The organism is Methanofollis liminatans DSM 4140 (assembly GCF_000275865.1).
In the GTDB taxonomy this organism is placed as follows: Archaea; Halobacteriota; Methanomicrobia; order Methanomicrobiales; family Methanofollaceae; genus Methanofollis; species Methanofollis liminatans.
Genome location: NZ_CM001555.1, coordinates 394,530 through 451,924 on the forward strand (window position 1 = coordinate 394,530; position 57,395 = coordinate 451,924).

General features: G+C 63.7%; 50 protein-coding genes and 2 tRNA genes. 32 read left to right on the forward strand and 20 right to left on the reverse strand.

Going from position 1 to position 57,395, the window contains the following annotated elements:
- Positions 1-341: 341 nt before the first annotated feature.
- On the reverse strand, positions 342-1,163 hold the full coding sequence (gene dapF, locus METLI_RS01865; RefSeq protein ID WP_004037554.1) for a diaminopimelate epimerase: 822 nt from the start codon (positions 1,161-1,163) through the stop codon (positions 342-344).
- Between the two features lie 141 nt (positions 1,164-1,304).
- On the opposite strand from dapF, the gene METLI_RS01870 reads away from it, so the two are divergent.
- Positions 1,305-2,132 carry a hypothetical protein gene (locus tag METLI_RS01870; RefSeq protein ID WP_004037556.1) on the forward strand — a complete coding sequence of 276 codons (828 nt, stop codon included), beginning with the start codon at positions 1,305-1,307 and terminating at the stop codon, positions 2,130-2,132.
- A 51-nt stretch (positions 2,133-2,183) separates the two neighbouring features.
- Here the strand turns inward: METLI_RS01870 and METLI_RS01875 are convergent, their stop codons facing one another.
- Positions 2,184-3,437 carry a hypothetical protein gene (locus METLI_RS01875; protein ID WP_004037558.1) on the reverse strand — a complete coding sequence of 418 codons (1,254 nt, stop codon included), beginning with the start codon at positions 3,435-3,437 and terminating at the stop codon, positions 2,184-2,186.
- Between the two features lie 142 nt (positions 3,438-3,579).
- Between METLI_RS01875 and METLI_RS01880 the strand changes: the two genes are divergently transcribed.
- Entirely contained in the window at positions 3,580-4,128 is a 549-nt protein-coding gene (locus METLI_RS01880) for a class I SAM-dependent methyltransferase (protein ID WP_004037560.1), read from the forward strand.
- 49 nt (positions 4,129-4,177) lie between these two features.
- Here METLI_RS01880 and METLI_RS01885 read toward each other — a convergent pair whose 3' ends face one another.
- Both METLI_RS01885 and METLI_RS01890 read right to left on the reverse strand, forming a co-directional pair.
- Positions 4,178-5,380 (reverse strand): RuBisCO large subunit C-terminal-like domain-containing protein, encoded by a 1,203-nt coding sequence (locus METLI_RS01885; RefSeq protein ID WP_004037562.1) that lies wholly within the window; start codon positions 5,378-5,380, stop codon positions 4,178-4,180.
- 2 nt (positions 5,381-5,382) lie between these two features.
- Positions 5,383-6,345: a ribose 1,5-bisphosphate isomerase gene (locus METLI_RS01890; protein WP_004037564.1), complete on the reverse strand. Its 963-nt coding sequence runs from the start codon at positions 6,343-6,345 to the stop codon at positions 5,383-5,385.
- A gap of 54 nt (positions 6,346-6,399) precedes the next feature.
- Here METLI_RS01890 and METLI_RS01895 point away from each other — a divergent pair, with 54 nt between their 5' ends.
- From METLI_RS01895 to METLI_RS12335, 16 genes are all read left to right on the forward strand, one after another.
- Positions 6,400-7,227 carry an HAD family hydrolase gene (locus tag METLI_RS01895; protein ID WP_004037566.1) on the forward strand — a complete coding sequence of 276 codons (828 nt, stop codon included), beginning with the start codon at positions 6,400-6,402 and terminating at the stop codon, positions 7,225-7,227.
- A 54-nt stretch (positions 7,228-7,281) separates the two neighbouring features.
- Complete coding sequence (atwA, locus tag METLI_RS01900) at positions 7,282-8,892, forward strand: methyl coenzyme M reductase system, component A2 (RefSeq protein ID WP_004037568.1); 1,611 nt, start codon at positions 7,282-7,284, stop codon at positions 8,890-8,892.
- Between the two features lie 14 nt (positions 8,893-8,906).
- Positions 8,907-10,442, forward strand: a complete 1,536-nt coding sequence (gene mmp3 / locus METLI_RS01905; protein ID WP_004037570.1) for a methyl-coenzyme M reductase-associated protein Mmp3 — start codon at positions 8,907-8,909, stop codon at positions 10,440-10,442.
- Complete coding sequence (locus tag METLI_RS01910) at positions 10,435-10,875, forward strand: methanogenesis marker 6 protein (protein ID WP_004037571.1); 441 nt, start codon at positions 10,435-10,437, stop codon at positions 10,873-10,875. Before mmp3 ends, METLI_RS01910 begins: the two co-directional genes overlap by 8 nt.
- Before the next feature lie 3 nt (positions 10,876-10,878).
- Positions 10,879-11,331, forward strand: coding sequence for a methanogenesis marker 5 protein (locus METLI_RS01915; RefSeq protein ID WP_004037573.1), 453 nt, complete (start codon positions 10,879-10,881; stop codon positions 11,329-11,331).
- On the forward strand, positions 11,328-12,566 hold the full coding sequence (locus METLI_RS01920; protein WP_004037575.1) for a methanogenesis marker 15 protein: 1,239 nt from the start codon (positions 11,328-11,330) through the stop codon (positions 12,564-12,566). Before METLI_RS01915 ends, METLI_RS01920 begins: the two co-directional genes overlap by 4 nt.
- A gap of 3 nt (positions 12,567-12,569) precedes the next feature.
- Entirely contained in the window at positions 12,570-13,157 is a 588-nt protein-coding gene (locus tag METLI_RS01925; RefSeq protein WP_004037577.1) for a methanogenesis marker 17 protein, read from the forward strand.
- Positions 13,154-14,092: a methanogenesis marker 7 protein gene (locus METLI_RS01930; protein ID WP_004037579.1), complete on the forward strand. Its 939-nt coding sequence runs from the start codon at positions 13,154-13,156 to the stop codon at positions 14,090-14,092. The genes METLI_RS01925 and METLI_RS01930 overlap by 4 nt, the downstream gene beginning before the upstream one ends.
- 3 nt (positions 14,093-14,095) lie before the next feature.
- Positions 14,096-14,554: a carboxymuconolactone decarboxylase family protein gene (locus METLI_RS01935; RefSeq protein WP_004037581.1), complete on the forward strand. Its 459-nt coding sequence runs from the start codon at positions 14,096-14,098 to the stop codon at positions 14,552-14,554.
- 87 nt (positions 14,555-14,641) lie between these two features.
- Positions 14,642-15,304, forward strand: coding sequence for an HAD family hydrolase (locus METLI_RS01940; protein WP_004037583.1), 663 nt, complete (start codon positions 14,642-14,644; stop codon positions 15,302-15,304).
- Between the two features lie 123 nt (positions 15,305-15,427).
- Positions 15,428-16,861, forward strand: a complete 1,434-nt coding sequence (locus METLI_RS01945; RefSeq protein ID WP_004037585.1) for a glycoside hydrolase family 57 protein — start codon at positions 15,428-15,430, stop codon at positions 16,859-16,861.
- Positions 16,849-17,982, forward strand: a complete 1,134-nt coding sequence (locus METLI_RS01950) for a glycosyltransferase family 4 protein (RefSeq protein ID WP_004037587.1) — start codon at positions 16,849-16,851, stop codon at positions 17,980-17,982. The genes METLI_RS01945 and METLI_RS01950 overlap by 13 nt, the downstream gene beginning before the upstream one ends.
- The gene (locus METLI_RS01955) at positions 17,982-19,217 is read left to right on the forward strand and encodes a glycosyltransferase family 4 protein (RefSeq protein ID WP_004037589.1); all 1,236 of its coding nucleotides are present in this window, start codon (positions 17,982-17,984) and stop codon (positions 19,215-19,217) included. Before METLI_RS01950 ends, METLI_RS01955 begins: the two co-directional genes overlap by 1 nt.
- Entirely contained in the window at positions 19,214-20,911 is a 1,698-nt protein-coding gene (locus METLI_RS01960; RefSeq protein WP_004037591.1) for an amylo-alpha-1,6-glucosidase, read from the forward strand. The genes METLI_RS01955 and METLI_RS01960 overlap by 4 nt, the downstream gene beginning before the upstream one ends.
- Positions 20,901-21,842, forward strand: a complete 942-nt coding sequence (locus tag METLI_RS01965; RefSeq protein ID WP_004037593.1) for a phosphotransferase — start codon at positions 20,901-20,903, stop codon at positions 21,840-21,842. The genes METLI_RS01960 and METLI_RS01965 overlap by 11 nt, the downstream gene beginning before the upstream one ends.
- Before the next feature lie 11 nt (positions 21,843-21,853).
- On the forward strand, positions 21,854-22,495 hold the full coding sequence (locus METLI_RS12335) for an HAD family hydrolase (protein ID WP_004037595.1): 642 nt from the start codon (positions 21,854-21,856) through the stop codon (positions 22,493-22,495).
- 12 nt (positions 22,496-22,507) lie between these two features.
- Here METLI_RS12335 and METLI_RS01980 read toward each other — a convergent pair whose 3' ends face one another.
- Positions 22,508-23,074 (reverse strand): HdeD family acid-resistance protein, encoded by a 567-nt coding sequence (locus METLI_RS01980; protein ID WP_004037597.1) that lies wholly within the window; start codon positions 23,072-23,074, stop codon positions 22,508-22,510.
- A 22-nt stretch (positions 23,075-23,096) separates the two neighbouring features.
- A complete protein-coding gene (locus METLI_RS01985; protein WP_004037600.1) occupies positions 23,097-23,813 on the reverse strand; it encodes a DUF1614 domain-containing protein in 717 nt (238 codons plus the stop codon).
- 83 nt (positions 23,814-23,896) lie between these two features.
- Here METLI_RS01985 and METLI_RS01990 point away from each other — a divergent pair, with 83 nt between their 5' ends.
- A complete protein-coding gene (locus tag METLI_RS01990; RefSeq protein ID WP_004037602.1) occupies positions 23,897-24,310 on the forward strand; it encodes a rhodanese-like domain-containing protein in 414 nt (137 codons plus the stop codon).
- A gap of 10 nt (positions 24,311-24,320) precedes the next feature.
- Here METLI_RS01990 and METLI_RS01995 read toward each other — a convergent pair whose 3' ends face one another.
- Together METLI_RS01995 and METLI_RS02000 are read right to left on the reverse strand one after the other, a co-directional pair.
- Positions 24,321-24,725, reverse strand: a complete 405-nt coding sequence (locus tag METLI_RS01995; protein WP_004037604.1) for a hypothetical protein — start codon at positions 24,723-24,725, stop codon at positions 24,321-24,323.
- Between the two features lie 46 nt (positions 24,726-24,771).
- Positions 24,772-25,791, reverse strand: coding sequence for a YbgA family protein (locus METLI_RS02000; protein WP_217178700.1), 1,020 nt, complete (start codon positions 25,789-25,791; stop codon positions 24,772-24,774).
- A gap of 61 nt (positions 25,792-25,852) precedes the next feature.
- Here METLI_RS02000 and METLI_RS02005 point away from each other — a divergent pair, with 61 nt between their 5' ends.
- On the forward strand, positions 25,853-26,764 hold the full coding sequence (locus METLI_RS02005; protein WP_004037608.1) for a prenyltransferase: 912 nt from the start codon (positions 25,853-25,855) through the stop codon (positions 26,762-26,764).
- Positions 26,765-26,768: 4 nt separating this feature from the next.
- Here the strand turns inward: METLI_RS02005 and METLI_RS02010 are convergent, their stop codons facing one another.
- Positions 26,769-27,347 (reverse strand): DUF2179 domain-containing protein, encoded by a 579-nt coding sequence (locus tag METLI_RS02010; protein ID WP_004037609.1) that lies wholly within the window; start codon positions 27,345-27,347, stop codon positions 26,769-26,771.
- Between the two features lie 10 nt (positions 27,348-27,357).
- Positions 27,358-28,560, reverse strand: coding sequence for a M20 metallopeptidase family protein (locus tag METLI_RS02015; RefSeq protein ID WP_004037611.1), 1,203 nt, complete (start codon positions 28,558-28,560; stop codon positions 27,358-27,360).
- 27 nt (positions 28,561-28,587) lie between these two features.
- Between METLI_RS02015 and METLI_RS02020 the strand changes: the two genes are divergently transcribed.
- Complete coding sequence (locus METLI_RS02020; protein ID WP_004037613.1) at positions 28,588-29,508, forward strand: mechanosensitive ion channel family protein; 921 nt, start codon at positions 28,588-28,590, stop codon at positions 29,506-29,508.
- Positions 29,509-29,535: 27 nt separating this feature from the next.
- On the opposite strand, the gene METLI_RS02025 is transcribed toward METLI_RS02020, so the two are convergent.
- From METLI_RS02025 to METLI_RS02035, 3 genes are all read right to left on the reverse strand, one after another.
- Positions 29,536-30,006: a hypothetical protein gene (locus METLI_RS02025; protein WP_004037615.1), complete on the reverse strand. Its 471-nt coding sequence runs from the start codon at positions 30,004-30,006 to the stop codon at positions 29,536-29,538.
- 89 nt (positions 30,007-30,095) lie between these two features.
- Entirely contained in the window at positions 30,096-31,016 is a 921-nt protein-coding gene (locus tag METLI_RS02030; RefSeq protein WP_245529389.1) for a class I SAM-dependent methyltransferase, read from the reverse strand.
- The gene (locus METLI_RS02035; RefSeq protein ID WP_245529390.1) at positions 30,982-31,848 is read right to left on the reverse strand and encodes a methyltransferase; all 867 of its coding nucleotides are present in this window, start codon (positions 31,846-31,848) and stop codon (positions 30,982-30,984) included. The genes METLI_RS02030 and METLI_RS02035 overlap by 35 nt, the downstream gene beginning before the upstream one ends.
- Before the next feature lie 255 nt (positions 31,849-32,103).
- Here METLI_RS02035 and METLI_RS02040 point away from each other — a divergent pair, with 255 nt between their 5' ends.
- Complete coding sequence (locus METLI_RS02040; protein WP_004037621.1) at positions 32,104-33,828, forward strand: PAS domain S-box protein; 1,725 nt, start codon at positions 32,104-32,106, stop codon at positions 33,826-33,828.
- A 60-nt stretch (positions 33,829-33,888) separates the two neighbouring features.
- On the opposite strand, the gene METLI_RS02045 is transcribed toward METLI_RS02040, so the two are convergent.
- The 3 genes from METLI_RS02045 to METLI_RS13595 all read right to left on the reverse strand — a co-directional run bounded on the left by METLI_RS02045 (position 33,889) and on the right by METLI_RS13595 (position 37,117).
- The gene (locus METLI_RS02045; RefSeq protein ID WP_004037623.1) at positions 33,889-34,722 is read right to left on the reverse strand and encodes an META domain-containing protein; all 834 of its coding nucleotides are present in this window, start codon (positions 34,720-34,722) and stop codon (positions 33,889-33,891) included.
- Between the two features lie 610 nt (positions 34,723-35,332).
- A tRNA-Ser gene (locus tag METLI_RS02050) sits at positions 35,333-35,417 on the reverse strand.
- A 98-nt stretch (positions 35,418-35,515) separates the two neighbouring features.
- The gene (locus METLI_RS13595; protein WP_004037625.1) at positions 35,516-37,117 is read right to left on the reverse strand and encodes an RNA-guided pseudouridylation complex pseudouridine synthase subunit Cbf5; all 1,602 of its coding nucleotides are present in this window, start codon (positions 37,115-37,117) and stop codon (positions 35,516-35,518) included.
- Between the two features lie 88 nt (positions 37,118-37,205).
- On the opposite strand from METLI_RS13595, the gene METLI_RS02060 reads away from it, so the two are divergent.
- Positions 37,206-38,414 carry a tripartite tricarboxylate transporter permease gene (locus METLI_RS02060; RefSeq protein WP_004037627.1) on the forward strand — a complete coding sequence of 403 codons (1,209 nt, stop codon included), beginning with the start codon at positions 37,206-37,208 and terminating at the stop codon, positions 38,412-38,414.
- Here the strand turns inward: METLI_RS02060 and METLI_RS02065 are convergent.
- A complete protein-coding gene (locus tag METLI_RS02065) occupies positions 38,411-39,325 on the reverse strand; it encodes a calcium/sodium antiporter (RefSeq protein WP_004037629.1) in 915 nt (304 codons plus the stop codon). The two genes, METLI_RS02060 and METLI_RS02065, sit on opposite strands and share 4 nt — an antisense overlap.
- Positions 39,326-39,397: 72 nt before the next feature.
- Here METLI_RS02065 and METLI_RS02070 point away from each other — a divergent pair, with 72 nt between their 5' ends.
- The 3 genes from METLI_RS02070 to METLI_RS02080 are packed head-to-tail and all read left to right on the forward strand — an operon-like array spanning position 39,398 to position 41,588.
- Complete coding sequence (locus METLI_RS02070; RefSeq protein WP_004037631.1) at positions 39,398-40,243, forward strand: NOP5/NOP56 family protein; 846 nt, start codon at positions 39,398-39,400, stop codon at positions 40,241-40,243.
- Entirely contained in the window at positions 40,240-40,845 is a 606-nt protein-coding gene (locus METLI_RS02075) for a fibrillarin-like rRNA/tRNA 2'-O-methyltransferase (protein ID WP_004037633.1), read from the forward strand. Before METLI_RS02070 ends, METLI_RS02075 begins: the two co-directional genes overlap by 4 nt.
- 20 nt (positions 40,846-40,865) lie before the next feature.
- Positions 40,866-41,588 carry a DUF1614 domain-containing protein gene (locus METLI_RS02080; protein WP_004037648.1) on the forward strand — a complete coding sequence of 241 codons (723 nt, stop codon included), beginning with the start codon at positions 40,866-40,868 and terminating at the stop codon, positions 41,586-41,588.
- Positions 41,589-41,638: 50 nt separating this feature from the next.
- On the opposite strand, the gene METLI_RS02085 is transcribed toward METLI_RS02080, so the two are convergent.
- The 3 genes from METLI_RS02085 to METLI_RS02095 all read right to left on the reverse strand — a co-directional run bounded on the left by METLI_RS02085 (position 41,639) and on the right by METLI_RS02095 (position 43,386).
- Positions 41,639-42,487, reverse strand: a complete 849-nt coding sequence (locus METLI_RS02085; RefSeq protein ID WP_004037650.1) for a TIM barrel protein — start codon at positions 42,485-42,487, stop codon at positions 41,639-41,641.
- 50 nt (positions 42,488-42,537) lie between these two features.
- Positions 42,538-42,610 (reverse strand) — tRNA-Gln (locus METLI_RS02090).
- 50 nt (positions 42,611-42,660) lie between these two features.
- Positions 42,661-43,386 carry a thymidylate synthase gene (locus METLI_RS02095; RefSeq protein ID WP_004037652.1) on the reverse strand — a complete coding sequence of 242 codons (726 nt, stop codon included), beginning with the start codon at positions 43,384-43,386 and terminating at the stop codon, positions 42,661-42,663.
- Between the two features lie 318 nt (positions 43,387-43,704).
- Between METLI_RS02095 and METLI_RS02100 the strand changes: the two genes are divergently transcribed.
- The 6 genes from METLI_RS02100 (at position 43,705) to METLI_RS02125 (ending at position 57,368) form a co-directional block, all read left to right on the forward strand.
- Positions 43,705-46,137 (forward strand): MEMAR_RS02690 family S-layer glycoprotein, encoded by a 2,433-nt coding sequence (locus METLI_RS02100; protein WP_004037654.1) that lies wholly within the window; start codon positions 43,705-43,707, stop codon positions 46,135-46,137.
- A gap of 1,198 nt (positions 46,138-47,335) precedes the next feature.
- The gene (locus METLI_RS02105; protein ID WP_004037656.1) at positions 47,336-47,647 is read left to right on the forward strand and encodes a nucleotidyltransferase family protein; all 312 of its coding nucleotides are present in this window, start codon (positions 47,336-47,338) and stop codon (positions 47,645-47,647) included.
- Between the two features lie 203 nt (positions 47,648-47,850).
- Positions 47,851-49,398, forward strand: coding sequence for an AMP phosphorylase (locus METLI_RS02110; RefSeq protein WP_004037657.1), 1,548 nt, complete (start codon positions 47,851-47,853; stop codon positions 49,396-49,398).
- Positions 49,388-50,791 (forward strand): carboxypeptidase regulatory-like domain-containing protein, encoded by a 1,404-nt coding sequence (locus tag METLI_RS02115; protein WP_004037659.1) that lies wholly within the window; start codon positions 49,388-49,390, stop codon positions 50,789-50,791. Before METLI_RS02110 ends, METLI_RS02115 begins: the two co-directional genes overlap by 11 nt.
- Before the next feature lie 189 nt (positions 50,792-50,980).
- Positions 50,981-54,010, forward strand: coding sequence for a vWA domain-containing protein (locus tag METLI_RS02120; protein ID WP_004037661.1), 3,030 nt, complete (start codon positions 50,981-50,983; stop codon positions 54,008-54,010).
- A gap of 226 nt (positions 54,011-54,236) precedes the next feature.
- On the forward strand, positions 54,237-57,368 hold the full coding sequence (locus METLI_RS02125; RefSeq protein ID WP_004037663.1) for a hypothetical protein: 3,132 nt from the start codon (positions 54,237-54,239) through the stop codon (positions 57,366-57,368).
- The last annotated feature ends 27 nt before the right edge of the window (positions 57,369-57,395 follow it).

A 57,395-nucleotide genomic window follows, 5' to 3' on the forward strand; every position in this document is an offset into this window, starting at 1 on the left:
GGTTATAACCACGCGAAGATGCCGGATCTCGACCGCGTATACCCGGCCCGTTCCCCACAAAATCAAGAATGCCGGCCAAAAACGCCCCTCTCCACCTTTAAATTCGCGCCTCTCTCCGCCCGTTCTCCTGCCCCATCCATCCCCTCCCCGTCGCACCCCTGACAAAAATCCCGCCGCCCTCCCGCGGGGCCCCTGAGTTCCACGTGAAACGGTGCGCCTTCGCCTCCGTTCCGCCCGAAACCCCACCGATATCCAGATCTGAATCAAAGCCCGTTCTTCCCTTATTAGGGCGCTTAAAATAGAAAATTGGGCCTAAATTGGCCTTTTTCCCCCGGGGGGGTTCACCCCTCGATGACGCCCGAGAAGACCGTCTCGGCCGGCCCCCGCATCAGGGTCCGCTCGCCGCAGACGATCACCAGGGGGCCGCCGTTCGTCTCGATCGCCACCTCGGCCTCGACCAGGCCCAGGCGGTGGGCGATCGCCGCCGACGCCGTCGCCCCGGTGCCGCAGGACTCGGTCTCGCCCTCGACGCCCCGCTCGAAGGTGCGGATCCGGATCGAGGCCTGGCCGGTGACCTCGACAAAGTTCACGTTCGCTCCCCGCGGGAAGGAGGGGTGGCGGCGGACCTGCGGTGCGGCGGCAACCACGTCGATCGCCTCCACGTCCTCGACGAAGATCACCGCGTGGGGGACGCCGGTGTTCGCGGCATAGACCGTGAAGGGCCCGATCTGCTCTTTGTATTCGCCCTCTCCGATTGCCGGGATCGCCGATCTCTCATAGGCCGGGTCCACCATCTCGATCTCGGCCCAGAACTCGCCCTCCTCGTCGTATCCCATCGAGACCGGCATCGTCCCGGCCATCGTCTCGACGGTGCAGGTCTCCTGAACATACCCGGTGTCATGGGCGTACTTCGCCAGGCACCGGATCCCGTTCCCGCACATCTCGGCCTCGCTCTCGTCCTGCTGGAAGAGGCGCATCCGCACGTCGGCGGTCTCCGAAGGGAGGAGGAAGAGGACGCCGTCGCCGCCGATGCCGAACCGGCGGTCGCAGTACAGGGCGGCGAAACCGGGTTTCATCTCTTCGGGGATGACCGTTCCCGCCGTCTCGTCGATCAGGATGAAGTCGTTGCCGTTGCCGTGCAGTTTGGTGAACGGGATGTGCATACCGTATCGTATGGTAGTCGGATCATTTCTCTCTAACTGTCGGCGGTGGGGAGCGACTGTGGTTGATGAGATGCACGATGCCGGTTGTGTGTCTTCCGGGTCGCCGAAAAGAATACGTGACAGAAAAATTATTTCCTGTATGTGTCTGCAACGGTCCGGCCCGTCATCTGGCTCCTCCTCTTCCTCTCCCTGGTTGTCATCGGGACAGTGCTGCTTTCGATTTCCGGCCTGATCCCGGTGAGGGAGAACATCTATCCCGGGATCGTCCCCGGCGACGAGAGCGGTGTCCGGGATGTCACCCATCGGTTTTCTTACTGCTCACAGGACCACGCCGTCACGGTGCCCGTGGAGACGGCGGTGTACCTGGGGGCGAAGCGTTCCCCGAAAGAGGCACGGATGTATTCAAAAATGTCGCCTGAAGAGATGATGCAGGAATATTATTCTGCATTCATCTTTGACGGCTGCCAGGAGGGCCTGTATGGAGAGATCCTTGCCGATCTGAGGTCTATCCGCGATGAATCCGGGCTGGACGACGACGAATACCTCGAACTCCTTGCCGTATTCGTCCAGTCTCTCCCCTTTGAAGGGGAATTCAATGAGACGGGCGTAAAATTCCCCGTGGAGACCATCGTAGAAGGGGGTGACTGCGACGACAGGTCTGCCCTGCTCATCGGCCTCATGACCCGGGAGGGCTATGACGCCGCTCTTCTGGTCTTCGACGGTAAATTCCATACTGCCGTCGGTGTCAGGGACGGGTCCGGCGCCGGAGAGTATGGGGGATATGCCTATATCGAGACCACCGTCGTCATGCCGGTCGGCGTGAAGGCGGTGGCGCTTGCAAACGGCGACGTCCTCGACATCGAACCCCTTGTCATCCGGTTCGGCGACGGCACGAGATGTTATCATGGCAGGGGTGAAGACCCCGGTCAACGGCGAGCAGGAGAGGGACCGCAGGGTATCGTCCCGTAGGCGTATTCTCCAGACCCCTGGTCGATTCAACAGGGCCTCTTCCCCGCCGGCTCAGGGGAGATAATCGTCGACATACTCTAAGAACCGCTCCACGGTCTCCGGTGCATACGGTCCTTCCTCATAGGCCGAGGCGATCGTCATCGCATCCCTGAAGGTGGAGAGGGACATGAGAAACCCGTACGGCCAGCAGACGCAGGGGAGGAGAACAACCTCCCGGAGGTCGAGGGGCCGCCCCTCCTTTCCCGCGAGCGGGAGGGCGATCCCGGCGTCGATCACCCCGATGTTGGAGAAGACCGGGTTTTTCATGCCGCTCTCCTGGTAGCGCCCCATCATCCCGTCGAAGAACGCCTTCACCGCAGGCACGCCGCCCGCATAGATCTCCTCGTAGAACCCGATGCACCCGAGCCCAAGGCCGTTTGCCTTGCGCCGTTTCGTCGCCGCCGCCACCTGGCCGACGACATCCTCCAGCCGCCTTCCCTCACCGGCAGAGACCGCCACCTCGTAGGCGATGGAGAGGTTTGCCGGCGGCACCGGGCGGTCGAGGTAGCGGCGGAGATCGGCCGAGGTGAGCACGGACCTGGGGGCCTCCAGATCGGCGGGGTCGTCCCTGATCTCGAGCATCGCCAGGAAGAAGGCGGCAAGCACGACGTCGTTCACCGTGGCGCCGTGCATTTTGCCAAACGCCCTTGCCCGCGCCAGCCGTTCTGGTGCGAGCGTCCTGAGAGCGACCCGCGGCGCCCCCCGCCCGGTCCGCTCCACCGGGAAACGCCATCTATCGACGAAGGGCTCTTCGGCCTCGCAGGCCCCTTCGATCTCCGCCGCGGAGAAACGTGCGAGGACCTGGCCTGTGCTCCGGTCGTATAGCCCGGTGGGGGCCGGAGGAACCCCCCGGCAGGCGGCGAAGAGATCCCGCGCCAGGTCGAGGAGGCCGCGGGCGTCGCAAAAACCGTGGTGGCAGGTGACGACCACCCGGTCGCCTCCCTCCTCCCGGCAGAGGCCCACCCGCACCTGCGGCCCCCTGCGGACGTCCAGGGGGGCCGGCGGCATCGTCGCTCCGGGGGGGAGCACCTCGAAGCCCCGCTCCCGCTCCTCCTCCGGGATCTCCTTCCAGACCGGTGCGCCGCCCTCTAACGCGAACCGGCAGCCGAGATAGGGGTTTGCGGCGATCAGGCGAAGCGTCGCCGCCCGCAGGACGTCCTCATCGAGCGCCCCGTCGAAGGTGAAGACGAGGTGCATCGTCGGGTCGTAGATCTGCTCGAAATAGACGTTGAAGAGGTCGAAGGGTGGGGCCGGGTGGAGGGTCATGTCACTGATACTCTTGATCCGCCCGGATTATGGTTTTTTGCTATCTGGCGGTCGATCTGGATGCCGCCTTATCCCGGCCGTTTCAGCAGCATTGTGTGCACCGGAGAAATATTGAAATGGACATATCCCGGGAGGGTCTGATATGGGGGAAAAAGACGCGGGTTTGATCTCCGACCTTGGCTTTCGGGCCATGGCCTTCTTGATCACGCAGATCCGGGACCGTATCCACCATCCCGGTCGGTTTCTTGAGAGGATCGGGATCGAACCCGGCATGACGGTCGTCGATTACGGGTGCGGACCGGGCAGTTACGTCAGGGCGGCCTCCCGTCTTGTGGGAGAGAGGGGGCATCTCTATGCGGTGGACATCCATCCGCTCGCAATCGAATCGGTTTCCAGGATCATCGAGGCGGATGGGCTCGCAAACGTGACGCCTGTGCTTGCACAGGGCTATGACTCCGGCCTTGGCGATGGGGTCGCCGACCTCGTCTATGCCCTTGACATGTTTCATATGGTCGGGGACGCCGATGCGTTCCTGAAAGAACTCGGCCGGATCGTGAGGCCAGGCGGGATCCTTGTCATCGACGACGGCCACCAGCCGAGGAAGGCGACGAAGGAGAAGATCCTGCGGTCCGAGATCTGGACGATCGAGAAGGAGACCGACGCCTACCTGCGGTGCCGGCGACGGAGATGAATATTCAACCGGTCCGGGAAAAAGAGAAAAAAATAATCTGATATGGCCTTCAGCGATTCCCCCACCGCTCCAGGGCCCGCGCCAGTTCGCGGTGGTCCTTTGCGTACTCCTCCGCGGAGACCCCGGCCATGAAGGCGTCGGCCGCCTGCCGCATCGCCCGCGCCCCGGCCTCGGTGCCGTCAGGGTGGCCGTGGATCCCGCCGCCGGCCTGCAGCACGATGTTCGTGCCCAGGTTTTTGAGTTCGGCCGCCACCTTGCCCGGGTGCAGCCCGCCGCTCGCCACCGGGAAGGTCGGTTTGAGCCCGTAGTACGGGTCGGTGAGGGCGGCGTTGTCCCCGCGGAGTTCGGAGACGTCGTGGCTCATCTTCCCGGAGACCGTCCCGGTGTGGAGCTGGTCGCCGCCGAGCATCCGGACGATCCGGGCGAGCGGGCGCATCGCGATCCCGTGCTCCGGGTTCCTGGTGATCGCCCCGTGCATCGTCCGGTGGACGTGGACCGGGACGCTCACCGACGGCGCCTCGGCCAGGGCCTGGAGGGCGGTGAACCCGCAGGTGATCACGTCGATCATCACCATGTTCGCTCCGAGATCGATGGCGTGCTCGGCCCGCTCCACGATATCGTCGGCACGCGCCGAGATGTTCACCGCGTACAGCACTTCCTGCCCGGTCTCGCTCTTCGCCTCGTCGAGTTTCGCCATCACCGCCTGGAGGCGCTCGTCCATCGGGCAGAAGGTCTGGTCGGTCAGGGTCTCGTCGTCCTTGATCAGGTCCACCCCGCCGATCGCCGCTTTATAGGCGACCTCTGCCGTGTCTTTCGGGTTCAAGCCCACCTTCGGCTTGATGATCGTCCCGACGTGCGGCCGGTCGGTCGTCCCGATCAGTTTCCTGACGCCCTCCATCCCGAACTTCGGCCCGGTAAAGGGGACGAGTTCTTCGGGGAAGTCTACGTCGAGGAGGCGGACCGCTTCCAGGCGCCCGAGCCCGAAGAGGTTGCCCGCCACCACCGAGAGGTACTGCGGGATGTTTCCGGCCTCGAAGATCTCGGCCGGGTAGCGGAGCCGCGTGACATACCCGTTCCCCGAGGGCTCGAGAGAGAGCACCTCGCCGTCGAGGCGGCGGACATAATCGGTCGTGGTGGTGATATCGGTCCACGTCCCGGTCGTCTCCTCCTCGACGATCGCCTGCGCCGCCGCCTCCGGGGTCGTGTCGGACCGCGGGCGGAAATAATAGGTTGCAACAACGTCTTTCGTCATGATCACTCCTGTATTCTCTCGTCTATCTCAAATGCCTTGTGAAACTCCCCAATTCCCCAGCCGAGATGGTCCCTGATGATCATATAGGCCATCGCCGGCGGAATCGCCCCGATCTCGGTCACGATCAGGTCGACGTAGCGCCCCGGCGTGACGTCGAAGGCCGGGTTCCTGACCCGCACATGCGGCAGGCCCGCGGCGATCGCCGGATCGAGCACCTCGGCGGTTTCCCGCTCCTCGATCGCGATCCGCTCCCCGAGAATCGTCCTGGGGGCGAACTTGTAGGTCTCGGCGGCGACCAGCATCGGCGTCCTCGCCTCGTGGGCGGTGAGGGCGATCTGGGCGGTGCCGATCTTGTTCACCACCGCCCCGTTCACCGTGATCGCGTCCGCCCCGGTGATCACCAGGTCCACATCGTTGATATAACTCCTCACCGCCGAGTCCACGATGAAGTTCGTCGGGATCCCGGCGTCGTTTAGGGCCTGGATCGTCAGGAGCCCCTGGTTTCTCGGCCGAACTTCAGTGGCGAAGACCTCGATCGCCTTTCCCTCCCGGTGGGCGGTGAGGATGCAGGAGAGCGCCGCCTCTGAGTTGCAGTGGGTGAGGATCACGTCGCCGTCAGAGATATGGCGGGCGCCGATCTCGCCGATCCATTCAACTGCATGCCTGGACGAGAGGATGAACGAGTCCGAAGCCGCTTTTATCGCCGCCCTCCCCTCTTCGACGCCTTTCACGCCTTCGAGCGAACGCATCACCGCCTGCACGGCGTTCGGGAGAGAAACCGCCGTCGGGCGGGTGGCGACGAGGAGGTCGGCCGCCTCCTTCATGGAGCGGAGAAAGGAGGCGGTATCGGAAGTGTCCAGCCCGGCCGCATGGTCCCTGAGGGCGGCGACCGCCGACCGGGCGATCCGGCCCGCCCCCCTGATCTCCATGCTCCTGATCTGTTCTGCGGTTTCATTCAGCAACATACTTTAATGGAGTAGATGAATACCCGATCACATAAGCGTTACCTGTGTGCATCCATGACCGTCGCAGTGGTATTTGACAGTGCCGGCACGCTCCTGCGGAGCTACCGGACAGCACGGGACGTCCGCACTGGTGAGATTCTCTCAGACGTCGAGACGACCCTCCTCACCTGCCTGGACCGGGCGCGGGTGCTCATCGCCCTCAACGCCCATTCCAGGGACGTGATCGGAGCGCCGCCCGACCAGCTCCTCTCCTCGTACCTCTGTGCGCAGAATATCGGTTTCGGCGTCTCATGTCTCCGCCAGATCACGCCCCACGAAGACCTCGCACGGATCCTCTACTCCGACACAAACGCCATGGTCGGCGATCTCCAGGCCTGCATCAGGGACGTTTGGGGGACCCTGAAGGAAGAATCGCTGGTGGTGATGGACTCCGGGGCGATCCTCAACCTCACCATGCCGGGGATCGAGTTCACCGTCACCGCGGGTGGTCGCCCCTTCGAGGGGGCGAAGGAGGCGATCGCCGATCTCCACGCGATGGGGGTCGCCACCTTCATCGCCTCGGGCGACCGGGCGGCAAAACTCGAACGGATCGCCGACCACCTGGGCATCCCGCGTGACCAGGTGCACGGCATCGCCACGCCCTCGATCAAGGCGCAGATCGTCGACGACCTCAAAAAATGCTATGACGCCGTGGTGATGGTCGGGGACGGCATCAACGACCTCCAGGCCTTCAGGAAGGCGGATGTCGCCATCCTCTCAGAACAGCAGTCGAAGGAAAAGCCTCTTGAACTCTGCAAAGCGGCGGATTATATTGTCGGGAGTGTCAGGGAAGTTGTCCCCATCATCAGGGACCTCTCGGGAGACGCAATTGTCCCGATATAAAGGATAATATGATCTGACCTCTACACTACCCTTTAGGTATTAACGGAGTATATTATGACCGCGCTTATCACAGTCGAGAACCTCTGCATGGATTTTGGCGGGAAACGGGCTCTCAACAATATAAATTTTGAAGTCGCAGAAGGGGAGATCGTCGGTATCATCGGGCGGAGCGGCTCTGGAAAGACCGTTCTCCTTCACCTGATCAGAGGTGTCGACCAGCCGCCGACGAGCGGACGGGTGATCTACCACGTTGCGGCGTGCGAGGGGTGCGGCTGGGTGGACGTGCCGAGCGCAGCCGGAAAAACGTGCCCGAAGTGCGGCCAGACCCTGCAGCCGACCGACTTCGATCTCTGGGACCCCTCGAACGAGACGATGAAGCGGCGGATCATGGCGCGGACGGCGATCATGTTCCAGCGGACCTTCGCCCTCTACGGAAACGACCGGGTGATCGAGAATGTGCTGCACGCCCTCGAGGACATCAACTATCCCTCGAGCAAAGCGGTGAACCGGGCCGCCGATCTCCTCGACGAGGTCCGTCTCTCCCACCGCATGATGCATATCGCCCGCGACCTCTCGGGCGGCGAGAAACAGCGGGTGGTGCTCGCCCGCCAGCTCGCAAAGGAACCGTTCGTTCTCTTTGCCGACGAACCCACCGGCACCCTCGACCCGGGCACCGCCAACCTCGTCCACTCCATGCTCAACGAGGCCGCCAGGAATAACGATATGGGCATGATGGTCACCTCGCACTTCTCGCAGGTGATCGAGGACGTCGCCGACCGGGCGATCATGCTGAAAGACGGCGAGATCGAAGCGATAGGGTCGCCCCAGGAGGTCATCGCCCACTTTATGGAGGGGATCTCAGACGCAGAGACCTACACCAGGACCGACCTCGGGGCGAACGTCCTGATCGCCCGCGACGTGATCAAGCGCTACCTCTCGGTGGACCGCGGTATGGTGAAAGCGGTCAACGGCGTCTCCTTCGAGGTTGCGGAGAAGGAGATCTTCGGGATCATCGGGAAGAGCGGTGCGGGCAAGACCACGCTCTCGCGGATGATCTCCGGGATCATCGAACCGACGAGCGGCGAGATGAACGTCCGGATCGGCGAGGAATGGGTGGACATGACCAAGCCCGGCATCGAGTTCCGCGGCCGGGCGAAGGGATATATCGGGCTTCTGCACCAGGAATACGACCTCTTCCCCCACCGGACGGTCCTGGACAACCTCACCGATGCGATCGGGCTCGAGTTCCCGAAGGAGCTCGCGATCAGGAAGGCGGTCATCACCCTCCGCATGGCCGGTTTCACCGAGGAGAAGAGCCGGGAGATCCTGGACCGAAAACCGGGCGAACTCTCCGAGGGCGAGCGCCACCGCGTCGCCCTTGCCCAGGTGCTCATCAGGGAGCCCAGGATCGTCATCCTGGACGAGCCCACCGGCACCATGGACCCGATCACGAAGATCGACGTGAAGCACTCGATCATGCACGCCCGCGAGCAGATGGACGAGACCTTTATTGTGGTATCGCACGATATGGAGTTTGTGCGAGATATCTGCGACCGGGTCGCCCTGATGCGGGGCGGAAAGATCATCGCCCTCGGCACGTCTGCCGAGGTGCTGGCGCGTCTGACCGACGAGGAACGCGAGATCATGGGGAAACCCGGCGCGTGAAGGGGTGAAAGACGATGCACGTCCTCCTTGACGGCAGACGGGTGGAGGTTGCCGCGGGAGCGACGATCGGCGATCTCCTCCCCGGATGGGACACCACGACCGTGGTGGCGGTGATCCGCCCCGCGGCGAAACAGGCGGCGCAGACCGGGCATATCAGGCTCTCGACCACCGCGGGCGAGGTGGTGATCGAGACCACCCCCCTTTTTGCAGCCGTTTTCGGCGACGATATCGATATTTTTAATGGGGAACTCTCTCTGCGGTGGAACGACCGCTATGCCGCGGCGTTCGGGCCGTTTCCATCGGCGATCCTCCCGGACCGGACACCGCACCGCTACGGGCGCGGCGACGTGGTCCTGGGCTGCGCCGGCTACGACCCCTCGCGTTCGGTGCTGATCTTCTCCCGCTCTGATCACCGGGCCGATTTCGGGGCCGCAAAGGACGGCGGCGTCGTTGCGCGGGTCGTCTCAGGGCGCGGGGTCCTCGACCGCTGGGCCACCGGCGACGCGATCACCGGGGCCGAGCGGGTGCTCTCCTGGGCCGACCGCTCCACCTCGTTCACGACCGCCGACCCGGCGACGCCCCTTGAGGAGGGGGCCGAGATCGTCACCAGGGTCGAGATCGCCGCCGAGGGCTATGGCGAGGGGGCGGTGGACACCACGACCGCCCGGTCGGTCGAGCACCTCCTCCTCTCGATGGAGAAAGGGACGTTCGTCATCGGGCGGGCGGCCTCCACCTTCATCAGGGACGAATCGATGATCCCGATGGAAGTGCCGGCAGAACTGAAACGGCCGCGGCGGGAGGGTGCGGTCACCGTCAGGGCGACCGGCGGGTCGGTCGGCGGGATCTATATCTACCGCGAGGAGATCCCGGCCCACCCGGCCCACACCCTCGCCGGGCAGGTGGTCCACGGGTTTGAGATCGTCAAACTCGCCGACTCCGGCCAGCGCTTCTCGGTCTCGGTCGCCCCGCCGCGCTTCGACCTGGTGGGAATGCCGCTTGCAGCGGCAGAGGCCGTTGCCAGGGAGCGCGGCGTTTCCCTGGTGCTGGAAGGCGACGGGGAGGACCTGATCGTCGTCGGCCAGAAACCGGCCACGACGCTCGAGGCCCTTGCCGCGGGTGCGGTCACCCTTGCCGTTCTTCCGGCGGCGCAGGTGATCTCCATCACCCTCGACGACGAGAACGCCCCCAATACCTGCGACATCTTCAGGCGGGCGACCGGTCTGCGGACCCATATGGTCGGCTCGATGCCGGTGCTCTTCAAGTTCGAGGACGTCAGCCTCTTCCAGCCCTCGATCAAGAAGAAGATCAATATCCTGCCCGAGAACACCCCGAAGGACGTCGTCCCTGCGGGCTCGCTTGCGATGACGAACGAGTCCAGAAAGGGCGTCGGCATGGTCGGTGTTCGGGTGACCGACAACTCGGAGTTCGGGCCCACCTCCGAGCCGTTCGAGGGGACGAACCTCATCGGCCGGGTGCTCGACCTGGACAAACTGGCGGGCCTGAAAGAAGGCGGGACCGTCTATGTGCGGGAGGTGCGAAAGAATGGCTGAATATACTCCTGCCTACGTCGGCACGGTCACAAAATATGTTTTTATCGAGTCTCCTCACCTGACCCCGAAGGACCTCGCCCTCAGGGCCTACGAGATCTCGGGCGGCGTCATGATCAAGGAGACCTGTTTCGGGATGCAGGTGACCGGGAAACCCGACGAGGTCGAGACCTTGATCGCCCGGATCCGCGAGTTCGACCCGTCCCATATCTATGTGAAGGACCGGGGCTTTCCGCCCGGCGACGAGCGCCGGTGCCGGGCGAATCTCGGCGGGGCGCGGCCCGGATACCTGGGCCACGAGTTCGAGATGGGCCGGATCCGCTATATCGCGCGGGGGCTCGAAGCGGCGGCGACGGCGGTGCCGGCCGTTCCGGAGCGGGGCAGGCCTCTCGACGCCCGAAAACTAAAAGAACTGATGGAAGCAGAGGAGCCGTAAATCATGGTGAAAGTCTTTATCTATCCGGCAACGAGCCTCATCCTCTCCGATATGGTCGCCCGGTTCGGGCACGAGCCGATCGGGTCGGCCCTGGGGATCCGCGAACGTATCCAGACCCCTGGTTTTGAGAGCCCGCCCCTCCAGATCACCCCCGAAGAACCGAAGAAGGGGCTGAAATGGGCGGCGGTCGAGGTGCCCTCGGGCGTTCGCGGCCGCATGGCGATCTACGGCCCCCTCATCGAGCAGTCCGAGGCGGCGATCATCATCCGCGAGGCGGACTTCGCCTTCGGGTGCATGGGGTGCGCCCGGACCAACGAACTGATCCAGTTCAGTCTCCGCCATAGGGGCATCCCGGTCCTCGACCTTGAATATCCGTCGTCAGACGAGGAAGGCGTCGCTTTCGTCGCCGCCATCAGGGCGTTTCTCGCCGGTCTCACGAAGGAGGAGGCCGCATGACCGAAAAAGTGCGGATCGCCCAGCTCTCCTGCGGGCCCGAATACTCCGGCGTCCAGAAGGAGATCGACGAAGCCGCCGCCATGGTCGACGCCGAGATCTTCTTCCCTGACATCATGCTCGCCGACGTCCGGAAGGGCTTCGAAGAATTCGGGCTCGACGTGCGGAGCCCTGACTTAAAACTCGCCATCGCCCGGGCGAGGGCGCTCGTCGACGGGCGGATCGACGCCGACGCCGTCTTCATCGCCACCTGCTTCAGGTGCGCCGAGGCGGCGATCGTCAGGAACGAACTGCGCCGCTACATCCACGAGAACTCCGACCTTCCGGTCGTCTCCTACTCCTTCACCGAACGCACGACGGCCGGGACGCTGCTCACCAGGATGGAGGCTCTGACCACGATCGCCCGCCGCCGCGCTCTTCTCGCCCGCGAGACGCAGGAGGGGATCACGATGGGGATCGACTCGGGGTCATCGACGACGAAGGCGGTCGTGATGAAGGACAACGAGATCGTCGGCACCGGCTGGCTCCCGACGACCGAGGTGGTCAGGAGTGCGGAGGGCGTCGTCGAACTCGCCCTGCAGGAGGCCGGCCTCTCGATCGGGGATATCGAGGCGATCGGGACGACCGGATACGGCCGGTACCTGATCGGCAAACATTTCAACGCCCAGCTCGTGCAGGAAGAGTTGACCGTCAACTCGAAGGGCGCCGTCTATCTTGCCGGCGCTCAGCACGGCCCGGCGACGGTGATCGACATCGGCGGCATGGACAACAAGGCGATCTCGGTCCAGGACGGCATCCCGGGCACCTTCACGATGGGCGGGATCTGCGCCGGCGCCTCAGGGCGGTTCCTCGAGATGACTGCAAAGCGCCTGGGCATCGACATCACCGAGCTCGGCCCCATTGCGATGAAAGGGATGGGCGACCGGGTGCCGATGAACTCGTACTGCATCGTTTTCGGGACGCAGAGCCTGGTCAACGCCCTGGCCGCCGGGAGCACCCGCGAGGACGTCGCCGCCGCCGCCTGCCACTCGGTCGCCGAACAGGTCTTCGAGCAGCAGCTCCAGGAAGTGGACATCAAGGAGCCGGTGATCATGGTCGGCGGCACCTCGCTGATCCAGGGGCTGGTGTACGCCATGGGGCAACTCCTCCAGACCGAGATCGTGGTCCCGCACCACTCGCAGTACATCGGTGCGGTCGGGAGCGCCCTTCTTGCATCGGGTTTTGTCAGGGGAGAGTAGGAGATGGCTGCGCTTGAGTACTTCACGGTCGAGTGTGTCGAGGAGAAGGGCCGGGAGGTCTACGAGCAGATCGCCTCGGACGTCCTCCTTGACCTCGACCTCCTCAGGGTGGTCGAGAAACTCCATATCTTCATCGACCCCCGTGTGCCGGTCTTCGTGGCCGTCGGGACGACCCGGCGGAGCGGCGGGCTCGTGCGGATCAGGGACTTCGCCGATGTGATCGTCGAAGAGGGGCGGGCCACCCTCTCGATCGGGGACGAAACCTACCTCGCCCCGATGCTCAGCATTCTCTGGGGGCGCTACGGCAAGGATTCTATCGACCAGCCGGACCGCTTCTCGGTCGTCGTCCACCTTCCCGAAGGGGAGGACCCGCGGGAGATCGAGGAGATCGTCGTCGCCGATCCCGAAGAGGGGCTGTACCGCGACCTGATCTACGCCCTCCAGATCGTCGCCCCCGAGGGCTTCAAAGTGCGGCGGCAGTACCATGCCGGCGGGGTGTTTTACTATGTCGCAAGCGAGAACACCCTGCCCCAGGAGATCGTCGATACGCTGGTCGCCGAAAAACTCAACCTGATCGGGGTGACGCTATGATCTTTGTCCCCATCACCTACAAGGGCGGGGTCTACCGCCATGACGAGATCGTCGACCTCATCGAGGATCTCGGGGGCTATATCGTCCAGAAACACATGATCGCCCAGGATGTCGTTCTCCAGTGCCTGGTGCCGAAGGACGACGTCGAGTTGATCCGCACGATCGGTCGCCCCCTGGGCGGCGAGGTGATCGTCGCCCCGCTCGTCGGCACCGAGATCGCCGTCGTCTCGCCCTCCCTGGAGATCCATCATCTCCCGCACTCCTCCTGCGACGTGGCCGAGTACCTCAGGAGGGCCGGGGCGAAGACGAACATGGTCGGGCTGGCGCGGGGGTTCGGCAAACGCATTGCAAACCTCAATGTCGAAGAGCGGGACACGATCAACGAGCACGACCTCGTCGTCTATGTGCTCGGCAATTTTGAGGTCTGCATCGAGGAGAAGTTTCCGGCGCTCCGCCGGGGCGTCCACATCCCGATCGTGGTCACCGGCGCCCCGTCGACCGAAGCCCTCAGGCGGGTCATCGATCCCCCGGTGGAGGGGTATGTCGGGAATATGGGGCGGTGCATGCACCGGACGAAAAAGCCCGAGGAACTCGCCACCCTGGACGCGATGGTCGATGAAGTCTCCCGGGTGCTCGACGAGAAACGAGTGGAAATCGCCAAAGATCCCCTTTCGGTCTCGCCGGCGCGGTTGATGAAGGTGATCGAGGAGAAGGTGGAGGCGGTCCACATGGTCAACCACCCGACGCCGGTGACGGTCCAGATCGCCGGCCTGCGGGTGAAGATCCCGTACGAGATCTATGCCCCCGAGATCCGCGCCCTCGAGATCGAAAACGGCGTTACGGTGGGCGACGTCGCCGAAGTGCTCCCTTCAAAGATGCGCAACTACATATGGCTCAGGATAAAACCCTTCTCTGAAACCAATATCATGGTGTAATCGATGAACTTTGAAGAGAAACTCGCCACCATTCTGAAGGAGGGCACCGGCACGGTCTCGGCCCGCTGGCTCAGGGAGATCGAGGAGGAGTTCGGCCGCGCACCCCTGATCCAGACACGGATGGGGGAGCGGCCCGAGGTGCTCGTCTCCCATCTCCTCTACCGGGATGCGATTTTTGAGACGAGCCACCTCGACCCGAAATATATCGAGCTGATCAGCCTCGCGGTGGGCGCCGCCCTGAAGTGCCGCCACTGCGTGGACTACCATATGCAGGCGGCGATGGCGAAAGGGGCGACCAGGGACGAGGTCCTCGAGGTGATCCTGATCGCGGGCCTCGCCTCCAACGCCTCGGTGCTCGCCGACGCCTACCGGGTGATGGACGAGACGAAAACGGACGAGCCCTGCATCTCCTGCGATATCCAGGGGACGAACGGCGTTTCAAAGGACGATAGCGGCGCCTGATCGTCAGTATATATTTTCAATGCAATCTATATATTATTTCGAAAACCTCTATTGCCTCCCCGGCCGACCCTTCCGGGAGGGTGGCCCATGGGTATTCCTGACAACGTCCAGGCCGTATTCTTTGACTGCTACAACACCCTGATCGAGATTGGCACCGACGAGGACGACCCGCTGACCTGGCAGATGCTGAGTTCGTGGCTGTCCTATCAGGGCGTCGCGATCGGAGCGCGGGACCTGATGCACGAGTACAGGCGGACCTGCCGCGAGCAGGCCGTGAGACGGGGAGAATCATACCCCGAGATCGATGTGGAGGCGGTCTTTGTCCAGATCTGCCGGGACCATCGCCTCTGGGATCTCGATGCGCGCCGGGTCGGCCGCCGGGCTGCACGGACCTTCCGGGCGGCGTCGGTACGGAGAAAAAGGGTTTTTCCCGAGAGCCTGCGTCTGCTCGAGCACCTCAGGGGCCTGCCGCTGGGCATCGTCTCCAACGGCCAGCGGGTCTTCTCCGAGCACGAACTCCGCCACCTCGGTCTCAGGGGGTATTTCGACGTGCTCGTCTTCTCCTCAGACCTCGGGTTCAAGAAGCCCGACCCCAGGATTTTTGTGTATGCCCTGGAGAAACTCGGGGTCGATCCGGAAAACGCCCTGTTCATCGGGGACTCGTACCGAAACGACATCCTGGCCCCGCGGGCAATCGGGATGCACTCGATGTTTATCAGGGATGCCTGGGGCCTGCCTGATCGTTCGTGAGCCGGCATCATATATGCCGGCTTTTTTCTGAGAAAATTATTTATTCCGCGTCCCGAAAGAGGGTGGTGCTACGGTGCGGTCTTTCCGGAACGGTAAGACGGCACCGTTGCGAGGGGGGGTATCATGGCAGGTATCTGTCTGGGATTCGAGGTGCATCAACCGTTCCGCCTGAACCCTTCGTTCAGGCCTGAGGCGGCGAAAGGGCGGCGGGACCTGAAGAACCACTACTTCGACCCGGGGAACCGGGCGATCCTGAGAAGGGTGGCCGAACGCTGCTACGTCCCGGCCACAGGGCTGCTCATCGACGCCCTCGACGAGGGGCTGCGGTGTTCGTTCTCGCTTTCGGGCGTGCTCGTCGAGCAGCTCGAAGCGTGGTGCCCCGAGGCCCTCTCCCTCTTTGTCGAGGCGGGCTCCCACCGGAATGCCGAGGTGCTCGCCCAGACCTATTACCACAGCCTTGCCGGCTTTTTTGCCGACCGGGACGAACTCGCCGCTCAGATCGGGATGCACGCCGATCTGATGGCCGAGCTCTTCGGCCGGCGGCCCCGCGTGGCCGAGAACACCGAGTTCTCTCTCGACCCGGGCATCGCCGCCGCCATCAGGGACCTCGGCTTCTCGGCCGTCTACACCGAGGGGGCCGACCGCATCCTCCTGGGAAGGACGCCGAACGAGACCTACACCTGCGAGGGCATGCCGGTGCTCCTCCGCAACTGCCCGCTCTCAGACGACATCGCCTTCAGGTTTTCATGGAAGGGGTGGGACAAACAGCCCCTGACCGCCGGGAAGTACGCCGCCTGGATCGCCGGATCGCCTGGCCGGTGCGCCCACGTCTTCGTGGACTTCGAGACCTTCGGCGAGCACCAGCCCGCGGGGAGCGGGATCTTCGGCTTTCTCTCAGCCCTGCCCGCCGCTCTCGACAGGGCCGGGGTTGCGTGTGTTCTTCCCTCGGAAGCGGCGGCGCACCCGCCGGCAGGAAGGATCGAGATCCCTGATCCGGTCTCATGGGCCGACCTGGAAAAGGACACCTCGGCATGGCTCGGCAACCACCTCCAGAGGAGCGCCTTTTTCGCCCTCGAGCACTCGCCGGCCCGCACGATGCGCCCGGAACTCTGGCGGTACCTCGGCACGAGCGACCACTTCTATTATCTTGCCTCGAAGGACGGGTCCTGCGGCGAGGTCCACCGGCACTTTTGCCCGAACGGCAGGTTCGAGTCCTACGAGGCCTTCATGCAGGTCCTCTCCCACCTCGAACGGCGCTGCCTCCCGAGAGCGAAACACTCCCTCGTCTCGCTCCCGGCGGACCGGGCCTTCCACTTCTCCTTCCCGGACGGCACCTATGCCGGGTGGTCGGCCCACAGCCTCCGCGAGTTCGAGGAGGCGCTCGATCAGGCGCCTGCGGCCGCGGTGGACCGCCACCTTGCCCGCGGCGACTTCGCACGCTGGATCGAGGGATCGTTTGGCGAACGCCGGCTTGCCCGGGAGGTCGCGGCCTGCGAGACGGTCGATGCGGTGAAGAAGGCGGTGCGGGAACGGAGGTGCAGGCTGTGCGCCCGCTGAAGATCGCCTTCTTCTGCTGGGAGTCGCTCCATGCGGTGCGGGTCGGCGGCCTTGCCCCGGCCGCCACCTGTCTTGCCGAGGCCCTCGCCCGCCGCGGCCACGAGATCCACTTCTTCACCCGCGGCCCGGGCCCTGACGAGAGAAACGGCGTGCGCTATCACTACTGCAGCCCGCAGGGAGGAAACATCGTCGATTACTGCCGTGACCTCTCTCTCCAGGCCGCCGCCCTCTTCAGGGGGGAGGACTCGCCGCCCTTCGATATCCTGCACTTTCACGACTGGCACTTTGTGGAGGCGCTCCACCTCTTCCGGGACCGAAAGACAGTGCTCTCCTTTCACTCGACCGAATACGGCCGGAACGGCAACCAGAGAGGGGGATGGTGGGAGTTCGGCGAGATCTCCGGGAAAGAGTGGTATGGCGCCTATATTGCAAAGCGGGTCGCGGCGGTCTCCCGCACCCTCAGGCAGGAGGTGATGGGTCTCTACAATGTCCCTGACTGGAAGATCGACGCCGTCCCGAACGGTATCGATCCCGACCGCTATTATATGCCGGTCGATGCCGGGGCGGTGAAAGAGGAGTACGGCGTCCACCCGTACGCCCCGCTCGTCTTCTTCGGCGGGCGTCTCGCCTACCAGAAAGGTCCCGACCTCCTCCTCAGGGCGGTGCCCGCCGTCCTGAAAAATCGCTGGGACGCTCACTTTCTCTTTGCCGGGGAGGGGGACATGCACGGCGTGCTCTCCCGCCGCGCCGGGGGGATGCCGGTGCGCCTTCTCGGCTATCTCGACGAGCCCGCCTATATCAGGCTCATGAACGCCGCCGATATCGTCGCCATCCCGAGCAGGAACGAACCTTTCGGGCTGGTCCTCACCGAGGCGTGGAGCGCCGGCCGCTGCGTTGTCGCTTCAGACGTCGGCGGCCTCTCCGAGAACATCGACCAGTTTGTCAACGGCGTGAAGGTGCAGCCGTCCGCGAAAGGGATCGCCGACGGGATCAACGCGGTCATCGGCGATCACGGGCTCTGCTGCGCCCTCGGCAGGCGCGGCCGGGAGAAGGTGGAGCGCGAGTTCCGCTGGGAGGCGGTCGCCGGCGCGATGGAGCGCCTCTATGAACAGGTGCTCTGATGCGGATCGCCTATTTTCTCGATGAGTTCCCGCCGTTTTTCAGGGGGGGGCTCGGCACCTATGCCCTGGAGGTTGCGCCGCGGCTCGCGGCGGCAGGTCACGCCCTGAGCGTCTACGCCTGGTTGAGCGAGGGCACGGCGGCCGAAGAGATCGGGGGGGCGATCACGGTCAGGAGACCGGCGATCCCTGACCCGCGCCCCCTCCTCCCGATCCTCCTCCCGCAGGAGGTGGCGGGCTGGCCGCCTGACTCGCAGCGGTTCTTTGCCGAATACCAGTTCTTCTCGATCCTCTCCGCCGGCGACCTCCTCGAGCGGGGCATGGGTCACGACCTCGCCGTCGCCCACGACTGGCTCGCGGCCCCGGCCGGCATGCTCGCCGCGGCGAGTCTGAATATCCCGTTTGTGCTTCACGTCCACTCCACCGAGGCCGGGCGGTCGGCTGGCGGGGGGTCGCCGACGATCAGGGCGTTAGAGGCGCGGGCTGCGGAGCGTGCGGATGTCGTCGTCACCGTGAGCCGGGCGATGCAGGACGAACTCGTCTCCCTGGGCGTTCCCCGGGAAAAGATCCGGGTGGTCTACAACGGGGTCGACCCGGCGAAGTACGATCCCGGCCGCGTTTTGGAGGCTGACGTCAGGGCGTTCCGGGAGCGCCTGGGCCTGGGCGACGACCCGGTGATCCTTTTTGTCGGGAGGCTGACCAGGGTGAAGGGCGCCGACACCCTGGTCAGGGCCTTCCAGTACGTCCTCCAGGACGTCCCGGAGGCGCGCCTCGTCGTGATCGGGGTCGGCGAGACAGAGGACGAGGTGCGCCACCTCGCGGAGATGAAAGGGGGGGGGAGAGTTCACCTGCTCTTCTCGGTGCTCCCTGAGGAGGAGCGGATAATCGCCTATGCTGCCGCCGACCTCTGCGTCTTTCCCTCGAACTACGAGCCCTTCGGCATCGTCTGCACCGAAGCGATGGCGATGGCGAAACCGGTCGTCGTCGGGGCGCAGGGCACCTCGGGGATGCGCGAGCAGGTCGTCCCCTCGGGGCCGGGGATCTGCGGTTTTCATATCGACCCGTACGATCCCCGGGACATCGCCATCTATATCTCCCTGATCCTGCGGGACGCCGCTCTCAGGGAGACGATGGGCAGGAACGGGAGGGCGCGGGTGCTCGCACTGTTCACCTGGGAAGGCGCCGTCGAGGCGACGCTGGCGGCGTACGAGGAGGCGTGCCAACGGAGGGGCGGATGATCGCTTTCGGGCCCGAAGTGCGGGACCGGAGGTTCGCACGGCGAAAAGAGTTCCTGCTCGTCTGCAACGGGGCGTGGTCCTCCTCCTCCCTTGCCGGGAACACCCGGAAATATCACGGTCTGCTGGTGGCCGGGGGCCGCGTCCTCCTCGCCTCGCTGGACGAGCACCTCAACGGCGAGCCCCTCACCCCGGCGGCCTACGCCGGCGGGACCGACGAGCGCGGTCTCGCCCGCCTGTACGGCGTTTGCCTGGATCCCGATCCCGTGTTTTCCTATGCGGCAGGCGGCGCCTCCCTCAGAAAACGCATCTCGTTCGACGGCGCCCTCACGGTCAGGTACGATCTCGCCGGGCCTGGCGAGGTGCGGGTCGTCCCGCTCGTCGCCGACCGGGGGATCCACGAGACCAGAACGGCGTACGACCTCACGGCGACGCCTATCCCCGGCGGGGTTCGGATCGGGCCGCTCACCCTGCGGTCGGAGGAGATGGCCTTCACCCCGGCGCCCTGCCTCTACCGCGACCTCCTCTACGAGGAGGACAGGGAGCGGGGGTATGCGCACCAGGAACACCTCTACGCGCCGGGCGCGTTCACCGCCGCCGGCGAGGACTGCACCTTCACCCTCACCGCCGAGGCCGCCGGCGTGCCCCGCTCTGCCGCACGGCCCGGTCGGGGAGACTGGCTCGAACAGGCCGCGGATTCGTTTCTCTGCGGCGACGAGATCCTGGCCGGCTATCACTGGTTTGCCGAAGGCTGGGGGCGGGACACCTTCGTATCGCTCCCCGGCCTCCTCCTCTCGCGGGGGAGCTATGCAGAGGCCCGCCGGGTCTTTGCCCGCTATGCCGGAAGGTTGAAGGGCGGCCTCATCCCGAACCGGATGCCCGACGACTACGCCTCAAGCGACGCCCCGCTCTGGTTTCTCCATGCCCTCGAACGCTACCGCGCCTGCTCCCGTGACGACCGGTTTGTGGCGTCCATGAGGCCGCATATCGAGGCGATCCTCCGGGAGTATCCCGAAAGCGCCGTGGCGCATCTCGACGGCGGTCTCATCGCCGTTGCGCCGCGGAGCACCTGGATGGACACGCCCCATACCCCGCGGGCCGGAAAACCGGTGGAGGTGAACGCCCTCTGGATCGCCGCCCTCAAGTTCGCCGAATCCCTCGGGATCGAGGGGCCGGTGCCGGCGTATACGGCAGAGAACGCCTTCGCCCGGTTCTGGAACCAGGATAGGGGTTGTTTCTTCGACCTCCTCGACCCGGCCGATCCTGCAGTCCGCCCGAACCAGGCGATCGCCCTCGCCCTCGGGCTCGCGCCGCCCGAAGAGGGGCGCCGTGCCCTCGGCGTGATCCGGGAGGAACTGCTCACGCCCTTCGGGCTGCGCACCCTCTCGCCGCGCGAGCGCGGCTATGCCGGCCGGTTCGCAGGCGACGCCACCTACCACAACGGCACGGTCTGGCCGTGGCTCCTCCCCTTTTACATCGACGCCCTGCGCATCTACGCACCGGGCGCCGACCCCGCCGTCCTGCTCGCCCCGCTCTTTGCCCACCTTGCCGACGCCGGCCTCGGCACCGTCTCGGAGTGCTTCGACGGCGACCCGCCGCACCGCCCCCGCGGCTGCATCTCCCAGGCCTGGAGCGTCGCCGGGGTGTTGCGGGGATACCGCGGCCCGCCCTCGGGGGGTGACGCCGGTGCGGCATGAACGGCATCTCGCCACCCTGCACCAGGGCGATCCGTTCAGGGACTGGCTCGTCTCGGTGCTCGACGGCCGCCTGCCCGACCCCTCGGCCCCGGCCGAGGTCTCCCTGATCAGGCCGGCCTCGCACACCGTCTGCCGCTACCGCTTTGCCGGCGGACCGGCGGTGGTCGCAAAGTTCTTCGCCGAACCGACCGGAGCGAACCACTGCTACGACCCGGAGAAGGCGATGAAGTCCGAGTTCCGTCTGCTCAGGCGGGCGGGAAAGGTGGTCCGGGTCGCCGAACCCCTTGCGATGAGGCGGGAGTTCAACTGCGTCCTGGTGACCGCCTTCGTGCCGGGCACGCCGCTCTCCGCCTGTCTGGGGGACGATCCTGCCCTCTACGGTCGCCTGACCGGCGTCGCCACCCTGCTCAGGCGGCTCCACGACCTGGAGTCGTCCCGGTACCGCAAGGAGCGGGAGTTCTCGAACGTCCATGACGTCCTCGACCAGAACCGCCTCTCCGGGGAGGAGCGGGAGTACTTCAACCGCCTGCTCGGGGAATGGTGGCATTCGGGCGCCCTTGACCGCGACCGCGGCTGCATGATCCACCGGGACGCCACGCCGGCAAACTATCTCTTCACAAACGACGGCGTCGTGGCGATCGATTTTGAATCCGCATGGACCGATGCCCACCCGGCCCACGACCCCGGGATCTTCTGCGCCGAGATGAAATTCGCCTTTCGTCGTCGCTGCGGCAACCCCGACGCCGCCGAGCCCTATATCGGCCACTTCCTCTGGAACTATGCCCGTTCCCCTGAGGAGTTTGCGTACATCACCGGGTGCGTCCCGTTTTACATGGGGCTCGGCTATCTCAGGATGGCGCGCCTGGCGCCCCCGCGGGAGGAACGAAACTGGCTTTTACAGGAGGCGATGCTCTGTCTGAGGCGCCGGTAGACTTCTCACGGGTGCAGGGGATCTTCTTCGACTGCTACGACACCCTGCTCGATATCAGCATCGACGAGCGGAGTCCCGGGCCGTACCGGACGCTCAGCTCCTGGCTTGCCTATCAGGGGGTCAGTATCACGCCCGAAGACCTGCAGGCGGCATACCGAAAACGGATCAGGGACGAGATGCAGGTGAGGGGCGGAGCGCACCCCGAGGTGCGGGTCGAGGAGGTCTTCGCCGGGATATGCCGGGACCATGCGGTCTGGCCCATTGATTTCACGGCGCTTGGCGTCCTGCTCGCCCGCTCCTTCAGGGCGGCGACCGTCAGGCGTATCTGCGCATTTCCCAGCAGTCGCCGCCTGATCGCCGCCCTCAGCGCATACCCCCTCGGGGTCGTCTCCAACGGCCAGCGGGTCTTCTCAGAGATCGAATTGCGGATGTTCGGCTTCTACCCGTTCTTCCAGACGGTCGTCTTCTCCTCTGACGTGGGGTGCAAAAAACCCGACGAGGCGATCTTTCGTGTGGCGCTCGAACGGATGCATCTCGAGCCCGAGCATGTTCTCTTCATCGGCGACTCGCAGAGCAACGATATCATCCCGTCGCGCCGTCTCGGGATGCAGGCCCTGCACATCAACGAGGCGTGGGCCCTCTTTTCGGTCTGAAAAAAAGTTGTTTCAGGCCCGGGTCTTCTCTCCCCGCAGGGAGATCCCGGTGATGATGGAGATGATCCCGTAGGCGATCGCAAACACGCCGAGGTACAGGGCGACGAACACCAGGCCGCCGAAGATCGGGAATGCCATGAAGATGCCGCCGATGACGACGGAGAGCGCCCCGGAGATCCCGAGGAGCAGGCGGTTCCCGGTTCCCTCCACGGAAAAGATCGCAAGGGCGATGTCAGAGAGGCCGATGACGATCGAGAGGGCCGCAAGGAGGGTGACCAGGGCGGCCGCCATGAGCCAGGGCCAGACGATCGCCGCAATGCCGAGGATGGCCGAGAGGACACCGAGGAGCATGGCGAGGGTCGTGCTCGTCCTGCCGACCGGCTGCGTCGATCCGAAGACGACGAGCATGACGCCGTAGATGAGCGCCATCGCCCCGAAGAGGTACATCAGGATCTCGAGGGTGAGCCCGGTCCAGAGGAGGACGACGATACCGACGAGGAGGGCGGCGATGCCGCGCACGACAAAGGGCCCCCATTCGCGGCTGCTTCTCATCTCAATGATGATTTCTGTCTCTTCCATGCACTCAAAGAACGAAAAGACGTTATTTATCTCTTCCGAAATGCGTGTTATTCACGTCCGCCTCGTTATTCCGGATCCTGTGCGCAACGACCGCCGCTAAAAAGACCGCAAAGATGCCGGTGAGAAAGATGCCGTCGAATACTCCGGCCCCCCCGATGGAGAGGACGGCTGCTTTTCCCCCGGCGATATGGGCGACCGTTCCCGGCGTGAGGAGATGGAAGATGTCCGCGCCGAGCAGGGTGCCCATCGTCCCGCCGATGTATGCGGTGCCCGCGGCGGCGATCCCGGCCCTGGTGAAGAGGATGCCGGCGAACGCCCCTGCGAGCGGGGCGATATAAAAGGGCATCAGGATGCCTGCTCCTGGCGTCGGCACCGAGAAGTAATACGAGATCGCCGCCACCAGCAGGACCGAGAGGAGGGCCGGCCCTTTTTCGACCCGGTCCCTGGCGAGGAGTTCGGCCGAGATCAGGAGTGGGATCAGGCACCCGCCGGCGTTCACGGCGAGGGTGACGCCGTCGATCGTCATGAACGGGATGTCGATCAAACTCCCGGCAAGCGCTCCCAGGGTCATCAGGAGGGCCGCCCACGCCTTCAATCCCGCGAGTTCGAACGCCTCTTCGCTGACGACGATGTAGAGGTAGAGGAGGAGGACCGGGACCATCAGGAGCCCGAGCACCAGGATCATATCAGTTGAGAAGAAGGGTATGAAGGCGATCGCCGGGAACGACGCAGGGGTCATCACGCTATTGTATCGCGGCCACGGGATAAACATACCTCCGGGTGCCGACACCGTTTTCACCTCTCCCTGCCGACCTCCCTCCCATGCGTGGAGCGTGGGCATGTGCCGCCCTCGCCGCTCTCGTCGTTGCGGCGCTGAGCGGTGGGTGCACCGGCGGCGAAGAGCCGACGACAGTACGGGACCTCTCTGTCGAGGAGGCGCACGCCCTGATCGAGGAGCGGGGAGACGACCCTTCGTTTGTGATCCTGGACGTGCGCACGCGTGATGAGTATGTGGCCGGGCATATCGAGGGCGCCATCAATCTCGACTATTATGACCGGTCGTTTGCCGCCGCGGTCGGGGCACTCGACCCCGGCGACACCTATCTGGTTTATTGCCGGAGCGGGGTCAGGAGTGCGGCCGCCATTGACATCATGGTGAAAAAGGGTTTTTCAGATCTCTACAACCTTGAGGGCGGGACCGTTGCATGGACGGCGGCGGGCTACCCCCTGGCCTGATCCCCTTCTCTCAGATTTCCCCCGGGGTGAGGGTGGTCGTCGAGGTGTGCACGGTCCTCCCCCAGCGGTCATAGATGGCGATGCTGACCGTCACCGGGACGCCGGGCTCGGCGGCCGCCGCCGGGAGTTCGATCGGCCGTTCTGCCGAGATGTTCGTGTAGTGCCTGCCGGCGACGGCATCCGCTGTCGTACCGCCCCTTCTCATCTCGAAGGTGACCGTGTAATCAGACGGTTCGGTGCTGTTCGGATAGTACCTGACGAGGAGTTCATCAGGATCGCCGCCGGTGTGGACCACCTCGCCCCTGAAGGTGACTGCAGGCGGGAGATTGCCGTCGGGCGTGGCGGTGCAGCAGGCGGCGATGCCGGCGGCGCCGACGAGAGAGAGGCAGAGGAGTGCCAGGACCTGTGCGTTCATCCTGTTCTGTCAGGGTGCGGAGGTTGCATAAAGGTATCTCCTTTCCTCACTTCTCGGCCCAGTAGTCCCTTTCCTTGTGGGAGATGTCCCGCGCCACCTCCATCAGGTCGGACGGGAACGGGTTGAAGAATGTCTGGTTCGCAAGGTAATCGTTCCCGAACCTGACGATCCACGAGCGGAAGACGGCGAGGTTCGGGCAGACGGTCGAGCGGTCCTCGCGGTAGCGGTGGAGGCTTTCGAGGAAGAACGCCTTTTCTTCGTGCGAGAGGCTGTCCTTGAAATAGCCGAGGGCGTGCATCAGGACGTTGATCGTGGCGGTGTAGGTCGGCGCCCGTGAAAGCGCCCTGGAGAAGTGCGCTCCGTAGGCGTCCGCGACCTCGTTGAAGCCGCGTTTTTCATGGTTTGCAACGATCCTGCTGAGCTCCTGCAGTTCTTTCTGGCTGTAGGCCATCAGGAGAAACTTGTTTCTCTGATGAAACGCTGTGAGTTCGCGCATCTCTCCAGATCCTCTGGCCTTTCGGAACGAGGCACCGGCGAAGATGCGGGTGAGGAAGTGCTCCTTGATCCGCCTGTTCCTCAGGCGCCCCTCGTCCTCGACCGGGAGATAGGGGAAGCGTTCCATCAGCCTGGCCGCAAAGATCCCGGCCTCCTTTCTGGCGGTATCCGGCGACTCCAACCCCCGGTAGACCTTCACGTCTTTTATCCCGCAGGACGGCGAGCGCGATTTTAAGATGAAGCCGTCGAGATCCCCGGCGGCGTCGAGGGTGCTGTCCGCGAAGGCGATCATGCGATCGGTGACGTCGAGGTTGGTCTCGTGCTGGATCAGCCGCGTCGAACCGTTGATGTCCACGAGCCTGACCGGTTCGCGCGGCACGCCCAGGCCGATCTCCATCTCGGCGCAGACCGGGATGAAATCTGCATACTCCTTCAGGGCGTTGACCGTGTTGCTCGTGATCCGGTCACCGTTCCAGCGGCAGTGATCGAATTCGATGCACCTGCTCGAGAGGATCCGCAGCCGTTCAAAGGTGTTCATGGTGCTCAGGAGCAGGGATGTGTTGACCGGCAATAGATGTTTCCCCGCGGGTCTGACCGCCAGATTTATCAGGGCTGCCTCTCTCTTCCTGAGCATGAGGGGGATCGGCCTTTCCCAGCAGACCGGGACACTCTGTGCCCTGCTCAGGCTGTGCCGCCTCCCGTTTATCCTCGGGGGGCTGCTGCTCTTTCTCCTGGGCGCATATACCGCAGGCGATCCCTTCGCAGTGCCGGACCGTCTTCTCCTCTGCTACCTCGTCCTTGCCGCCGGGCAGGTCTCGGTCAGCCTGAGCAACGACTACTTCGACCGGCAGGCCGACCGCCCGGGGATGCGCACGCGCATATCGGGCGGGAGCGGCGTCCTCATCTCGCGGCCCGATCTCGCCGGGGCGGCCCGTTCGCTCGCCCTCGTACTCATCGGGATCTCCCTCGCTCTTGCCCTTCTCTGTGCGATCTTCTACCCGCTGCCCCCCTATTTCCTCCCCTTCGTCCTCGCCGGGAACCTCGTCGGCTGGTACTATACTGCCCCGCCCCTCTCCCTCGCATACCGCGGTCTCGGCGAGGCGGCGACCATGCTCACCTTCGGTTTTTTCATGCCGGGTACCGGTTATCTTGCGGCCGGCGGGCTGTTTGACCTCTCTTTCGCCCTCTTCATCCTCCCGCTTCTCTTCGCCGGGCTTTTTTTCATCCTGAGCGTGGAGATGCCTGACCGCGAGGGCGATCATGCTGCCGGAAAAGAGAATTTTGTCGTGAGATCTGGCAGAAGAAATGCGTTTATAGCGATGTTTCTCGCCGCCGCCGCCATATCCCTTCTCCTCCCGGCGGCCTGGAGCGCTCCCCCGCAGGTGCTGGCGGCCTCGTTACTGCCGGTGTTCGCCGGGGCCATCCCTCTGCTTCACCCCCCCGTCGACCGGCGAGAGATCATCTGTGCCGCAGAACTGAACCTCGCCGCTCTCATCGCCTTTATCCTGGTCGCATGCCTCGCTGCTGCAGGCGTATTTGCCTGAGCACCTATTTCCCTTTGCGGAAGTATTTGAGGAGACGGATATCGCGCCGCTGGTACATCGCCTGCGGGAATGTCCCTTCGGCCGCATGGCGGACGTCTTCCACCGAGTAAAACGCCTTCGGGGAGATCTCGTGCACCTTCCTGACCACGTCAGGGACATTTTTCCGCCGCACGACGGTGAAGATCACCTTGCCGGGGCCGGCCATGCCCTGGGCGTCCATGACGGTCACGCCATAGCCTGAACTCCTGAGCGTCCCTATGAGCGATGTGGCGTCCCGCTGGGTGATGATCCGCACGACGGCCAGGCCCATGGCGATCTTCTCCTCGACCAGGATCCCGATGTAGTTGCCGGCCGCAAAACCGGAGGCGTAGGCGACATAATTGACATAGTTTGTGACGTTCGAGAAGATCTGGCCGATTGCAAGGAGCCAGATCAGGATCTCGAAGAAGCCGAGCGCCGGGGCGGCATATTTCATCCCCCTGTTCACCAGGATGATCCGCATCGTCCCGAGGGTCACATCGGCGATCCTCGCGAAGAAGATGAAGAGGGGGAGGAGCACGCTTGAAAAGACCCAGGCATCCATCGCTCTTTCCTCACTCGGGCGGGGCGCATGCGATGGCGGCGACGGCGAGAACGATCGCCCCGGTCTCGACGGCGGCCTCGGGCCGGGGGGCAAACCGGGAGGAGTGGAGGTATGCCCCGCCGTCGCCCGCCTCTTTAGTTCCGATCCTGAAGTAGGCGAGCGGTATGCCCTCCTCTCCGAAGACCGCAAAGTCCTCGCTCCCTGAGAGGGGCGGGATCTCGACCGTGCTCTCCGCTCCCAGGCATGCCCTGATCGCCGCGGCGCACCCTTCGGTCAGGGCGGTGTCGGTGTAGAGGGGCGGTGCCGATTCGCCGATCACGCTGATCGTGGGCATCAGGGCCGGAGGGATCCCGGCGGCGACGGCGGTCCCCTCGGCGATCCGCCGTATGGCGGCGAGGCCCTGTTCCTGGACGGTCCGGGTGTGGTAGCGCATGCTCATCTTCAGCACGACCTCGTCCGGGATGGCGTTGTGTTTTCTCCCGCCGTGGATCGCCCCGGTCGAGAGGATGAAAAACTCGTTCGGATCGATCTCGCGGCTCCTGATCGCCTGCAGGGCGAGCACGGTCTGGGCGGCCAGGAGGATCGGGTCGCGGGCCCGGTCCGGGTGGGCGGCATGCCCGCCGATACCCCTGACGACGAGGTCGATCGACTCTCCGCCTGCCGAGAGGATGCCGCCCCTGCTCCCGACCGTCCCGACCGGGAGGTCAGGGCCGACGTGGACGGCGACGGCGCAGTCGGGTCGCGGGAACCGGGAGAAGAGGCCGTCGGCGATCATCAGGCGCGCCCCGGCCGCGATCTCCTCTGCCGGCTGGCCGACGAAGAGCACCGTCCCGCGCCAGCGCTCTTTTGTGGCGGCGAGGAGGCGGGCGGCCCCGACGAGGGCGGTCATGTGGACGTCGTGGCCGCAGGCGTGCATGACGCCCGGGCGCTGGCTTGCGTACGGGAGGCCGGTCTCCTCGGCGACCGGGAGGGCGTCCATGTCGGCCCTGAGCATCACCACCGGGCCGGCGCCGTTTTCGAGCACGCCGACGATGCCGTGGCCGCCGATCCCGCCGGTCACCCTGCACCCTGCGGCAGAAAGGGCGGCAGCGAGCCTCCCGGCCGTTTCAGCCTCTTCGCCCGAGATCTCGGGGTGGGCGTGGAGGTCTCTGTACAGGGCGAGCAGCGAGGGGAGGTCTGCCCTGATCAGTTCGCGGATCCTTTCGGGTAGCACAGTACTCCGGTGGACGGGGAATGGTTTATGAGTATCTGTGGCGACACCGATCCGATGGCAGACAACGGCGTGATGATCGGCGGCGTCCCCCTGGAGAACGTTCTCATCTTCATCCTCCTCTTTTTTGTATTCATCTTTGCCGGAAACCTCTGCTATGCCCTGGTCAGGCGAGCCCTGGACCCCGTACTCCCGCGCGGAAGCGCCAGGTTTTCCGCTGCCCTGGTCCAGTATGCCGTCATTTTCGCCGGGATCTATTTCAGCGCCCTCGTCATCCTCGATTTTGATCTGACGGCCTTCTCGGCAAGCCTGGGGATCCTCAGCATCGTCGTCGCCTTTTCCTCGGCCCAGATCATTCAGAACGTCCTGGCCGGGCTGCTCATTGCCGTGAACCGTCCGATCGGGCTCGAAGAGTGGATCGCCGTCGGCGGGGCGCCTGAGACCGGCATCGTCAGGGTCAAGGACATCGCCCTGACAACGACGACCCTGCGCGGCCAGAACGGGAGGCTGGTGACGATGCCGAATTCCGCCCTGCTCAACACGAAGATCGTCAACTACACACGCTCAGGGTTCATCAGGGTGCGCCTTGCCCTCGTTGTGCCGCGCACCATTCCGGTGGAGCGTGCGAGGGGTCTGGTGCTCGCCGCCGCAGACCGCGAGCCCGAGATCCTCCCGAATGTCTGGGGAGAGGAGAAAAGCCTCTTCGATTCCCTGCTCCAGCTCCCCTCGATGCGCCGGCTGTATGCGGAAACGGTCGATCTCTCGCTTCTCAGCCCGAAGGTGCTGGTCTCGGGCGCCGGCCCCGACACCCTGACCCTGAGCATCGGGTTCTGGATCCAGCGGATCGATCACCGGGACGAGATCGTCTCCTCGTTTCTCCTTGCGATCCTCTCCGCCCTCGAGGAGGATGGGATCACCGGGGTGCAGATCCGTGAAGATACATCGGCATAGGTATGCCCGGGATCCCGTTTTCGTCGGTCACTGCCCGGTCACGCACGCCTGTATGCGGCAGAAGGCCTCCTTCACCTGCGCCTCGTCACCGCTCCTGAGGGCGGACCTGAGGTCGGCGACGTCATAACCGCGGTCTTCAAGACCGGCGATCTGCCGCAGGACGCTGGCCGCGTTCCGGCGCATCCCCTCGCCGTGATCGGCCTCCCTGTTCTCCTCCACATACCGGACGATATGCTGCTCTCTGATCTCATCAGGTGCCGGCGTTTCGTCTCCCGGGGTCGTGATGCCGTCCACGACGATATCAGCCGGATGTGGGGTCGTATTCGTTGCTGCGAGACTGTCCTCATACGGCCGTGCGTCGTCGGCGGCGGCCGGGGACACCGTCAGCAGCAGGATACAGAACAGGGCGAGGGCAGCCTGAACGCTCCCCCGAAACCTCGTCCCCCACGCGGGCCGGGATGAGGCGTCTCTCTGTTTTTTTCTCCGCAGTTCTGACATGCTATAGCGTTTTTCCCGGTCATATGAACTTTTATCGAACCGATCGGTTCATTCCGGGAACCGGGCGCGGGGATCGTGCCTCCCCCGCCTCACTTCTTTTGCCAGCGTATCATCGCCTGCCGCCGCCGTTTCCGGTGGAGATACCCCCCGGCGCCGTCGGGCTCGAGCATTGCGGCGAAATGTTCGGCGACCGTCCCGAGGCTCTCTTCGGGGGCCTCGTGGAGCGTCGCCCACTCCTCTGCGGCCTCTTCGGGCGAGGCGTACCGGTTTGTCAGCACGGCCTCGTAGACCGTCACGTCGGCGTAGATCTCCCTGTCGTGGAGGATGTTTATGATGTAGGAGTAGTCCGGGTAGCCCACGTCCTCCCCCTCGCCGCCGAACACCGCCTGCCTGAGGGCGATCTCCGCCGGCGTGCGCCACTCTCCCGCGTGCCAGAAGAGGCAGACAGAGCGGCTGGCGGCGGCGTCGATCTTCTCCAGCGCCGCCCCGAGGTCGTAAAAGCCCAGGGAGTATGCGGCGACCACGACGTCGTGCTCCTCGACGTTCTCTCCGATCGCTGCATCCTCCCACCGCATCCTGATGCACGAGTAGTTCGTGAGCCCTTTTGCCGCCATGCCGGCCGCGAGCTTCTCAAGCATCCGCTCAGACGGGTCGAGGGCGGTCACGTGGGCGGCGACCTGTGCCATCGGGACGGCGAGGCGACCGGTTCCCGCACCCATATCGAGCACCCGGTCGCCCGGGAGGAGGGCCATCATCCCGACCTCCTGCGCCGCGATCGCCGCCTCGTCGTTCACCGCCCGTTCATAGGCGGCCGCTTTTTTGTCCCAGGCGCTGCCGGGGTCCAGATCTTTCTTTTTTCTGAGGGGTGAAGCGGCATAGACTGCCTTCCAGAGTTCGTTCCAGTCGATGATCCGGTGCATAGCGGTGGATGGGCCGCAGGGGTTGATAAGCGATATGGAGGGGCGGCGGTCTTCCTTAACCGGCGGCGATCCCCGGAGGCTCCTCGCCATCCCCTGCGACGGCCCTGAAAAAGGTGTAGGTGAAGGTCCCGTCCTCTTCTTCCGTTCTCCTGAGGGCCGCGATGCCGCGCTCCCACTCGCCGGGCGTCACCATTCCGGCGGCGAGCGCCCGCTCCCTGACCCCTTCGATCATCGCGATGAAGGTCTGTTCGGTGAACCCCTCGATGAGGTGGGGGGTCCCGGCATTGACGCAGACCGGAAGCGCCTCAACGCCGATATCGGCGAACCCCGCCTCCCTGAGGAGCGGGTAGAGGCGGCGCCCGATGCATGCGTCGCCCCCGTCCTCCGCCTGCAACTCGACGAGGCACCTGACGACCCGGTCGGCGTCAGGGCTCTGCGGGTAGGTGAGCGTCGATCCGTGGTCCCCTTCGATGACGGTGATCGTGCCGCCGGGCCGGAGTCTGCCGCGGAGGTGGTTGAGGGCGGCGACCGGGTCGGCCAGGTGTTCGAGGACGAAGCAGACGAAGATGTGGTCGAAGGATTCGGGGGGAAACGGCAGGGCCCCGATCTCGGCCCGGACGAAACAGGCCCTTTCCCGCCCGTCCTCGCCAGCCCGCTCCCGGGCACCCAGGACGGCTTCCGCGGAGATGTCGACCGAGACGAAGCGGGTTTGAGGGTTGTTTTTCAGGAGGATGGCGGTCTGCGCCCCTACCCCGCACCCGGCCTCAAGGACGCAGGAGCCCGGGGGGTACCGGACGGTTTCGTGCAGCAGCGTCTCCAGGGTCGAGGCCTGGTCGCTCAGACGGGTCTGTTCTTCGCGTGAATGTCCGTGCACATAGGCATGGCTGCCCGGTTGCCGCAGGGGTGTCATGGTAGTGTACATACCTGGTTGTTTCTGCACATATTTGTGCTCCTCTATTCGGGCCTCGCTCGCTGCGGCAGGACGGGTGCCGATCGCTCCTGAACGCCCGCCCCTCTCAATTTTCGATGAAAATAAAAAAGCAAAGAGTTTTTCATGGGGGAAAACCGAGCCATTGTACAGAAAATGCGTCGGTTTGCGAGAGTGAAGCGTTGTGGGGGCCAGGGCGGCGGTCTGCCGCAGAAAGAAACGCCTCCCGCCATCGTCGGGTGATCGGCCATGCCTGCGATACCCCCGGATGCACTCGCCGTTCTTGCCGGTTTCTGCCTTCTCTGCGCGCTCATCACCTGCGGGCTTGGCTTCTTCGTCTACGCGCAGAAGCCTGCATCGACGGTCCACCGCCTCTTCCTCGCCCTGATGCTCGCCGCCACCGCCTGGGCCCTCGGGGAGTTTTTCATCTGGCAGGCCGGCACCTATGACGGCGTTCTCTTCTGGTTGAAGGCGAGCTCGTTCTGGACCGTTGTCATCGCACTCACCGTCCATTTCGTCCTCGTTTTCACCGGCACCATGCCGCGGGGAGGCGTGCGCCGCCCTCTCCTCCTCGCAGCCCTCTATCTGCTGGCCGTCGCCTTCGCTCTCGTCGAGATCTTCACCGACTGGATCTATGTCGTCGCCTACGAGCCCGGGGTCGGGTATGTCTACCTCCCGGTGCAGGGGCATCCGGTCTACCTGCTTGAGACGGTCTGTGTCGTCCTCGTGATGCTCCAGGCGTCCTACGCCAGCTTCGCCTCCTGGGAGCGGGCGCCCCGCGAGAGGATCCGGCGCCAGAACCGGCTTGTCTGCGTCGGCCTCGCCACGGTCCTTATATTCGGCGCCCTATCCGGGGCGATCCTTCCGCTCTATGGCATCCATACCCCGAACCTCGTCTTCATCGGGCTTGTCATCTTCTCCCTGCTCATCGCCCATGCGATCCGCCGGTACGGGCTCTTCGCCCTGAGCCCTGAAACGGCGGTCCCGGAGATCCTCAGGACCATGCCCGACGGCGTGGTGCTGGCAGACCCTGACGGGCGGATCGTTGCGGCAAATGCATCTGCTTCAGGGATCTTCGGTGGTGCGGAGGCCGGTCTTCCGGGCCGGTCGGTCGGTTCGCTCATACCTGAGGAGGACTATCGCTCAATCAGGCAGGCCCTTGACGGGCAGGGGAGAGTATCGTATTCCGAGGCGCGGATCGGTCATGAGAACCCTCGCGTGGTCAGTATCGCGGGCTCGACGGTCAGGGACCGGGACGGGGAGCCGGCCGGCTTCGTCCTCATCGTCCGGGATATCACCGGCCGGAAGGCATCGGAGACCGCCCTCAGGATTGCGAACGAGAAGATCTCGATGCTCTCGCAGCTGACCAGGCACGATATCGGCAACCTCGTCACCGCCCTCTCCGGGTATCTCTCCTTCCTCGAAGAGGACCCAAACGGCCCGAACAGCGGGCGATATCTCTCGCTCTCGATCGATATCGTCCAGAAGATCGTGCGCCACCTCCAGTTCTCCCGGGAATACCAGGAGATCGGGTCGAATAAGCCTGTCTGGCAGCCCATCGCGCCGATGATCGAGCGTGCGGCTGAGGGCCTCCACCGGGATGGTGTCGAGATCGAGGTGCGGGTCGCCGGGGCGGAGATCTATGCGGATCCCCTCTCGGTTAAGGCGGTATATAACCTGCTGGAAAATGCGATCCGCCACGGCGAAACGCTCACGCGCCTCGTCGTCTCTACCGGGGAAAGGCCCGACGGCACGCTGGTGCTGGCTTTCGAGGACGACGGCGTGGGCGTCAGGGATGAGGAGAAGGAGCGGATCTTTCGGTACGGCTACGGGAACAACACCGGCTTCGGGCTGGCCTTCTCCCGCGATATACTCTCGGTCACCGGGATCGGGATCGCCGAGACCGGGAGGTTCGGGAAGGGGGCCAGGTTTGAGGTCCTGGTCCCGGGCCAGGCGTGGCGGCGCCTGGAATGAACCCTGTCCCGGTGCGGCGGGGGAATATGCCTCCCCTTAAACCGGATTCCGGCAGACCGCTCAGGGCTTTGCCCTGAAGGTGAGGGCCCGGACGCCGCTCTCGTCGAGGAGGTCGAGCCGGTCGCCTTCGATGGCGTACCTCTTCACGTCCCCGAGGAGGTTGAGGTACGTGGTCTCCTGCTCCATGATCCCGTCCGCGGTGCAATGCATCTTCGTCGACCCGATCTGGCCGATCGAGAGCGAGGCGCCCGAGAGGGTGCAGGTGGCGAAGTAGCGGTTGCACCCGGCCGAACCGGTGAGGTTCCCGTCCTCCCCGAAGACGGCGGTGATCATTGAGCCTGCGACGACCGAACTGACGGTGTCGCCGGCGTGGAGAGATTCAAGAGTCCAGGTTGTCCCGATGAGGGGTGCTGGCTCGGACGGTGTGGCCTTCTCGAATACGAGGGTGACGGTGCGGTTTATGTCCCTGAGGGTCAGGGTATCGCCCTCGATCGCAAAGGACGCCGCTGTGTCGAGGAGCCCGAGGTAGGCGCTCTCCTGCTCCATCACGCCGGGCGTCTCGCAATACATCAGCGTCGAGACGGCCGGGCCGATGGCGATCGCCGTGCCCGTTTCCGTGTACCGGGCAGAGTAGTGGTTGCACCCGGCCGAGCCCGAGAGGGTGGTGTTGTCGGTGAAGATCAGGGTGACCGTCGTTTCCTCGAGGGCATCCTTCATCGAACCGTCCTGTTCGTACGAGAGGAGGTTCCAGGCCGTGCCGTCCAGCACGGCCGTCGGAGCGGTGGCGTTGCCCTCCCCGCCTGGAGCCTGCCCGGTGCATCCGGCGGCAAGGAGGCAGGCGGCGAGGACGACGGCCGTCGCCGCGAGGGTCAGGGTGTATCTTCGTGGTCGCATGCTCAGGGATGGGCGGCGTGCAGAGATATAGGATCCCATGGCTGCGGGAATATTCGCAGTTATACGGGCCCTGAATTGCGATTCGTGGCCGATTTTTATTTTTCATGGGTGTGGGAGGCCGAGCGGGAGGATCAGGGGTTCGCGGGTCCGGGCGGTGGAGAGAGAGACGGTTGCCGGGACAGCAGTCGAAGACAGAGTCGGAAAAGAGCGGCTTTGTAGAAATCATCACTTTTCCGGATGCGAGCGTGATTCATTCGCTTTCCCCCCATCTTCGCGCCGGGGGTTGCACCCCCGGACCCCTGCATACGATTGCCCCGAATATGCGGGGACGGGAGGGGCGGAGCATCTGTCGATGAAAACTGATGGATCGGCGAGTCGGCATATTTTTCCCGTCCCCGCCCCAATCGCAGTTTTGCGGGGCACTGATCCCGCATCTGCTCCCGGAAACTGCCGGGGGAATGGCTTCGTCCAGACCATCCCGTAGCCTGGTTCCACGATAAAGGGAAGATCTATCATACCCTCACCGAAGCACCTTCCGGCGATCTCAATCGCTGTTGGAGGGGAGCTTTTCAACAAAGCCAAAAGAGCATACATTGAACATTTTTTAAAACGCTGAGGGGGAGATTTGAACTCCCGAGGGGCTCAACGCCCCACGGGCTTTCCAGGCCCGCGCCATACCACTAGACTACCTCAGCACTGCGCCTTTAACTATTCGCTTCCCCTTTTTTTAATCCTATCCCCGCGGCCGTGCCGGCAGGCCCCCTGCCGGTGGGAGTGCGGGCGGGCCAGACCCTCACGCTTTCTTCTGGCCGGTCTTCTTCGTCCAGCCACGGGGGTAGGTGCCTGCCGCCATCATCACGGCCTTCGGCGCGAGCACCAGCCCGGTATCGCCGGGTTTGTAGGCCTCTGCATCGACGAGCGCCTCGCCCAGGCAGACCAGTTCGTCTTTCTCTGAGAGCACCGCCACGAGATCCCCTTTACGGTACTTCGTCTTCGAGAGCACGCCGACCCCGGCGAGTTTCGCCCCGTGGCAGATGGCGTCGATCGCCGCGTCGCGCACCACGATCCTGGGCATCTCGCCGACGCCCAGCACCGGCGGGAGGATGATCCCGCTGAGGGCCGCCTCATCGCCCGCCGCCGCGGCGACGCAGGCGTCCCTGATCGCGTGGAGCGTCAGGGCCTTATCCTCGGTGAACAGGCCTGACCTCGTCCGCCTCAGTTCCTGCATATGAGCGCCGGTCCCCAGGGCGAGGCCGAGGTGGTGGCAGAGCGACCTGATATAGGTGCCCGCGTCGCAGACTACCCTGAAGAGCACGACCCGCCCGTCGACGTCGAGCACTTCGAGGTCGTGGATCTTCCTGATCCGCAGCGACCGCTTCACGGCGCTCCGCCGTGGCGGGCGCTGGTAAATCCGGCCGACGAACTCCCGTGCGGTCTCCTCGATCTGCGCACGGTCGGCGTCGCCGTGGATGCGCATGGCGCAGACGTACTCCTTCTGCTCCCGCAGGAGCACCGGGGCGAGGCGCACCGCCGGGCCGAACATCACCACGAGCACCCCTGAGACCTGCGGGTCCAGGGTGCCGGCGTGCCCGACCTGCACCCCGAGCATCTCGCCCACCCATGCGGCGACCTGGTGGCTCGACGGCCCACGCGGTTTGTCCACCACGACAAGCCCGGCCTGCGGCACGCCGGGCAGGTGTTCGGTCGCCGCTCTCTTCCCGCCCCTGAGGTCCAGGGCCGCAAGCGTCCCGGTAAGAGAACCGTCCCCGACGACATCGGGAACAACGCCCGCCGTCTCCATCGCCTGCGCCGTCACCCTCCCGATGGCGATGACGATCTGCCCCTCACGCCGCTCCCACCGCGCCGTGGTAAACGACGAAGCGCTGGTGAAGAGCACAGCGTCGGCGCGGCCGGTGTCGAGGGGTTCGCCCGAGGGCACCAGGTCGTAGACCTGGTACTCGCAGGCCTCTCCTCCGGCGTCCGCGATCGCCTGGAGGAGGGCCGGGTTCGGCACTGCCGCTCTCGGGATTCCGACTCGTTTGCCCTGCAGCCATGCCCCCATGTGCGGGGCGAAATCGGCCGAGTAATAGGTGGGCAGGGTCTCGGGCTCAAGGCCGCTCTCTTCGAGGGTTCTGGCCGTCTGCGGCCCGATGGCGACGATCCGGGCCGGGCGCGGGAGATGAAGGCGCGGGGCGACGACCGCCGCGGGCAGGGCGCTCGTGAAAAAGATGCCGTCGAAGGCCCCGGCGTTTGCGTCCTCTACAAACCGGCCGACGGCCTCTTCTCGGAGGTCGGCCCTGAGGGGCGAGACCGTATAGCAGGTATGGCCGAAGCGGGCGCAGACATCGGCGTCGTTCCCCGCCTTCTCTGCCAGGCGGGTGATCGCAATCAACATTGCTGGAATGTTCGGTGCGGGAGGGATATCACGGTTTCCCCCGGATCGATTGCGCAGCATATATATCGGGCCGGGCCGATCTTCCCGTGTGATCGTCCCCCTCATCGTCGGCACGCTTGCGGGCGTCGCCCTCGGGATCGTCAGCGGGCTCGTGCCCGGCGTGCACGCCAACACGATGGCCGGCCTCCTCCTCTCGGTCGCCCCCCTCCTGGTCGGGACCCTCGGCACCCCGGTGCTCGCCGCGGCGCTGGTGGCGGCCCTGATCACCCACACCTTCCTGGACTGCGTGCCGTCCACCTTTCTCGGGGTGCCCGACGCCGACACGGCAGTGATGGTCCTGCCGGCGCACGCCCTCTGCCTTGAGGGGCGGGGCGCCGAGGCGGTGCGGATCTCGGCCTTCGGCAGCGCCAGCGCCGTCGTATGGGCGCTCCCCTTCTGCCTCCTCTTTCTCGTCGCCCTCCCCGCCCTCCAGCCCGCGATCGACTGGGGGATCGGCCTCCTCCTCCTTGCGGTCGCCTGCTACCTCGTCGTCTTTTCGGAGTCGCCGGAATGGGCCGCCGGGGTCTTTCTCGTCTCCGGACTCCTGGGTCTCTTCACCTTCAGGTACGCTTTTCTCGCCTGGAACGGCGGCGACGCCGTGCTCATGCCCCTCCTCTCCGGGCTCTTCGGCGTCGCCGTCCTCCTCTCGGCCGCGGGCGGTGCGATGCCCCCGCAGAAGCAGGGTGGCGCCGTCCCCCTGACGCGTTCGTTCGTCCGCTGCTCGTGTGCGGGTTCGGTCGCCGGGGCCGTCGTCGGGTGGCTGCCCGGGCTCTCCAGCGCCACCGCAAACGCCGTCCTCGCCTCGGCGATCGACTACGGCGACGACCGCGCCGGGTTCATCCTGGCCACCAGCGCCGCAAACACGGCGAATGCCTTTCTCGGCCTCGCCGCCCTGTACGCCCTGGGGCGGATGCGCAACGGGGTGATGGTCGCCCTCGGCACCCTCGATCTCCCGCCGTTCTCGTTCCTTCTCTTCGCCGCCGTCCTCTCGGCGGCCGTCGCCTTCGGCGTCACCATGCTCTTCTCCGGGACGGCCGGCATCTTTGCCCGCGTCCCCCTCGGGCCGCTGAACGCTGTGGTGATCCTCTTCGTCACCCTCCTCTCGTTCATCCTCTGCGGCCCGTTCGGGCTCTTCATCCTCGCTGCGGCGACCCTGCTCGGCCGCGTCCCGGCGCTCGTCGAGGTCAGGCGCGTCTATTGCATGGGGGCGATCATGGTGCCGGTGATCCTCTCCTCGCTCGGGGTCCCGGTCCTCTAGATCATCCCGAAGATGAAGGCGATATACACCGCATAGGCCGCCATCAGGCCGACCGCCCAGAGCCGCGTCCAGCGGTCGCTGCCCAGGAAGAGGGGGATGACCGCCACGGAGAAGGCGGCGACGATCAGGGTGTCGGTGAGGTTTGCCACCGGCACCGGGCGGATCAGCGCCCCGATCCCCATCACGAAGAGGAGGTTGAAGATATTGCTCCCGAGCAGGTTTCCGACCGAGATCCCGTCCTCCCCTTTCATGATGGCGACGAGCGAGGTCGCCAGTTCGGGCAGGGAGGTCCCGACCGCCACGATCGAGAGACCGATGACGAAGGTGGGGATCTGGAAGAACCCGGCGATCGCCACCGCCCCGTCGATGACGAGCTGGGAACCGATCACCACGGCGGCAAGTCCGCCGACCGTGAGGAGGATATCCCGGCGGCCGTGGCTCCTGATCACGCCCTCCGCGATCGCCCCGCCGCCCCGCGTCATGATGAAGAGGATCACGGCAAAGGTGGCGAGCATCACGAGTCCGGCCGGGAGGTCGAGGACTCCGCGCAGGGCGCAGAGGCAGAAGACCCCGGTCGCCGCCAGCATGAGGGCGGTCTCGCGCAGGTTTGCCATGCCGCCGCTGACGAGCGCCGGCCTGATAAAGGCACAGAGGGCGAGCACGAGGGCGATATTTGCGATATTGCTCCCGAGGACGTTTCCAAGGGCGATTCCGGTGTCGTTTGCGATGACGGCGTTGACGCTCACCACGAATTCGGGAAGAGAGGTGCCGAATGCGATCACCGTGAAGCCGATGATCGCCGGGGAGACGCCGAACCGCGCCGCAAGACCGCCGCCGCCGCCGACGAAAAGGTCGGCGCCCTTGATGAGGAGGGCGATTCCTGCGAGAAACAGAATTACTTCGAGGATCATTGTGAGTTCCCGTTCTTATGGGGCTTCGCGCCTGATATGTTAATGCTCCCTGCGCCCCAACACCTACACACGATGGAGCGTTACTGGTTTGGGGAGATCGAAGGGGGGCAGTGCCGGCCTATCGCTGCCGATCCTGCGGCGGTTGCCCGCCGGCTTGAGGAGCTTAGGCCCTCCCTCCTGCGGCCCGACTGGACGCTGGCGCAGTCCTGCGGCGTGGTGGAGGACCGGGCCGGCTACATCGCCCTGCTCGGCCGCTCGTGCATCGAGCTGGCGCGGGCGCAGGTGGCGACCGAGCTCTCGGGTCCCGATGTCGAGCTCCTGCAGATGGTCAGGACGCTCGACGAGACCGATCATGTGGTCAACCTCCTGCTCGAACGCGCCGTCGACTGGCAGGCCGTCCTCGACCCGGGGTTCACGCGAAAGTACCGGCAGGGGGGCAAGGCGCTCGCCGGGCGGATCCGGCGGAGCCCGTCGCCGGCTCTCAGGCAGGTCGGCGCCGAGATCGAGAGCCTCGGGGAGATGCGGACGCGGCTGATGCGCGAGGTCTCCCGCCGGGCCGATCAGGTCATGCCCAATACGAGCGCCCTGGTCGGCGGGCTGGTGGCGGCGCGGCTGATGGCCGAGGCCGGGGGGCTTCTGGCGCTGGCCAGGATGCCGGCCGGGACGATCCAGGTGCTCGGAGCGCGGACGGCTCTGTTCTCGCATATCCGCGGCGGGGCGCCGTCCCCGAAGCACGGTGTGATCTTCCAGCACCGGCGGGTCCATAATGCGGGCAAAGAGGTGCGGGGCCGGGTGGCGCGGGTGCTGGCGGCGAAACTCGCGATTGCCGCACGGATCGACCTGTACCGCGGGGAGCTCGACCCTGCATTCATCGACCGGGCACAGGCGCGCATCGACGCCGCGGGGGTGGAGGGATGATCCGGATCGGCGGCGTCCTCGTCTCCCCGGGCGAGGGAGGCGTCTACGGCGAGCGGATGATCGGGAGCTACCGGGTCTGGGACCCCCGCCGCTCGAAGCTCGCCGCCCTCGCCCTGCTGGGAAGCGAGATCGATCTCGCCCCTGAAATGCGGGTGCTCTACCTGGGGGCGGCGAACGGCACCACCGTCTCCCATGTGGCCGACTATGTGGAGGTGGTCTATGCGGTCGAGTTCGCCCCGCGCCCGATGCAGGACCTCCTGGAGGTCTGCCGGAGGCGGCGAAACATCGTCCCGATCATGGCCGACGCCGGGCGGCCCGAGCGCTACGCCGGGATCGTGGAGGAGGTGGACCTGCTCTACATGGACGTGGCGCAGCCCGACCAGGCCGGGATCGCCCTGCGGAACCTCCGTTTCCTGCGGAAGGGCGGCACCCTCGTGCTGATGCTCAAGACGCGCAGCGTCGACGTCACGCAGAGCCCGCAGGACGTCCTCGAAGAGACGGTCCGCACCCTCACGGCCGGGGGGCTTTCTATCAGGGAAACCCGGTGGCTTGAGCCCTATCACCGGGACCATGCGGCGATCGTCTGCGAAGCCATCAAATAGAATCTCTCCCTCTCCTTTTCATGGGCAGATGCATCTTCAACCCGTTCAGCCTCATCATGATGGCGTTCCTCTTCGCCGTCCTCATATTTCTCATTCCGCTGCTGTTCCTGAGCGTCATCGGGGGGGCGTTTGCGAAACTCGGCTTTCAGCCGTGGACCGTTCTTTTGATCCTCCTCTTCACGCTCTTCGGCAGCCTCGTCAATATCCCGCTCACCACCGTCCAGAGCGGGCCGGTGCGGATGGAGAAGACCTATAATCCCTTTTACGGCTGGGTCTACCGCATCCCCGAGGTGGCGCCGGAGACGACGGTGGCGATCAACCTGGGCGGGGCGCTGATCCCCCTCTTGATCTCGCTCTACCTGATGGCCGAGTCGGTGATCCTCTCGGGCGGCTATACGATCCTGGCGCTGGCGCTCGTCGGCACCCTGGTCGTGACCCTGGTCACCAACCGGGTGGCGCGGCCGGTGCCTGGCCTCGGGATCGCCACGCCTTTCTTTGTGCCGCCGCTGGCCGCCCTGATCGTGGCGCTCATCCTCTCCGGGTTCGCCGGCGGATCAACGGTCGCCGTGATCGCCGCCCCGGTCATCGCCTATATCTCGGGCACGCTCGGGACGCTCATCGGCGCCGACCTCTTGAACCTCCGCCGTCTCGGCGAACTCGGGGCGCCGGTGGTGAGCATCGGGGGCGCCGGGACTTTCGACGGCGTGTTTCTCACCGGCGTGCTCGCTGCGTTTCTTGCGTGAGGCCGGGAAGGGCCGATTCTTTTTTCGGGCCGGGCGGGAACGCAGGTATCTTATAGGGCGCCCGCGCCCGGGGTGTTCCATCGCCTGAAGATGGTGTCGAAGACGGCCACCTGCCGGTCGTAGACCCGGGGATCGTTTTCTTTGTACTCGAGGCTGACGTGGGTGCCGGGGTGCGCGGCGATGAAGGGGACGATCACGCCGAAGTCGAGCCCTCCTTCAGGGTGGTCAATGAGGAGGTGTTCGTCGGTGATCGAGCCTCTCCTGCTGTTGGAGAGGTGGAAGAGCCTGAGGTCGAGGCCGCCGAAGGGGGCGAGGAGATCGGCGAAGGGGCGGGAGAGATAGTTTGCCGTGCAGAAGAGGTGCGGGAAGTCCAGGCAGAAGCCGCGGATGCGCCCGCCGCCGAGAGCGACGAGGTCCGCTGCCTCGTTGCCGAGGAGGGGGTAGTCGGCGTAGACCGAGGGGAGGTTTTCCAGGATGAAGCGGGGGTCGAAGTGGTCGTCCAAAAATGCGGCGAAGGTCGCCTCGGCCTCTTCCCGCCGGCCCGGGAGGTAGCGCCCCGTGTGGAGGACGATTTTATCGGCGCCGGTCCGGTCGGCCGCTTCGGCCGTCTGTGCGAGGGCCAGTTCGATCCAGGTTTCGATCTCTGCAGGGGAGCGATCGTCGTAGGCCGTCGGTGCGCAGGGGTTGACCCCGTGGGCGTGGTGCGGGGCGTGGATGACGACCTGCACCCCGGCGTCTGCGATCAGGTCGAGATGATCCCGGAACGACCGCTCATCCCCGGGGATGATCTGGACCTGGATGTGGTCGATCCTTCCTTCGTGATAGCGAGCGGCAAGGGCTGCAAAAGTCTCTTCGTCGTCGATGCGCACACCTGCGCCGATCCTGTACGGCCGGTCCATGATGATTATGTGGCCGCTGCTCGAGCATCAGTCTGTCGGAAAAGAAAGAGTAGCCCGGAGCAGATTCGAACTGCTGTCGGGGGATCCAGAGTCCCCCATGATTGACCGCTACACTACCGGGCTGTGTGCCTTAATCTGTTCGCTCTTCGGGGTTAAAAGGGTGACGGATTGCGTCAGACCTGGCGCGAGCGCGCACACCGTCCGCACGCCCGGCAGACCTCGGGGATCGGAGCGATCTCAGTGCCTTCTTTGCAGAACGGGGGGATGTCGTTTATGTCCCGCCGGTAATAGACGTGCGGCACCAGGGAGATGTGGGTATAGGCCCCACAGGGGATCTCGAGTTTGTCTGCAATCGCCTTTTGCAGGTGGGCGAGGGCGAACATGTTTGCGCCGGCGGCGCTGAGCATGTCGTTGCTCCTGAAGACCACCTTCATCTGGAGTTTGCCGTCGCGCACGACGCACTGGACGAGCTGGAGGCAGGGGCAGTCGTGGAGGGTCTCGTCCACCGGCGGGTTCCAGGTGATCGCAACGGCCCGCCGGCTCTCCGGGGCCTCGCGCAGTTTTTTGACGATGTATGCGATCTGGTCGGCATGGACCTCTGCACCGCCGCAGGTGAGCCCCTGCCCCCAGTCGAAGAGTCTGCCGTGGTAGTCGTACTCGAAGACCGAGTCCGAGCCGTGGAGGAGGGCGTCGGCGTAGGAGTCGAGGAACCGGCGCCCGAAGCGCGAGCGTCCGCTCGCCATTGGTTCGGCGAAGGGATCGTCCACCGTGATCGCCGTCTCTTCGAACTCCGCCGTCGCCTCGCCGTCCTCGGTGTCCAGGACATATCCCTTCTCCAGGATCATCTTCACCACCAGTTCGTGCGCCCGTCCGAGGGAGGGGGCCCTGATCACTCTCATGGAGAAGAATTGGCCGGGCCCGATAGATGAGTGTTTGCCCGTTTGTGGCGGTGGGGCGGGAAATGCCCGGAGATGGTCCGGCGCTGCCGTCCCTCCGTTTTCAAAAAATGGATATTATCCGGTGATATCGGATTTAGGGATGAATGCGGCGTCTGACGCCCCTCCCCCCGGCCGCGCAACCACAAAGGATATATTAAGTGTTACACTAATAATGTCGTATATTCCGGCAATCGGAGTATTGGGCATGGTGAATCCGTATTCGACATCTGTCGAAGGGGGCTCGTCTGCTCACCACGTTTACGTTAAAGGAGGAATTGAATGAAGAGTACATCTAAGATGATGGTTATCGCCGCAGTGCTGCTCCTTGCCGCTGCGATGCTGGTTATGCCGGCGTCCGCTGCAAGGGTTGTAGCGAACGGCGGAACCGTCTTTGACTATGAGACTGGTCTCGACCTCTCCGGCTTCGTGCCGGCCGCCGACCAGCTCGCAAAGTACACCGACGATGACCCGACCAAGGGTCAGATCTACTCGATCCCGCTCGGAACACCGAACAACCTCAACTTGATCGACGTTGACATGCAGGGCAACTATGGCACCTACTATGTCGTATCGAGCATTAACCCGGTGACGAAAACGGGAGACAAGATTTACATCCGCGACCCGAGCGTCGCCTTCAACATTGTTCTTGCGGCTGACGAATCTTCGTCCATCGCCGGCAAGACGGTGACCAAGACCACACCTGTCTACTTCAAGTTTACCGCTACTGAGGTCGGCACGTACCTCCCGACCGCCACCGTGAACGTCGAGATCGTCACCCCCGGCGGCGGTACTATCCGCCAGATCGGAGCGCAGAACTTCATGGGTCACATCCTGAGCGCCCCGACGACCTTCTGGGGAGCAAAGACCCCTATCGACATCAGCACCCTTGAGGCAGGCACCTACACCGCAAAGGCCGTCTGGGCTACCCCCACGGGCTTTGCCGACTACGCCACCGACTCGAGCTCCGTGAGCTTCACCGTCGCCTCGAAGGAGATCTCCATCGTTTCCAACAAGGAGAACGTTGTCAGGAACAACCCCTTCGTCGTGACCGTCACCGGTGACTCCAAGAAGGATTACTTCCTGTATATCAAGGACGCCAGCCTTGCAGCGGTCAACCAGTACCCGGCCATCAAGGTTGGTCAGCCTGGTGTGAGGATCATCGATGTTCCCTTTGTTGCTGCTGACACCACCCCTGCAGCTACCGTGGCATCTGTTACCCTCGTTAACAACGAGCGTGCAAAGATCGGCGGTGTACCCGTCGCCTCCACCGCAGCTGTTGTCAACACCAACGCCGGCGGCACCCGCTCTGTCGAGTTCGCCACCACTGCCACCACCGACGACAAGACCTTCACGATCAAGATCGTCGACCCGGCTGACTCCTCCAAGTACGATGAGGTGAAGGTCAAGATCGAAGAGGGCGAAGTCACCATCACCGCCGAGGGCGCAGGCTCCTACTACCTCGGTGAGGAAGTCAAGCTCTCCGGCACCAACACCGACAGCGACAACGTCTACCTCTTCATGACCGGTCCGAACCTCGGCACCGACCTGAACGGCGTTCAGCTGGACAACCTCGGCCTCGACGCCTCTGCCGGCAACTATGTTGTCCGCGCGGTCGAGTCCGACGACACCTGGGAATACCGCTGGGACACCGCGGCTCTTGCGAACACCGGCTCTATCCTTGACGCCGGCACCTACACGATCTACGCGACCAGCAACAACGTCGACAGCAACGCTCTCTTCGTCTCCAAGAACCGCCTGTCCGGCGTGAAGTACCAGACCTTCTCGGTCGTCTTCAAGGCGCCCTACCTCTCGCTCAACGACATCGGTGCCGTTGTTGCGAAGGGTGACAAGCTGAAGATCACCGGTATTGCGGAAGGCAAGCCCGACCAGGTCCGGATCTGGATCTTCGGCAAGAACTACCGCAACCTTGGCGCTACCGCCACCGTTGAGGACGATGGCTCCTTCGAGTACACCCTCGAGCGCGCCGACACCAAGGCCCTGGCCACCGGCCAGTACTTCGTCGTGGTCCAGCACCCGATGACCGACGGTATCTTCAACGTCATTCCGTTCCCGATTGCGGGCCAGCCCTTCAGGATCCAGAACGCTGACGGCAACTTCATCGACCTCGGCAGCCTCGCTGCCTCTGAAGCCGCCACCGCCCTTGTTGAGGCGCTCAACTCGCCGAACTGTGACGACACCTACCGCAAGGTTTCCTTCAACCTCGAAGAAGCCTGGATCAGGATCGACGCTATCGGCGACAAGGCCGTCGGCGACAAGTTCACGATCACCGGCACCACCAACCTCGCGGTCGGCAACGACCTTACCGTTGACGTGACCTCGGCGTCCTTCGCCGCCACCACCAAGGACCAGGCGACCTCGTTCTCCGGCGCCTCCGGTACCGTGGTTGTTGCTGAGGGCACCGACTACAACACCTGGTCATTCTCCGTTGACGCCTCTGGCTTCAAGGCAGACCAGTACTCCGTTGAAGTCGAGTCGATCGATGCCGACGTGACCACGACCACCACCTTCAACGTGCTCGAGGCCGTCGCCACCACCGTCCCCGCGACCACTGCACCCGTGACCACCGCTCCGGCGACCACCGTCCCGGCGACCACCGCTGCCACCACCCCGGTCTCTCAGCCCGGCTTTGGCGCGCTGATCTCCCTGGTCGGCCTCGGCGCTGTTGCGTTCCTGGTCATGCGCAGGAACTAATCCCCCTTTTTTTCTTGTAATTTTCCCGCGGTGCTGATTCTGGCCGCGTTTGTGTTGTGATTCTGTTTTTGTGCTCTGTTAGATCGGGCATGAGTCCGGGAAGGAGACTCAAGCATACCCCTGAACAGCGAAGCCCGCATCTGCCCGTGGGTTGCCACCTCCGGACCCCCGCATACGATTGCCGGGATATGGGCGAACGGTCGGGCAAGAGCCTCTGTCGATGAAAAATGATCGGTAGTCAGGCTGGTGTGGTGTGCCCTTCCCCGCCCCAATCGCAGTTATGAGGGTCGGCAGGCCCCCTGGCAGAGGCGTACCCTGAGATCCCATACGGTCACACAACGCCCGCACCGCGCCGGGTGTTCTTACCCCGGACCCCCGCGCGAGGATTGCTCCTGACATGCGGGGAAGGGGAGGGCAAATTATTTCTCGAAGAAAAATTATAGAGAGGGGTGGTGGTGTGTTTTACCTCTCCCCCCCATATCCAATGTTCGGGGGGACCGAGGGGCAGTATGCCCTCCGACACGGGCCTGCTCGATCTTCAGGGACCCTCACGTTCTCGGTTCGAAGATGCGATAATTACTCAGGGTGGAGAGGACACCGCGCCGGGGGCTCTTACCTCCGGACCCCTGCATACGATTGCCCCGAATATGCGGGGACGGGAGGGGTGGAGCATCTGTCGATGAAAACTGATGGATCGGCGAGTCGGCGTATTTTTCCTGTCCCCGCCCCAATCGCAGTTTTGCGGGGCACTGATCCCCCATCTGCTCCCGGAAACTGCCAGGCGAATGGCTTCGTCCAGACCATCCCGTAGCCTGGTTCCACGATAAAGGGAAGATCTATCATGCCCTCACCAAAGCACCTTCAGGCGATCTCGATTGTTGTTGGAGGGGAGGTTTTCAACAAAGTCGTTTTTGAATAGTGCCGGGGGATGACCCCGCTATGGGGCCCTGTGCGATACCTGCCCGTCGTCTCTATGTGGACTCACGCTATAGGGGCGAAAAGAGGCGAAGAGAGGGATTTGATCGATGCAAGAAAGGAATCCTTCGGGATGCAATTCCCCTGCGACGCCTTTGTGCCGATATCGTGCAGGGAGCCTTTTGCAATCTCATCATGGAGGGTCGCGGGTGGACCGTGGGGGGAAAAATCATATCCCCCTGCCCGTACCACTCCATCGTACCAGGGGAGGGAAGAATCGGGAATGCACCGGATCATCGCAGAGAAAATGTCGGAGATCATTGAGATTTGCCGGCGTCACCGGGTAAAAACTCTCGAACTCTTCGGTTCAGCGGCCGGGGAGAATTTCGACCCCGAAAGGAGCGATCTCGATTTTATCGTCGCCTTTGAGCCCATGCCGCCTGCCGACCATGCTGATGCCTATCTTGACCTCGCACTGGACCTCGAGGCGCTGTTCGCCCGCCCCGTCGATCTGGTGGAGACGGCGCCCATCAAAAATCCCTATTTTCTGAAGGCGATCGAAGAATCGAGGGTACCTGTGTATGCCGCACCGTGAGATCGGGAAGTACCTCTATGACGTCTCCTCGGCCTGCGATCTGATCGCGGTTTTTTGCACCTTCGCGTGAACGGGCGCACCCAAAAATTCATCCACGGTCATGTTTTGCGGCTAAGGGTTCGCATCCTCAAACATTCTTTCCGACACTCTTTTCTGGGCACAATGCCGATACCCTTTAGAGAAGAGAGGAGTATCTCTATTCCATGAAGCTTACAACCAAATCGATCGATATCGAGAACCGCGGCGTCCTTCTCCATGCCGGCGACGCCCGGGAGATCAGCGTGCGGGACGGCGACCGCGTGGAGGTGAAGAACCACATCACCGGCGAGTCGGTCTCCGCCTTTGTCGATACCACGGCCTCCCTGATCCCGCAGGGCGTGATCGGCATCTACCGGCCGACACAGGTGCGCATCGACGTCCTGGAGGGCGCCGAGGTGGAGGTGCGGGCGGCCGACCGTCCGGCCACCCTCGACTTCATCAGGAAGAAGATGGACGGCCTGCGCCTCGGCAAGGAGGAGACCCTGGCCATCATCAGGGATGTGGTGGACGACGTCCTCTCGCCGAGCGAACTCACGGCATACATCGTCGCCACCTACACCAACCCCCTTGACATGGACGAGGTCGAGCACCTGACCCGGGCGATGGTGGAGACCGGCGAGCAGCTCCATTTTCCCTCGTACCCGATCGTGGACAAGCACTCCATCGGCGGGGTGCCCGGGAACAAGATCAGCCTCCTGATCGTCCCGATCATCGCTGCCGCCGGGCTCAAGATACCGAAGACCAGTTCCCGTGCGATCACCGGTGCCGCCGGAACGGCAGACCTGATGGAGGTGCTTGCCCCGGTGGCGTTCTCCGCCCTCGAAGTGCAGCAGATGACCGAGAAGGTCGGCGGCGTGATCGTCTGGGGCGGGGCGACGAACATCGCCCCCGCGGACGACCGGTTCATCACCGTCGAGTACCCCTTCAAGATCGATGCGCGGGGGCAGATGCTCGCCTCGGTGATGGCGAAGAAGTTCGCGGTGGGTGCGAACCTGGTCGCCATCGACATCCCGGTCGGGGAGCACACGAAGGTGCCGAACGCCGACGAAGGGCGGAAACTGGCGCGGGAGTTCATCGACCTCGGCGAGCGCCTGGGGATGCGGGTGGAGTGTGCCCTCACCTATGGCGAGTCCCTGGTCGGGCACACCATCGGGCCGAAGCTCGAGGCGAGAGAGGCCCTCGCCGTCCTGGAAGGGGCGACCGAACCGACCTCGCTCATCCAGAAAAGCCTCTCTCTTGCCGGCATCCTGCTTGAGATGTCTGGCAAGGCAGCGCCGGGGCAGGGCTACGCCGTGGCACAGGAGATCCTCTCCTCGGGCCGGGCACTTGAGAAGATGAAGCAGATCATCGAGGTGCAGGGCGGCGACCCATCGGTGACCTCGGCCGGTATCGTCCCGGGCGAACACCAGTTTGTCGTAAACGCCCCGGCGACCGGCTACGTGGTGGAGTTGAACAACAAGGCCCTCATCAGCCTCGCCCGCGCCGCCGGGGCCCCGCAGGACCGTGGCGCCGGGGTGTACATCCACGCGAAGAAAGGGACGCAGGTGCGGAGCGGCGAACCGATCTTCACCGTGTATGCCGACCGGAAATGGCGCCTCCAGAAGGCGCTCGAGGAGGGCCGGCGGCTCATGCCGGTCGTCGTCGAGGGGATGCTCATCGACCGCGTGCCGAGTCGGCACTGGGGCGTGGGGGGTGATGTGCATGGCGCATAAGGTCCTGCGCACTCTTCTCCTCGCCATCCTCGCCCTTGCCCTCTTCTGCTCTGCAGTGCAGGCGGTGACCCTCACGGTCACGGTGAAGGACTACGAGAGCGGTTCGTATCTCAGCGGGGCATCGGTCTATGTCAGCGGGACCTATGTCGGCAAGACCGGTTCATCCGGGACGTTTGACTACTCTCACTCCCTCAAATCGGACTTCACCCTCCGGGTGACAAAGTCCGGGTACGAGGACTGGTCTGATGTGATCGATTACGATGACACCTCGGTGACGGTCAGGCTTGAGCCTGATACCGTGGACCTTGAGGTGACCGTCTACGACGCCGATACCGTCCAGCCGATCAGCGGGATCAGGGTGACGGTCACCGCAAAGGGGAGCGGGAGCGTCGAATCGGAGCGGACGAACTCTGCCGGAAAGGCGGTCTTTGACGTCGACGCGAGCGAGACCTACACGGTGGCGATCGATGCCGACGATTATGAAAGCCTTGAACGGGAGGTCGATATGGACGGAGAGAGTAGGAGCGTCCAGTTCTGGCTCTACCCTGCCGGCCGGTTCGCCTTTAAGGTGCTGGACGCACAGGACCATAGCCCGATCGCCGGTGCCGAGATCAGCGTCGGCGGTACCGTCAAGGGTGTGACCGGGAGCGAGGGGACGCTTGCCACTGTCCTCGACCAGGGGAGGTCGTACCAGGTGAAGGTGACGCACACCTCATACCAGGAGTACCTGCAGGAGGTGTACGTCGGTGAGGACGCTGTCGTCACCGATATCTTCCTGAAGAAGGCCACCTATCCGGTCTTTATCTCGGTCTTCGACGAGGAGACCAGGCCGGTGGAAGGAGCGGCGGTGACGGTCGACGGGGCGAGTGCGGGCGTGACCGACCGCTATGGCAGGCTCAGCCTCGGCCAGATGGTCGGGGGGAGCCATACGGTGGCGGTGAAGGCGGACGGCTACACCTCCTGGGAGGGTACCTGCACTCCGGCCGCCACGGGTGCCGACCTTGCGGTCGAACTGGCCTATGTGCCGGTCTCCCTCTCGGTGCTCACCGAGAACGCCGACCATGCGGCGCTCTCGGGGGTTTCGATCGGGGTGAACGGCGCCTCGCAGGGTGTCACTGCGGCGGACGGCAGGCTCGCGCTCAGCCTGAAGCCCGGCACCTACAATATTTCTGGCTCTCGTGAAGGATACCTGACCGCATATGCGGACCGCACGCTGGCGGTCGGGTCGTCCGGGGAGTCGGCGATCCTGACGCTCAAGCCCGAGGGGCCGGCGCCCATCGTTGTGGGGGCGGCCGCCCTCCTCCTGGTCGTCCTCCTGCTTGCCGGCGTGGTCGTCACCCGCAGGATCAGGATGGCCGGGCGCCGCCGGCGGCCCGGGCAGAAGAGTTTCTAGATCTCTCCATCCCTCTCCTCTTTTCAGTGCCTTTTTGTGTTTCGGGTAATAAAATCATTTTTAGTGTCTATTTTTTAGCAAATGGCTCTTAAAATTTCCTTTTTAATGATAACTCTGATATGTATTTCTTAAAAAATAGTTATATTTATATAATATTGTGATATCTTATTTGTTACGCAGGAATCTGCTATGGATAATCCTATCAAAACTATACTCCTGGTCGGCTTCGTCCTCCTCACCCTTGCTGCGGCCGCATCGGGTCTCCCCACCATCAGCGTCACCAACAATACAGAATGGTTGACCGCGGGCGGGGGCGAGACCGCGACGGTGACGGTGGCGGTGGACGGAAGCGTGGAGGGTGCGCACATTATTCTCTCGTCCAGTGACCCGGAGATGGGCTCGATTGTGCCGGGAACGCTGCCCGGGACAGGTGGAACGGCGACCTTTAAGGCCGGGACAAAGAGCGGGGACGTGACGATCACGGCGAACTATGCTGCCCAGAACGGCACGGTGATCGCGGCAGGCAACGTTACGCTGAAGATCGATCATGGGGTGCCGCATAGCATCTCATCTCTGGATTATGCCGATGAAGTGACGGCCGGGTCGACGACGTCTCTTATCCTCAGGATGGCGGACCGGTGGAATAACTCGATCGAGAGCAGGCGCACTGTAGAGACCGTTCACTTTGTGGTCGGCTCCCCCGGTGACGCTGCGCGGCTCATCTACGGCTCGAATGTCTCGACGGATCTTCGGGTCCCGGTCGATGCAAATGGCGACGTCCGGGTGGATCTCAGGACTGCCCCCCTTTCGGGCGCCAATATTGTGATGGTCGAGTGTCCGGGGACCATAGCAACCGGGTATATCACCGTCACCGGCACCGCAACGGGGGTGCCGTGGGAGATGTACCAGACTGTCACGCCGGACGACGATCCCCATCCCTACCAGCAGGCCGACGGGAAAAAGGTGTTCTCTATCGTGTACTCCCTGTACGACCGGCATGGCAACGTGGCCGGCAACCGCCAGATCCACGTTCAGATCGTCCCGCGGGAAGGATACCTGAAGGCCGTTGAAAAAACTGTCCGGACGAACGAGGAGGGCAAGGCGATGATCTCCTACGGGCCGTCCGACGTCGCCGGGATCGCCGATATCGAGGCTTATGCGGTTGACAACGAAAGTCTCACCTGTTCCAAGCAGCTGGAGTTCGTCAGCACCGATCCGACCACCATGCTCCTCTCGGCCTCACCGCAGACAGTGGCGAGCCGCGACGTCAAGAGCGACATCAGTGCCCTGATCCGGGCGAAGGTGGTCGATGTCAAGGGCAACCCGGTGGCGGACGAGAGCGTCAGTTTCACGATCACCGCCGTGCAGAACGGGACTTTCGTAATGACGCAGAACCCGGCGATCACGAATGGCAGCCGGACCGCGGAACGCGGCGGCACCCCGATCGTCGCCTCCACCGACAACACCGGTTTTGCGACGGTGGACTTCCTCCCGGGTGCCTTCACGACCGATATCTCGAACTTGCGCTACAGCAACCTCTCGGTGGGGAACGCGACGGTCAGGGCATCGTGGAAGGATCAGACGAGGGATATCACGGTCTCGTTCAGGAACTACCCCTATCTCAGCGTGAAGACCCGGGTCGAGCCCCCGACGGTGGCGGTGAACGACATGGTGAACGTGACCGTGCAGCTGATCGGCGACGGTTATGCGCTCCACTCCCGCCCGATCGATGTGGTGCTTGTGATCGACCGCTCCGGGAGTATGGACAAACTGGATAGTTCTGGAAAGAAACGCATAGTGAGTGCGAAGGATGCTGCCTACACCTTCATCGGTCAGATGGATCCGTCACGCGATCGGGTTGGTCTTGTGTCCTTTTCTTCGACCACGACCCGAGATTGTAATCTGACCGATAACTTTGCGTTGGTGAATACCAGTGTGAAATCCCTCGTAGCGACTGGTGCCACTCAACTGCGGCGCGCCATCTATGAGGCGGTTAAAATGCAGCAGGAGGGGGGGCGGGCCGATGCCGTCAAGGCGGTGATCGTCATGACCGACGGCGACTGGAACTATCATGGCAGCCCCCTCGGGCACGGTACAGGATACCCTGCGAGCGCGTCATGGGTCTACACGTTCAGCGGCAGCAATCTGGAGCCCAATAACTACCGGTATTATGATGGGCTTGGCGGGACGCTCTTGGAGGGGAAAAAAGACGGAAAATCATATTATTACTGCACCGACGGCGAATCAACCAACCAGAACATGTCCCGGTTCGCCCTCTCCAGTGGCGTAAAACTTTATGCAGTTACCTTCGCCTACAATCCCGACAGCACGGTCAGGGCTACGATGAATACTCTCTCTACCTCGACCGGCGGATTTTACGAGCACGCCCCCGATGGAAATAAGCTTGCCGAGATCTACACCGACATCGCCCTCAAACTCCAGGAGGCGGCAGGCGTCAACACCACGATGTCCCTCGTCTTCAAGAATGTTGAGGTGAACAACGTCTCGGGCTATTCGGACGTCTTCGAGTACCAGCCCATCAGCGGTGCGTCCACCTTCGTCACCAAGTACTGGCAGACGAACCTGACGACCGTCCCGGACAAGGATCACACGTACCCCTATTCATTTGATCAGACAGCCGACTGGGCCGACGACGAGATCTCTTTCGACGTCGGCGACATCTACCTCAACCAGGCATGGGAGACGACCTTCTGCCTGAATATCACCGAGGAGGGGAACATCGACATCTTCGGCTCGAACTCGATCATCAGGTTCAACGGCACTGAGGGCCAGAGCAAACTCCGCCTCCCCAGGACGCTCGTGACCGCCGTGAAGGACCTGAACGTCACCGCACTGGACCAGGGCGTGGTCAACGTCACCATCGTCAGTGCAACATGGGACGGCGTCACCTTCCTTGTCCCGACATGGGAACTGGGGTATTCGGGCAACAAATCGATAGTACAGAACGTCTACTACCAGTATAGCCCTGACAACCTCTGGTGGGACGGCGTCTGGAACCACTTCGACACGATCCGGTGCGGTCCTGCAGCGGTCAACGGCACCTACACATCGAACCTTCTGGTGGAGGGCGTCACCGGGTGGTATAAAGTCCGGGTGCACGCCCAGGAAGATGTACAGGGCGGTGCGAGCGGACTGGACACCTGGACTCAGCCGATCCGTGTCGGAAATCTCACGCAAAATAAGATAAAACTATTATAATCTCTTTATGTAGGTATGCTCTATCGGACATCTTCCTGATAGAATACAACTACGTTTTTGAGGATTTGATCCCGGGGTCATTTCTATGCCATACTTGGTGGTTTTTTTTGGTATAGTCGATAAAAAAATCGGCATTTTCTATATTAATATAATATTTTATTGTTTTCAAAAAATGGGTATCTTTATATAATATGGCTTCTCCTTATTGGCTACGCAGGGATCTGCCATGGATAGACCTATCACGAATATGCTCCTGGTCGGCTTCGCCCTCTTCGCTCTTGTTGCGGCCGCATCAGGTCTCCCCACCATCAGCCTCTCCAACGATACGGCCTGCTTGACCGTGGGCGGGAGCGAGACGGTGACGGTGCAGGTGAACGATGAAACCTCACGGGTTGTTAACCTCTCATCCACGCTTGGAACACTCGCCCCCTCTGTCGTGACCACCGACGCGCAGGGGCGGGCGACGGCGACCTTCACCGCCGGGACCGTGAGCGGGACGGCGACGATCACGGCGGTGTTCACCGACGAGTCTGGCGAAGAGGTGAGTGCCTCTAAGGATCTTTTGATCGATCACAGCACACCGATTAATATCTCGTCCCTCTCCTGCCCGGACGAGGGCAGTGTCGGGAGCGAAGTCGAGATCGCGCTCGCCCTGTCGGACCGGTGGGGCAACCCGGTCGATAACGCCAACATAATCGAGAACGTCACCTTCACGGTCGGGTCACCGGGTGACGGTGCGGCCTTCATAATCGGTGACCGGCGTGCTGCCTCTGTCTCGCTCCCGGTCGATTCTAAAGGCTGGGTGAACGCGACGCTCCGCCTCAGCACCATTGCGGGGGAAAATATCGTCCAGATCTGCCCGCCCGGCCTGGTGGGCTCCAGTTACATCACGATTACGGGTGTTGCAGACGGTCCGCCGGTCTCTATCGAGAGCGCGTATGCCTCTGCCTCGTGCCCGGCCGACGGCGTGGGCACGGTCCTGATCGCCTACACCCTGTACGACCAGTATGGGAATCTCTGCGATGAGGCGCCGGTCCAGATCGCGAGCAGCCTTGGTGAGACGACGGCGGTCACGACCAACTCGTACGGCAGCATGCTCGTACGTTATGGGCCGAAGAACGTCCCGGTGGATGTGACCCTCACAGCGACGGCGGCAGAGAACGCCTCGGTCTTTACCATCGATACCTTCTCCTTCGCATCGACCGATCCTGTCAATCTTGTTCTCGCCGCCTCTCCCCTGAATATGAAGAGCCTTGATGTCGATTCCTCGTCGGAGGCAGTCCTTGCGGTATGGGTGACTGATGAGAGTGGCGTCACCGTGACCGATGATCCGGTGGATGTGATCTTTACGATCACAGATGTCGACGGCCACGGTGCGACTCTGACGGCCGATCCCTGTCTCAACGGTGGTTCTTCAACGGTCGCGCAGGCGACCGGTGATGACGGTGTCGCCAGCGTCACTTTTACGCCCGGGGCGTTCGCAGCCTCTGGGGATGCGACCGGCACCTGCACGGTGACGGCGACGGCGACGCTGAACGGGACTGTGGTTTCCCGGAGCGTCGATCTCTCCTGGCGGAACTATCCCTCGTTCTCAGTCTCGGTCTCAGCCTCGCCGTCCACAGTTATGGTCGGCAATGAGGCGAATGTGACCATCTCCCTCACAGGCGACGGCTGGGAATTCACCCCTGCTCCGGCCGACGTGATGGTGTGCATCAGCAGGGCGCCGACGATGTTAACCGGATATCCGGATCCGATGGTGATAGCGAAGAACGCCACTAAGTACTTTGCGGGGTTGATGGAGGAAGGGACGGACAGTCTCGGCCTGGTGTCGTATGGTGAAGCCACGCCGGTAGGACAGATGGCAGATCTTTGTGCGATGAATCAAGGAAAGACTAAGAGTGTGTATAACGAGATTGGTTATGATCCTCAGGCCGGGAAGGATGCCGAATCCTACATAATAGCGCACTATAGTAACAGCGGGGAAGTTCGCTTTGATGATGAGGTAACGCTGGATTTTCCACTCTCTACCTCATATACCTCTTTCAATGACTCAGTCGAAAGCCTGATCCCGTATTCTATCTATTCGAAGGGGCAGGGCAAACATAGCGGTGACGAACTGAGGCTTGCGCTCTATCAATCGATTACAGAGATCGTTGAGAATGGCGGTACCGGTGATGCTCGAGCCGTGGTTGTTCTCCTGGATGATGACTGGAATAATGGTGGGGGTGGGAAGTATGGCAACCCCCTTGGTCCCAATGGTACATACAATAATGCAGATTATTATGAATTCCCCGACAACGGTAAGGGCCATGGAAATATGTGGGGCCCCACAGGCAAATGGCAGGATCTGGCCTGTTATGCCTCTGATAACGATGTGAAGCTCTATGTCATGCTTGTCGACACGCCAAAAGGCAACGGCAACGGTGGTACGAACGGCCATGCAGCCCTTGAGGCCGATCTGCAGACGCTTGCGGAGACGACCGGCGGGCTTTACAGCAAGGTTACAGATGAAGACTTCGAGTCTGATCTCGTTCAGTTCTACGAAGACATCACAGCTGACTTGAAGGAAGCGGCCGTCTTCAGCACCACTATGGACGCCCGTTTCGATCAGGTCTCGGTCAACGACGTTCTCTTGCCGAGTGTTGGCCTGAGTGATGACCCGAGTGATGACGTCCTCCAGTACCGGTATGTGAACGGGGTCTCGACAAGGATCACGAATATGACCGCAAGCGAGACGCTGTATGACGGAACTCTTGACGACACGGCTGACTGGGCCGACCGGGTGCTGGACTACAGCATCGGGAGGATGGAGTACGGCCAGACCTGGACCGCGACCCTGCGCTTCAACTTCACCCAGGCTGGCACCATCGGTCTCTTCACCGACGGGGCATCGAAGATCAGTTTCTCGAATGCAGCGGGCATCCCCTACAAACAGGACCTCCCGCCGGTCTACATCACCGTCGTCGACCAGGAAACGGCCGACGTCTTCGGCACGAGCACCCTCTCGATCCCGGCGCTCGCCGCAGTGGGCGACAACGACACCCTCAGCATCGCCGTCGACTGGACGCTCGACTATGCCGGTGAGCACCCTGAATTGGTCAGGCAGCGGGCCCAGTACCAGTACAGCGCGGACGACATCGTCTGGGACAACCTCTGGCATGACTTTGCTGTCCCGGCGGTCGATGAGGATGTCACCGGGGATTATGATGCCGAACTCGACACCGACAAAAAGAACGGCTATTACCGGATCCGCATCCATGCCTGGGAGGCGATCAGCGGCGGCGCCGAAGCATGGCGGACAACCGAGCAGCCGGTCAGGGTCGATGACGGTAAGAAGATCAGGATGAAGCTGATCTGATCTCCTCTTTTTTCCCTTCTCGCTGGT

Excerpts from the sequence above, each read along its gene's own strand:
- METLI_RS02110 (WP_004037657.1), top strand. The coding sequence starts at position 47,851 with ATGAAGCTTACAACCAAATCGATCGATATCGAGAACCGCGGCGTCCTT.
- METLI_RS02070 (WP_004037631.1), top strand. The coding sequence starts at position 39,398 with ATGGAGCGTTACTGGTTTGGGGAGATCGAAGGGGGGCAGTGCCGGCCT.
- METLI_RS02035 (WP_245529390.1), bottom strand. The coding sequence starts at position 31,848 with ATGTACACTACCATGACACCCCTGCGGCAACCGGGCAGCCATGCCTAT.
- METLI_RS01890 (WP_004037564.1), bottom strand. The coding sequence starts at position 6,345 with ATGTTGCTGAATGAAACCGCAGAACAGATCAGGAGCATGGAGATCAGG.
- METLI_RS01885 (WP_004037562.1), bottom strand. The coding sequence starts at position 5,380 with ATGACGAAAGACGTTGTTGCAACCTATTATTTCCGCCCGCGGTCCGAC.
- METLI_RS02025 (WP_004037615.1), bottom strand. The coding sequence starts at position 30,006 with ATGTCAGAACTGCGGAGAAAAAAACAGAGAGACGCCTCATCCCGGCCC.
- METLI_RS01985 (WP_004037600.1), bottom strand. The coding sequence starts at position 23,813 with ATGACCCCTGCGTCGTTCCCGGCGATCGCCTTCATACCCTTCTTCTCA.
- METLI_RS02080 (WP_004037648.1), top strand. The coding sequence starts at position 40,866 with ATGGGCAGATGCATCTTCAACCCGTTCAGCCTCATCATGATGGCGTTC.
- METLI_RS02100 (WP_004037654.1), top strand. The coding sequence starts at position 43,705 with ATGAAGAGTACATCTAAGATGATGGTTATCGCCGCAGTGCTGCTCCTT.
- METLI_RS01945 (WP_004037585.1), top strand. The coding sequence starts at position 15,428 with ATGGCAGGTATCTGTCTGGGATTCGAGGTGCATCAACCGTTCCGCCTG.
- METLI_RS02120 (WP_004037661.1), top strand. The coding sequence starts at position 50,981 with ATGGATAATCCTATCAAAACTATACTCCTGGTCGGCTTCGTCCTCCTC.
- METLI_RS01960 (WP_004037591.1), top strand. The coding sequence starts at position 19,214 with ATGATCGCTTTCGGGCCCGAAGTGCGGGACCGGAGGTTCGCACGGCGA.
- METLI_RS01940 (WP_004037583.1), top strand. The coding sequence starts at position 14,642 with ATGGGTATTCCTGACAACGTCCAGGCCGTATTCTTTGACTGCTACAAC.
- METLI_RS01880 (WP_004037560.1), top strand. The coding sequence starts at position 3,580 with ATGGGGGAAAAAGACGCGGGTTTGATCTCCGACCTTGGCTTTCGGGCC.
- METLI_RS02030 (WP_245529389.1), bottom strand. The coding sequence starts at position 31,016 with ATGGCGAGGAGCCTCCGGGGATCGCCGCCGGTTAAGGAAGACCGCCGC.
- METLI_RS01915 (WP_004037573.1), top strand. The coding sequence starts at position 10,879 with ATGGTGAAAGTCTTTATCTATCCGGCAACGAGCCTCATCCTCTCCGAT.
- METLI_RS02085 (WP_004037650.1), bottom strand. The coding sequence starts at position 42,487 with ATGGACCGGCCGTACAGGATCGGCGCAGGTGTGCGCATCGACGACGAA.
- METLI_RS02095 (WP_004037652.1), bottom strand. The coding sequence starts at position 43,386 with ATGAGAGTGATCAGGGCCCCCTCCCTCGGACGGGCGCACGAACTGGTG.
- dapF (WP_004037554.1), bottom strand. The coding sequence starts at position 1,163 with ATGCACATCCCGTTCACCAAACTGCACGGCAACGGCAACGACTTCATC.
- METLI_RS01995 (WP_004037604.1), bottom strand. The coding sequence starts at position 24,725 with ATGAACGCACAGGTCCTGGCACTCCTCTGCCTCTCTCTCGTCGGCGCC.
- atwA (WP_004037568.1), top strand. The coding sequence starts at position 7,282 with ATGACCGCGCTTATCACAGTCGAGAACCTCTGCATGGATTTTGGCGGG.
- METLI_RS02065 (WP_004037629.1), bottom strand. The coding sequence starts at position 39,325 with ATGATCCTCGAAGTAATTCTGTTTCTCGCAGGAATCGCCCTCCTCATC.
- METLI_RS02125 (WP_004037663.1), top strand. The coding sequence starts at position 54,237 with ATGGATAGACCTATCACGAATATGCTCCTGGTCGGCTTCGCCCTCTTC.
- METLI_RS02115 (WP_004037659.1), top strand. The coding sequence starts at position 49,388 with ATGGCGCATAAGGTCCTGCGCACTCTTCTCCTCGCCATCCTCGCCCTT.
- METLI_RS01955 (WP_004037589.1), top strand. The coding sequence starts at position 17,982 with ATGCGGATCGCCTATTTTCTCGATGAGTTCCCGCCGTTTTTCAGGGGG.
- METLI_RS02105 (WP_004037656.1), top strand. The coding sequence starts at position 47,336 with ATGCACCGGATCATCGCAGAGAAAATGTCGGAGATCATTGAGATTTGC.
- METLI_RS01925 (WP_004037577.1), top strand. The coding sequence starts at position 12,570 with ATGGCTGCGCTTGAGTACTTCACGGTCGAGTGTGTCGAGGAGAAGGGC.
- METLI_RS02020 (WP_004037613.1), top strand. The coding sequence starts at position 28,588 with ATGAGTATCTGTGGCGACACCGATCCGATGGCAGACAACGGCGTGATG.
- METLI_RS02005 (WP_004037608.1), top strand. The coding sequence starts at position 25,853 with ATGAGGGGGATCGGCCTTTCCCAGCAGACCGGGACACTCTGTGCCCTG.
- METLI_RS13595 (WP_004037625.1), bottom strand. The coding sequence starts at position 37,117 with ATGTTGATTGCGATCACCCGCCTGGCAGAGAAGGCGGGGAACGACGCC.
- METLI_RS01930 (WP_004037579.1), top strand. The coding sequence starts at position 13,154 with ATGATCTTTGTCCCCATCACCTACAAGGGCGGGGTCTACCGCCATGAC.
- METLI_RS01920 (WP_004037575.1), top strand. The coding sequence starts at position 11,328 with ATGACCGAAAAAGTGCGGATCGCCCAGCTCTCCTGCGGGCCCGAATAC.
- METLI_RS02010 (WP_004037609.1), bottom strand. The coding sequence starts at position 27,347 with ATGGATGCCTGGGTCTTTTCAAGCGTGCTCCTCCCCCTCTTCATCTTC.
- METLI_RS01980 (WP_004037597.1), bottom strand. The coding sequence starts at position 23,074 with ATGGAAGAGACAGAAATCATCATTGAGATGAGAAGCAGCCGCGAATGG.
- METLI_RS01990 (WP_004037602.1), top strand. The coding sequence starts at position 23,897 with ATGCGTGGAGCGTGGGCATGTGCCGCCCTCGCCGCTCTCGTCGTTGCG.
- METLI_RS02075 (WP_004037633.1), top strand. The coding sequence starts at position 40,240 with ATGATCCGGATCGGCGGCGTCCTCGTCTCCCCGGGCGAGGGAGGCGTC.
- METLI_RS02040 (WP_004037621.1), top strand. The coding sequence starts at position 32,104 with ATGCCTGCGATACCCCCGGATGCACTCGCCGTTCTTGCCGGTTTCTGC.
- METLI_RS01910 (WP_004037571.1), top strand. The coding sequence starts at position 10,435 with ATGGCTGAATATACTCCTGCCTACGTCGGCACGGTCACAAAATATGTT.
- METLI_RS02045 (WP_004037623.1), bottom strand. The coding sequence starts at position 34,722 with ATGCGACCACGAAGATACACCCTGACCCTCGCGGCGACGGCCGTCGTC.
- METLI_RS01895 (WP_004037566.1), top strand. The coding sequence starts at position 6,400 with ATGACCGTCGCAGTGGTATTTGACAGTGCCGGCACGCTCCTGCGGAGC.
- mmp3 (WP_004037570.1), top strand. The coding sequence starts at position 8,907 with ATGCACGTCCTCCTTGACGGCAGACGGGTGGAGGTTGCCGCGGGAGCG.
- METLI_RS01935 (WP_004037581.1), top strand. The coding sequence starts at position 14,096 with ATGAACTTTGAAGAGAAACTCGCCACCATTCTGAAGGAGGGCACCGGC.
- METLI_RS01875 (WP_004037558.1), bottom strand. The coding sequence starts at position 3,437 with ATGACCCTCCACCCGGCCCCACCCTTCGACCTCTTCAACGTCTATTTC.